The organism is Dyella silvae, assembly GCF_026421305.1.
Taxonomy (GTDB): Bacteria; Pseudomonadota; Gammaproteobacteria; order Xanthomonadales; family Rhodanobacteraceae; genus Dyella; species Dyella silvae.
The window spans coordinates 170,161-227,831 of the sequence record NZ_JAPJBQ010000001.1; the positions used below are offsets into that span (position 1 = coordinate 170,161).

A 57,671-nucleotide genomic window follows, 5' to 3' on the forward strand; every position below is an offset into this window, starting at 1 on the left:
CGGCCAGCACGGCGTAGCCAGCGCCACCGTGGCCGCGCGCTTCGGCCTCAAGTGCGTGGTGTACATGGGCGCCGTCGATATCGAGCGGCAGAAGATCAACGTCTACCGCATGAAGCTGCTCGGCGCGGAAGTAGTGCCGGTGACATCCGGTTCGAAGACGCTGAAGGACGCACTCAACGAAGCGATGCGCGACTGGGTCACTAACGTGGCGGATACCTTCTACATCATTGGCACCGTCGCCGGTCCGCATCCGTATCCGCTGATGGTGCGCGACTTCAATGCGATCGTGGGCCGCGAAGCGCGCGTGCAAGTGCAGGAACAGTTTGGCCGACTGCCCGACGTGATCACCGCGTGCGTTGGCGGTGGCTCTAATGCCATCGGCCTGTTCCACACGTTTCTCAATGACGAGCAGGTACGCATCGTTGGTGCCGAAGCGGCGGGTGAGGGCATTGCCACTGGCCACCACGCCGCCTCGCTGGCGGCGGGGCGTCCCGGCGTACTCCATGGCAATCGCACTTACGTGTTGTGCGATGACAATGGCCAGATCACCGAGACGCATTCGGTGTCCGCCGGTCTCGACTACCCCGGCGTGGGCCCGGAGCATGCGTTTCTCAAAGATGCGGGGCGTGCGGAATACGTCGGCATTACCGACGATGAGGCGCTGGAAGCGTTCCATCTGCTGGCGCGCACGGAGGGCATCCTCGCGGCGCTGGAGTCCAGTCATGCCGTCGCTCAGGCGATCAAGCTGGCGCGCGAGTACCCGAAGGATGCCCTGGTGCTGTGCAACCTCTCCGGCCGCGGCGACAAGGACGTACACACGATTGCCGCGCGCGAAGGAGTGCAGGTATGAGCCGCATCGACCGTCGTTTTGCACAACTGAAGGCCGCCAGCCGCACAGGACTGATCCCGTTTGTCACCGCTGGCGATCCGTCGCCGCAGCACGCCGTGGCCTTGATGCATGCGCTGGTGGGTGCCGGTGCCGATGTCATCGAACTGGGCGTGCCTTTCTCTGATCCCATGGCAGACGGCCCGGTGATTCAGCACGCCAGCGAGCGCGCCATCGCCAGGGGCGTCGGGCTCAACGATGTGCTGCGCTGGGTGGCTGAGTTCCGGCAGCGGGACGATGAAACACCCGTCGTGTTGATGGGCTACCTCAACCCCATCGAGATTCACGGTTACGGGCGTTTTGCCCAGCAGGCCGTTCAGGCCGGCGTGGATGGGGTGCTGGTGGTGGATTGTCCGCTGGAAGAATCGGCCGTATTGCAGCCGCTGCGCGAGGCCGGGCTGCAACAGATCCTGCTGGCCGCGCCCACCACCGCACCCGCGCGTATGGTGCAGTTGTGCGGGTCGGCGCAGGGTTTCCTGTACTATGTCTCGTTCGCCGGCATCACGGGCGCGGCACGATTGAGCACCAGCGACATCGCCGCACGCGTGGCCGATATCCGGGCGAAGTCGAAGGCGCCGGTGGCAGTGGGGTTCGGTGTGCGCGATGCGCAGTCGGCCAAGGCCATCGCCGGATTCGCGGATGCGGTGGTGATCGGTACTGCGCTGGTGGAGCGTCTGGCTGGTGCGGTAGGTGTCGACGACATCGCCGCGCGAGCAAAGGCTTTCCTGGCGCCGATCCGCGCCGCGCTGGATGCGCATTGAAGACACGCTGCGTCTGACGCGGCGTCGCGTCATGAACGTTTGAGGTGTTGCGATGAACTGGCTCCAGAAAATCATGACTCCCCGTGCTCGCACGGAAGCCACAGGTACGGCTGGCAAGGGCAAGGTGCCGGAAGGTGTGTGGGAGAAGTGCGGTGGCTGCGGCACGGTGCTGTACCGTCCGGAGCTCGAGCGCAACCTGATGGTCTGCCCCAAGTGTGGTCACCACCACACCATCGACGCGCGTGCACGTCTGGACTCGTTCCTCGATCCGGGCTCGGCGCAGGAACTGTGGGCAAGCATGGAGCCGAGCGACCCGCTCAAGTTCCGTGACTCCAAGAAGTACCGCGACCGCATCATTGCGGCGCAGAAGTCCACCGGCGAGAAGGATGCGCTGATCGCCATGAGCGGCCGCCTCAAGGGCCGTCCGCTGATGGCGGTGGCGTTCGAGTTCAGCTACATGGGCGGCTCGATGGGCTCGGTGGTGGGCGAGAAGTTCACCCGTGCGGCGGAACGCGCACTGGCTGATCGCAGCGCGCTGGTGTGCTTCTCCGCTACGGGCGGCGCGCGCATGCAGGAATCGCTGTTCTCGCTGATGCAGATGGCCAAGACCTCCGCAGCTCTGGCGCGTATGCGCGATGCGGGCGTGCCGTACATCAGCGTGCTCACCCATCCGACCACGGGTGGTGTGTCGGCGAGCCTGGGCATGTTGGGTGACATCAACGTGGGCGAACCGAAGGCGCTGATCGGCTTCGCCGGCCCGCGCGTGATCGAGCAGACCGTACGCGAGACGCTGCCGGAAGGCTTTCAGCGATCGGAATTCCTGCTGGAGCATGGTGCGATTGACCTCATCGTCGATCGCCGCGAAATGCGGGACAAGCTGGCTGACCTGCTCGGTATCATGATGAAAGCGCCGCGCGTCGCCTGACCGAATCCCGCATCATGCATCTATGAAAAACAGCGCCTTTTGGGCGCTGTTTTTTTGCGCGCAGTTTTCCACAGCACATGTGGATGCATGCGGGAAAAGGCTGTGGATAGGTGCGCTATCTGACTGATCGCAAAGCGATGCCGACATGTTGATGCGCAAATACGCAGAGGCGAGCATGTGTCGTGCACACGTGCGCTCCAGCAGAAAAAGCGCAACGCCTACCGTGGGAGCGCGCTTGCGCGCGACCGTTTCGCGCGAGAGCGCATCAGGTTTTCCACAGCAGATGTGGATGTCACCTGCATAAGCCTGTGGACAAGCCAGGCACATGCCTTTACCAACAATCACTTGTTACAGCGTGCTGATCTTTTGACCAGACCGCCGATGTTTTCCACAGCGCTTGTGGATGTTGATGGAACAAACCTGTGGAAAAGCATCGCAACTCGTTGTTGCGTGGTGCGTTCACTACGTCGTGCTGAAAATATGCGCAGTATGAGATGCCTGCGCGTCCCCGGTTTTCCACAGCGTATGTGGATGCGCGTGGGAAAAGGCTGTGGATAGGTGCGCTATCTATCTGACAGCAAAGTGATCGCGACGCATTGATGCACAAATACGCAGCGCCACGGCAGCATGCTCACGGGCAGAGCCGGTGGCTCACGCCACCAGTGCATGCAGTGGCATCAGCCACAGCGACAACACTCCCAGTGCGCTGCCGATGGCTGTCGCGGCGATCACATCGCTGGGGTAGTGCAGGCCAAGGATCACACGGGATGCACCCACCAGCGCGGTGAACGTCAGCAGCAGCGGTGCAAGCACGGGATACCACGCCAGCGCCACGACGGTGAAACTCACCGCCTGCAGCGTGTGGCCAGAGGGAAAGCTGAATTCATCCAGCGGTGGCACGTGGGCGATCACGCCAGGGCAGGCGCGAAAGGGGCGCGGGCGACGCGTCCAGCGCTTGAGCAGGCGGTACAGCAGTAGCGCTGCGAGTCCGGTGATGGCCATCTGCACGGCGGCCAGCAACCCTCGGCGTCCGTCGACGAGGGCAAGCACCGCCATCAACGAATACCAGAACACACCATCGCCAAGCCGGCTGATGATGCCGAAGAACACGCCGACAGCACGGCGTGTGCCCCAGCGATTGGCCGCCACGCACATGCGGCGGTCGATGGCAAAACGTGGACCTGCAGGCAGTTCAGGCGTGTGCAGCGGTGGCATGGTGCTCATGCGCATTCTCCTCGGCCAGTTCACGCAACAGGTTCTCGAATTCATGGATGACCGCACCGGGCGATAGCCCGGCGATGCTGGCGTGCGCCGCGCGCCCCATGTGGCGGATCAGGCTGGCATTGCTCGCCAGCGTGGTAACCGCTTCCATGAAGGCCCGCTCGTTGCCAATGTCAATGCGATAACCGTTGTGGCCCGTGCGCAGATGTTCGCGCGCGGCGCCTTCCTCATAAGCCACCACCGGCAGGCCCGAGGCGAGCGCTTCGAGAATGACGTTGCCGAAGGTTTCGCTGAGGCTGGAGAAGGGGAACAGATCGGCACTGGCGTAGTGCTGGGCCAGGGCTTCGCCACGCTGCATGCCGGCGAAGATGAAATCGGGGTTGGCCGCCTGCAGCGCGGCGCGCGCGGGGCCATCGCCCACCCACACGTAGCGGGCCTTGGGCACCTGCTGCTGGATGGCGCGGAAGCTGCGCACCGCGAGATCGAGATTCTTCTCGGGAGCGATGCGGCCCACATAGAGCACCACCGGCGTATTGCCGTCGACGCCCCAGCTCTGCCGCAGCTCGGCGCTGCGATGACGCGGATGGAACAGCTGGGTGTCTACGGCGCGGCGCAGCAGTCTCGCGGTATCCACGCCCAGTGACGTCAGTTCGCGCGCCAGCGCCTCGGTGGGCACCAGCGTGGCGGCGGCGCGGCGATGGAATCCGCGCAGGTAATGGCGTACCACCGGGGTGAGGAATCCCACGCCGTAGTGGTCCGCATACGTATCGAAGCGGGTATGGAAACCGGTAGCGGTAGGAATACCCAGCCGGTTGGCTGCGCGTACGGCAGACCAGCCCAGCGGGCCCTCGGTAGCGACATAAATGGCGTCGGGGCGCAGGCGCGTCCAGCGTTCGCGCAGTGCTCCGCCGGCGGGCAAGCCGAAACGAAGGCCAGGATAGCGGGGCAGGGAGGCGCCGCGGACTTCCAGGGTGACGATGCCCGGCTCGTCCTTGAACGGCTGCAGCTGACGGGGGCGGATGAGGTCGACCGTGTGGCCCTGCGATGCCAGTCCGGCGGCAAGGCTGTGCACGGTCAGTGCCACGCCGTTGATCTCGGGTGGATACGTTTCGCTGACGATGCCGATGCGCACTTGAAGATACCGTTGGCTGGCCCGGTGCAGAATCCCCTTCAGGCGTTGCGGGGGCATGGCGCGTGTATGACGGGTGCGTGACGGACGCGACTGCTCGTGCTCCGCTGGACGCTACGGATGGGCCTTCGCGAGTACACTGGTTCGACTTGTCAACGCGGAGACACGCCGATGAAACGCTTGTTGCTCGCTGTCGCACTCGCCACTCTCACCGCGGGCACCTTCGCCGCCGATGCACCCGCAGGCCTGCCGGTAACCAAGGCGCCGGCCGGGGCCGAGGTCTACATCATTTCGCCCAAGGACGGTGCCATCGTTGGCCCGGAAGTCACCGTGCAGTTCGGCCTCAAGGGCATGGGCGTCGCCCCGGCTGGCACGAAGAAGGAAGGCACCGGCCACCATCACCTGCTGGTCGATGTGAAGGACATGCCTGCCGCGGGCCAGCCGATTCCGAAGGATGAGCAGCACCTGCACTTCGGCAACGGCCAGACCGAAACCACCCTCAAGCTGGCTCCCGGCAAGCACACGCTGCAGCTGGAGCTGGCGGACGAGAACCACGTTCCGTTCGATCCGGCGGTGGTGTCCAAGCCGGTCACCATCACGGTGAAGTGAGTTGATCGGGGTTGCCTCAGCGGGCAACCCAGGTCCCGGTCGAGGGTGCGGATCGGTTAAAATGGCCGTTTTCGCCTTTCAGGACAGCCGCGTCCCATGACCGTCCGCACCCGTTTTGCCCCCAGTCCTACCGGTTTCTTGCACATCGGCGGCGCCCGCACGGCGCTCTACTGCTGGCTGGAGGCCCGTCGCCGCGGCGGTGAATTCGTGCTGCGCATCGAGGACACCGATCGCGAGCGCTCCACCGAGGCAGCCGTACAGGCCATCCTCGACGGCATGACCTGGCTGGGCCTGCGTCATGACGAGGGTCCGATCTACCAGACCGCCCGTCTGGAGCGCTACAAACAGGTCGCCGACGAGCTGCTGAAGGCCGGCAAGGCCTATTACGCCTACGAGTCCAAGGACGAGATCGAGGCCATGCGCAACGAGGCAATGGCCAAGGGCGAGAAGCCCCGTTACAACGGCTATTACCGCGACCGCAACGAGCCCTATCGCGACGATCCGAACCGCGTGATCCGTTTCAAGAACCCGCTGGAAGGCTCGGTGGTGTTCGACGACAAAGTGAAAGGGCGCGTGGAGTGGAGCAACGCTGAGCTGGACGATCTGGTGATCTTCCGCTCGGACGGCTGGCCCACCTACAACTTTGCCGTGGTGGTGGACGACATCGACATGGGCATCACCGAGGTGATCCGTGGCGACGACCATGTCAACAACACGCCGCGCCAGATCAACATCTACAAAGCGCTCGGCGCACCGGTGCCGGAGTTCGCGCACCTGCCGATGATTCTCGGTCCCGATGGCCAGAAGCTCAGCAAGCGCCACGGCGCGGTGAGCGTGATGCAATACCGCGACGACGGCTTCCTGCCGCATGCGCTGCTCAACTACCTGGTGCGTCTGGGCTGGTCGCATGGCGATCAGGAAATCTTCTCCGAGGAGGAGATGATTCGCCTGTTCGACGTGGCCGACGTTAACAAGGCAGCCTCGCGTTTTGACGTTACCAAGCTGTCGTGGCTGAACCAGCATTACCTCAAGACCGAAGACCCTGCTTCGATTTCGCCGGAGTTCGAGTGGCACCTGACACAGGCGGGCGTCGACTTCAGCAAGGGCCCGAAGCCGGCCGATGTCATCGTGGCGCTGCGCGATCGCGTGCAGACGCTGAAGGAAATGGCTGAGCGCGCCAAGATCTGGTACGGCCCGATCACCGAGTGGGACGACAAGGCCGTCGCCAAGCATCTGCAGAACGACTCGGCGGTATCGGTGCTTGAGGCAGCCAAGGCATTGCTGGCTACCTGCGAATGGTCCCCGGAGCCGATCCATCAGGTCATCGAGCAGGTTGCTGCCAAGCTCGAGCTGGGCATGGGCAAGATCGCTCAGCCGCTGCGTGTGGCCATGACCGGCACTCAAGTGTCGCCGTCGATCGATCACACGATCTATCTGGCGGGTCGAGAGGTGGCTCTTAAGCGTATCGATGACGCTGTCGCCAAGGCGCGCGGCTGATTTCATTACCGTCATCCCAGCGAAAGCTGGGATCCAGCGCCTTTCCGATGCGCCTCAAAGTCACTGGATCCCAGCTTTCGCTGGGATGACGAGCAAAGGTAGAGCCGCTGTTAGTGTGAGTTCGCCGCCTGCGCTGACGCCTGGGATTCGCTCCAACCACCGCCCAGCGCCTGTATCAACGCCGCCGTATCGCTGAGCCGCGCAGCTTGCGCCTGAATGCGTGCGATGCGCGCTTGCTCATACGCCTGCTGCGCATTGATCAGCACCAACGCACCAACGTAACCCAGTTGTTGCTGCTTCCCGGTGAGATCCAGTGTGCGCTGTGCGGCGCGTTCGGCGTCGGTGGCGGCAGCTAGCGTGCGGGCATCCGCATCGATCGCGTAAAGCGTGTCGGCCACATTCTGAAAGGCGCCGAGTACCACACTGCGGTATTGGGCGGCCGATTGTTGCAGTGCCGCCTCGGCTGCGCGTTGCTTGTGCTTGAGTGCGCCGAAGTCGAACACCGTCTGGGTCACGCTGCCGGCCAGCGCCCAGAAGACGTTGTCGTCGGTGAACATGCGGGTGAACGATGTCGAGCTGCCGCCATAGGAGGCACTTAACGCGAATTGCGGCAAGCGATTGGCCAGCGCCACTCCTACCTCGGCACTCGCCGCATGCACGTTTTCTTCGGCAGCTCGCACGTCGGGGCGTTGTTCGACCAGTTGCGAGGGCACGCTCATCGGTAGCGAGGCGGGTAGGGTGAGATGCTCCAGATCGAATTCCGGCGCGCCGCCTTGTGCCGGCGGCTCACCGCACAGCACCGCCAGCAAATCGCGATTCTGTTCCAGTTGTTTCTGCAAGCCGGGCAATGCTTGCCGCGCCTGGGCCAATGCGCTTTCCTGCGCGGCGACGTCCATAGCAGAGGCGTAACCCAGCCGCGCCTGGTCATGCAGGATGGCTAGCGCACGCGTCTGTGCGGTGATCACCGCTTCCGTAGCTTGGATCTGCGCGCGCAGCGAAGCCTCCTGGATCGCGGCATTCACCACATTGGCCGCCAAAGAAAGCCGCGCTGCTTCGAGCTGGAGTCGCTGGTTGTCCGCCTGCGCCTGCAACGATTCCACGGTGCGCCGGTTGAGCCCGAATACATCGGGCGCATAGCTGATATTGAGCTGCGCGGTGTGCAGCGTGTAGTACGTGGCGTTCGAGGTGAGCGCGGGCGACAACGTGCCTACCGCATCGCGCTGGCGGGATGGCGAATAGCTCACCTGCGCAGTGGGGAAGAAGGTCGCGCGCTGTGCCGCGACGTTCTCCTGCGCCTGGCGCAGCGCGGCCTGCGCTGCATCCAGATCCGGGTTATGGGCCAACGCGCGCTGCACACGGTCGTTCAATGCATCCGAGCCGAACACCTGCCACCACGTCTGGGCAATGGTTTGATCGGAGACCAGCTGCTGTGGATGTCCGGTGTCGTCACCCAGCGTGGCCGGTAGCGCCTCGCGGGTGAACTGGGTCGACGCTGGCGCGGCGGGACGCTGATAGTCCGGGCCCACCGCGCAACCGGCGCAGCTGGCAGTGAGGGCGGCCCACAAGGCGGCGCGGCGCCATGGCTTCATGGACCGATTCATGGCGTACCTCCGCTCAGACGGCGCTGTTTGCGCTTCTGCGTCCACTCCACCACCAGCACCTGCAGCGCCGGGGCCACCACCAGCAGCATCACAGGGCCCAGCAACATGCCGCCCACCACCACGGTGGCCAGCGGGCGTTGCACCTGACTGCCGATGCCGGTGGATATCGCCGCCGGCAACAGGCCGATGCATGCCGAAAGCGCGGTCATCAGCATCGGGCGCATGCGTTGCTCGGCGGCCTGAGTCATCGCATCGATCGGCGAATGACCGGCAAACACCAGATGATTGAAATAGGTGATGACCAGAATGCCGTTCATCACCGATACGCCAAACAGCGAAACAAAACCGATAGCGGCCGATACGCTCAGATCCAGCCCTGAAAGATAGAGCGCGATGATGCCGCCGGCGATGGAGAACGGGATCGCCGCGAGGGTCAGCAGGCTGTCGCGCAGGGAGTTGAACAGCGCAAACAGCAGCGCCAGGATCAGGCCCATCGCGATGGGCAGCACGATAGCCAGCCGCTGTTTGGCCTGCTGAAGATCGTTGAACTCACCCGCCCACGCCAGGTGATAACCCGGAGGCAGGGGAACGTGTTCGGCGATACGCTGCTGCGCTTCGGCCACGGTGCTGCCCAGGTCACGGCCGCGCACGCTGAACTTCACCGGCACAAAGCGTTCGTTGCGTTCGTGGTAGATGTACGAGGCGCCGGTATCGAGTGAGATTTTGGCCACTTCGCGCAGCGGCACATAACCGGTGCCACCGTTGGGCAGGCTGTAGCCGACCTGGATGTTGCCAATGTCTTCGATGCTGCGCCGGAATTGTGGCGCCAGCCGTACGACCAGATCGAACTGGCGATCACCCTCCAGCACCGTGGTTGCCGAGGTGCCGCCCGCCGCGGCTTGCACCACCGCGTTGATGTCGCCGGTATTGAGCCCATAGCGCGCCGCTCTGGCACGGTCGATGGTGATATTGAGATTGGGCTGGCCCAGCACGTGGAACACGCCCAGGTCCTGCACGCCGTGCACCTTCTGCATCTCGTGCATGACTTGATCGGCGAGTCGTTCGAGTTCCGGCAGCTCGGGGCCGACAATCTTCACCGAGTTGGCGCCTTTCACGCCGGAGAGGCCTTCCTCGATGTTGTCCTGAATGTACTGGGAGAAGTTGAACTCAACGCCAGGCATCGCGCTGTCGAATTCCCGTTGCAGTTCGGCAACCAGCTTCTCCTTGGTGTGGCCGCTGGGCCATTCGTCTTCAGGCTTCAGTGGCACAAACAATTCCACGTTGTAGAAGCCCGACGCATCGCTGCCGTCGTCGGGGCGGCCGTGCTGCGATACCACAGTGACCACTTCCGGGTGCTTGAGCAGAATGCGGCGCAGCTGATTGACCTTGTCCTGGCCCGCTTCCAACGAAATGGTCGGCGGCATCGAGGCGCGTATCCACAGATTGCCTTCTTCGAGCGCGGGCAGGAATTCCGTACCCACGCGGGTGAGCAACAGGGCTGCCAGCAGCAGGAAACCCACGCCCAGCCCAACGGTGGTGCGCCGACGGGCGAGTGCCCAGCGCAGTACCGGGGTGTAGACGCGGCGGATCGCACGCACGAACAGCGTCTCGGTTTCCTTCACGTGACGCGGCAGCAACAGCGAGGCAAGCACCGGCGAGATGGTGAAGGTGGCGATCAACGCACCCGACAGCGCATAGGCGTAAGTGCGCGCCATGGGGTTGAAGATCTGGCCTTCCACGCCCTGCATGGTGAACAGCGGAATAAAGGCCGCCACCGTAATGGCGGAGGAGAACAACACGGCGCGATCCACCTGCATGGCGCTGATGAACATCAGGCGCAGGCGATCCGTCCAGCCTTGTGTGCCGGCGCCGCGCATGTAAGTGCCCAGATCGCTTTGCGCCGCCTCGTGCAGGATCTCCCGCTGCTCGTCGTGCGTCTTCTGGAAGTTGCGGAAGATGTTCTCGATCAGGATCACTGCCGAATCGACGATGATGCCGAAGTCCACCGCCCCCAGGGAAAGCAGATTCGCCGAATCGCCCATCAGCACCAGGATGATGATGCTGAAGAACAAAGCCACCGGAATATTCGCGCTGACGATGATGGCGCTGCGCAGATCACCCAGGAACACCCACTGGATCAGGAAGACCAGCAGGCAGCCGAAGATCAGGTTGTGCAGCACCGTATGGGTAGTGACCGCCACCAGCGTCGAGCGGTCGTAGAACGGCACCAGCTTCACGCCGGCCGGTAGTGTGCCGTCGCTGTTGAGCTTCGCGACTTCGTCCTTGACCCGCGCCACCACTTCGTTGGTTTGCAGCGTGCGGTTCATCACCACGATGCCGGTGACTACATCGTCCTGCGTATCGCGGCCTGCACGGCCAAGACGCGGCACTGCGCCTACATTTACTTTTGCTACGTCCTTGACCAGCACCGGCGTGCCATTGGTCTGGCTAAGCACGATGTTGCCGATATCGTCGACGTTCTTGATCAACCCGACGCCGCGGATGTTCACCGACTGCTGGCCGATGTTGATGGTGCGCCCGCCCACGTTGCTGTTGGCGTTACCGATGGCGGTGATCAACTGGGGCAGGGTGACGCCATAGCCTTGCAGCTTGTTCAAATCAGCGTCGACGTCGTATGCCTTGGTCGTGCCGCCCCAGGTCACTACCTGGGCGATGCCAGGCACCGATAACAGACGGCGCGTCACCACCCAGTCCTGCAGCGTACGCAGCTCGGTCAGGCTCATGCTCTTCGGGCCGGTCAGCTGGTAGCGAAAGATCTCGCCGACGAGGCTGGACGCCTGAATCTGCGGCTGAACACCATTAGGCAAGCTGACGTTCTGCTGCAACGACAGCGCGGCCTGGGTGTAGTCGAAGTAGTAGTCCGTGCCGTACTTGAAGGTGACGCGCACAAACGACAGGCCGTAGAACGATGTCGACCGGATGCTTTCCACGCCTGGCGTGGTGGCCAGGCCCACTTCCATCGGGCGCGTATAACTGCGCTCCATTTCCTCGGCGGACAGGCCCGGTGCCTGCGCGGTGATTTCGAGGATCACCGGCGCCGGATTGGGGTAAGCCTCGATGTTGAGCTTGGCATAAGCCGCCAGGCCAGCGATGACAAAGGCTCCCAGCGCCATCAGCACGATGGCACGGCGGGTCAGCGCAAAGGCGACAAGACCTCTGAACACAATCAATCCTTATGAATGACAAGAGGCCAATGCGCTCATTGCGCCTGCAGGGCCAGCGCGTTGCTCAGAAACAACGCGCCCTCGGCCGCGATGCGCTGGTGAGGCGGCAAGCCGGATAGCACGGGGTAATAACCATCCTGCAAAGGACCCACGTCGACGGGGTGGCGGGTGAAGTGCAGGCCGTCGGTGGTGGTGAACACCACCATCGCACCGGTGCCTTCGCGGACCAGCGCATCCACCGGTACGGCGTCGTAGCGCGTGGGGGCCGCCGTAGCAATGCTGTAGTTGGCCAGCATCTGCGGACGTACGCCGGGCGGTGGCGCGTTCAGCACTGAGCGCAGCAGTACGCGATGTGTTGCCGCGTCCGAACTGTTGCTGACGTAGTCGACCGTGCCGGTGATGGTGTGCTGAGGCAAGGCCGGCAGCATGGCAGTGAGCGGGTCGCCGACGTGCACCTGCGGTGCGTCCGACTCGGCGACGTTGGCCACCAGCCAAAGTCCGCCCTTGTTGGAAATGCTGAAAGGCGCGGGACTATTGCCCGGCTGCACCAGATCGCCCGGTGCAATGGTGCGCGCCGTCACCTGACCGTTGGTCGGGCTGTCGATGCGCAGTTCACCATCAACGCGCCGCGTGTCGGCTACGCGATCGATCTCCGCATCGTTCTTGCCGAAGATATGCAGCGCGCGGCGTGCGGCCTGATAGTTGCCTTCGGCCGTCTGCTGATCGGAAACCGCCTGTTCGAGATCGCGCGGTGCATTGGCTTCCACCTTTGCCATGCCCTTGGCGCGTTCCAGCGCGGCTGTGGTTTGCACGCGTGCCGCTGCGGCACTTACCAACGTGGCTTCAGCCTGCGCCAGATCGGGACTGTCTACGGAAAACAACGCCTGGCCGCGGGTGACGTTATCGCCAGCCTTGGCAAATACCTCGCGCACGCGCCCCGCGTACGGCGAGGTGACCTGAGCCAGGTGATCCTGATCAAAATCGACATATCCCACGGCTTCGACGCGCGGCGTGAATTCACGCGTGATCACGTCGGAAACATGAACCTGCTGCGCCTGTTGGGCGCTGATGGTCACGCTTTGCTCATCGGCGGGCGGGGCCTTCTGCGGCGCCGCTGCCGGATCGTGTGGCACGAACAGCGCCAGCAGCACCGCTGCCGCAACGCAGCCGCCAGCGATGAGTCGTCCTTGATGCTTATTCATGGGCCAATGAGCAGATAGGCCATGCGCAGGGGCGGCGCGAGGCGTGGCGGGCAGGGTTCCGGGGTGGGCTTTTCCCTCGCGCCAGCCGTGCGACAGGGGCTTCTGGCCGGCGCGCGGGAAGACCCGCCGGCACCTTAGTGGTGCAGCACCGCAGGAGACAGTTACGGTTTGGAAAGATTGGCCGACGGCAGTTCGATGTCGACTTTCAGGCCGGGCGAAGTGTTGGCCAGTCGGAGTTGGCCCCGGTGCAGCGCCACAACGGCCGAGACGATGCTCAGGCCGAGTCCGTTGCCGCGCTGGTGGCGGCTGGCATCCACCCGGAAGAAGCGCTCAGTGGCGCGCGCAAGCGCTGCCTCGGGGATGCCCGGGCCGTTGTCCCTGACGCTGATGACCACGTGGTCTGCCTGTTGCGCAGCGTGGATTTCCACATGGGCTCCCGCACCGGCGTACTTGAAGGCATTGTCGAGCAGGTTGGCCAGCACGCCAGCCAGCAAATGGCGATCCGCCAGGACGCAGGGATCGCCCTCTACGGTGCAGCGCAGATCAATCGCCAGCGGTTCGGCGGCCGGTTGGTAAAGCTCCATGATGTCATCGAGCAGGCCGCGCAGCGCGAGCGGTTCGAAGCTGCCGCGCCGTATGCCGGATTCGGCCTCGGCGATCTGCAGCAGCTTGTCGAGCACGGTAATCAGACCGTCGATCTCATCGATGGCGTATTGCGCACCCTGCGGCAATCGCGCATCGCGCTGGGGGGAGCGCAAGGCTTGTTCAAGCGCCGCGCGCACCCGGCCCAGCGGCGTGCGCAGATCGTGGGCGATGGCGTTCGATACCTGACGTGCGTTGTCCATCAGGCGTTCGATTTCATCGAGCATGTCATTGATATCGCGGGCGACGACGGCAAACTCGTCGCGCGACGTGCCTACGCTGACGCGGCGATCCAGTTGGCCCGCGGCAATTTCCGTGGTGGTGCGATGAATGGCCCGCAGCCTGCGTTGCAACTGGGAGTGGAACAGCGCTGCGCCACCGCCTGCCAGCAGCAAGGCCAGCACGCCGCCCAGACCCAGCGCCACCAGCGTCCGGTGCTCCAGTTCGCGTACGTCGTGCATGTCGCGCCCCACCAGCAGCACATTGCCGTCGGGGAATCGATAGGCCAGCAAGCGGCTGGCGGAGTGGCGGCCGAGCCGTTCGACTTCCAACTGGCGCAGGCCGCTGCTCGATACCGCTGCGGCAGGCCATGCGGTGAGGTTGCCGATCAGCTTTTGACCCTTGGCGTCGAGCAGCAGATAAATCTCGGTGTCGCTGTCCTTGTTATCCGTCAGCAGGCTGTAGATGTCATGCACCAAAGCGCCGATGCCGTTCTGCGCTTTTACCTGCACCAGGTGGCGCGACGTGCTGCGCAGTTGTTCGTCGATATTGCGGCGAAGCAGGCCCGCGGTGGCGATATAGAACACGGTGGAAATAAGCGCCACTGAAAACAGCAGCAACAGGCCGTAGCCTGCGGCCATGCGAAAGACCACCGAGTGGCGGAAGCTAGGCATCAGCATGCGGGTCGTCTTCAGCGGGGGCGCCAATGGTGAAGCCGATGCCGCGCACGGTGCGGATCAATGGCGGCGCGCCATCCTGATCGATCTTGTTGCGCAGCCTGCTCATCTGCACGTCGATAACGTTGGTCTCCGGGTCGAAGTGATAGCCCCATACCGCTACCAGCAGCATCTTGCGCGTTACCACTTCGTCCTGATGGCGAACCAGATATTCGAGCAGCTGGTATTCGCGTGGCTGCAGCAGGATCGGGCGTCCGTTGCGGAATACCCGGCGCGTGCGCAGGTCCAGCGTCAGATCGCCCACCATAAGCAGCTCAGGCTCGGCGCGCTGGCCGGCGCGGCGGGCCAGTGCTTCGACGCGCGCCAGCATTTCGTCGAGTGCAAACGGCTTGGTGAGGTAGTCGTCGCCGCCGCTGCGCAGTCCGCGGATGCGTTCGTCCAGGCTGCTCAATGCGCTGAGCACCAGCACCGGCGTGCGGTCGTCGCGCAGGCGCATGGCCGCGAGAATATCCAGGCCGTCGAGGCCGCCCGGAAGCATGCGGTCCAGCACCACCAGATCCCACAGCTCATGGCTGGCGCGTGCCAGGCCGCTGGTGCCGTCGTTGCACACCTCGACCTGATGCCCGGCCTGGGTCAGGCCTTCGCGAATCAGTTCGGCAGTGGGAAGGTCGTCTTCGATCAGCAGACAGCGCATGGCTCCGGTCCGGCTAGTGGGTGTGACGTCGGCGGGTGCAAGCAGGCCGCAGACGCATCATCATCTGCCTATCGTAGATGAGCAGGCGGAGCTCTCGTGGAAGAGTGGCTGGACAAAGCAACCCAAGGCGTCGATATGGACAGTCCCGACGCCTTCCTGCACATCTTCCTGAACCTGATGAACTTGGTTCCCTGGGCTGCGATGTTCTGGTGGAGCGTGGTGTTCGTGGTCGTCGGCGCGCTGCTTGGCTGGTGGCGTGGACGCCTGGTCGAAGGCATTGTCTGGGCCGCCGTGCTGGGGCCTTTTGGCTGGGTGGTGGTGTTGATGCGCCCACGTCCCAGGCCCGCGGCGGAACCGCCGCCGTTGCCTAAGAGCCGCTGACAAAACGTGGCGACTCTGAGCGAAGCTGAAGGCGGACTTGCGCCGGGGTGTATGATGGACGTTGAGGTGAATCCCGTGAGTCAGACCGCTACCAGCAAACCGCATACGCATCACCATCACCACGACGATGCCCAGAGCTTCGTGCGTGCGGTGGAGCATGCCAGCGAGGAGCGCGGCCTGCGCCTGACTCCGCTGCGCAAGGAAGTGCTTGAGCTGGTGGCTGCCGCGGGCAAGCCCGTGAAAGCCTATGACCTGCTGGATCAGTTGCGCGAACGCCACGGCAACGCCGCGCCGCCCACGGTTTACCGGGCGCTGGATTTCCTGCTGGAGCACGGCTTCATCCACAAGCTGGAATCCATCAACGCTTTCGTCTCCTGCCACCATCCGGCCGAGGCGCACCAGGTGCCTTTCCTCATCTGCGACAACTGCTCCAGCGCGCAGGAAGTGTGCGACGAGCGCGTGGCCGAGCTGATCGAGGCGCAGGCCAAGGCGTTTGGCTTCCGCCCGCAGGCGCAGACGCTGGAAGTACACGGCCTCTGCAAGAACTGCCGCAAGGCCTGATCCCCCGAGCCAATGCCGGTGGCCTGCGTGGCCCCGGGGCGGGGTGGTTTGCGTTTGAGACGTTATAATGTAACATGCGCATCGATGGGCCTCCCCTGGCCTGACTCGCGAAGTGCTCTGGCCCCGATCCGATGGATGCCCGACAAGAGAACAAGAGCCGTTGGTGGTCCCTGGCAGACAGGGTAGGCGCGACTGCGTCGTTCCTGTGCGCCATTCATTGCGCAGCGCTGCCGTTTGTCTTCGCGTTGCTGCCGCTGCTGGGTCTGGGCTTTCTCGCCGATCACGCGTTCGAGCGCGGTTTCGTGATGTTCGCCTGCACGCTGGCGCTCATCAGCCTGATCAGTGGTTATCGCCATCACCACCGTCCGCTGCCGTTGCTGCTGGCGTTGCCGGGTCTGGCGCTGCTTGTCGTTGGCGTGACGTTTGCGGAAAGCTACTCCGTGGCGCTGCACAGCGTGCTGGTGACGTGCGGTGGCGTGCTGGTGGCCACGGCGCATTTCGTCAATCTGCGTACGCATCGCGCGCTGCACGTTCACGGGCCGCAGTGTGTCCACTGAGGCCATCGGCGAAAGCCGCCGTGATTGTGTAACGGGGCAGGTGGTTCCTAGCATTTGCGCGATGAACACCGCTCGCACGCATACCCACGACCATCACGATCATGACCATGCCCATCATGGTCATGCGCACAGCCATGACCACGACCACGGCCAGATCAGCGGACGTGAGCGCAAGCTGATTTTTGCCTTCGTGCTCACCATGCTGATGATGATGGTGGAGGCGGTGGGCGGCTTCTGGTCCGGCTCGCTGGCACTGGTGGCAGACGCCGGCCACATGCTGATCGACGCGCTGGCGCTGCTGCTCGCCGTGGTCGGCGCCTGGTTTGCCCGGCGGCCTGCTGACGCCCGCCGCAGCTACGGCTACGGCCGTCTGGAAGTGCTGGCAGGTTTCGTCAATGCACTGACTCAGTTCGCGTTGGTGGGTTTTATTGCCTACGAGGCGGTGATGCGCCTGTTTGAGCCCACCCACATCCTGTCCGGCATGATGCTGGTGGTCGCGGTGATCGGCCTGCTGGTCAACCTGCTGGTGCTGCGCACGCTGCATGGGCATGCGCACGACGATGTGAATCTCGCTGGCGCCACTTTGCATGTACTGGGCGATCTGCTGGGTTCGGTCGCTGCGGTAGTGGCTGCGTTGCTGGTGCGCTGGCAGGGCTGGAACTGGGCCGACCCGGTGCTTTCACTGCTGGTGTCGCTGCTTATTCTGAACAGCGCGTGGCGGCTGCTGCGCCGCTCGGCGCATATCCTGCTGGAAGGCGTGCCCGAAGGCATGAACACCGGCGACGTGGCTGAATCGCTGCGGCATGCCCACGCGTCGATCCGTGACATCCATCATCTGCACGTGTGGCAGCTGGCCTCCGGCTCGCGTATGGCGACGCTGCACGCCGAGCTGTACGACGACACGAGCAGCTCCGTGGCCATTACGGCGATCAATCACCTGCTGGCTGAACGCTTCGGCATTCAGCATGTCACCGTACAGATCGACGCGGAGCAGTGCCCTGATCACACCCGTGGCTGCGCCGGACACGGCCCGCGCTGACTATTGCGCTTTGGGCCGTCGCTGATACGATGGTCGGCCGAGTTCACCCCAACGAATCAAGGAGTTCCCCATGGGCAAGGGCGATCGCAAGACCCGTCGTGGCAAGACCTACCGTGGCAGCTACGGCAACAGCCGCCTGCACTCGCTGCAGCCGGCCGTGGCCGGTGCCAAGGCGACCGTGACCAAGCCGGCCGCCGCCAAGAAGGCCGCTCCGAAGAAGAAGTCGGCCTAAGCCGCTTCGGACGCTAAAAAACCCCGCCCCGGCGGGGTTTTTTTATGGGCGTTCACACTTCGCGCGATATGAGCTCGCCGCCCAGGAAGACCTCGCGCAGCACATTGCTGCCGCCGATCCAGTAGCAAAGTTCGGCTGGCGCGCGAACGTTCCATACGGCCAGATCGGCGCGCTGTCCCACTGCCAGCGTGCCCCGATCAGACAAGCCCAGCGCGCTGGCGGCATGAACCGTGACGCCACGCAGGGCCTCTTCTGGCGTCAGGCGAAACAACGTGCACGCCATGCCCGCGGCCAGGCGCAGCGAAAGCAGCGGCGAGGTGCCAGGATTGCAATCGGTCGCCACGGCCATGGGTACCCGGTGTTCACGCAGCCCGGCGATGGGCGGGAGTTTGGTCTCGCGCAGCGCATAGAACGCGCCGGGCAGTAACACTGCGACGGTGCCTGCCTTCGCCATCGCCTGGATACCACTGTCGCTGAGATGCTCGAGATGATCGGCAGACAGCCCCTGGAATGCCGCCACCAGTGCGGCGCCGTCGAGGTCGGAAAGCTGCTCCGCGTGCAACTTCACCGGCAGACCGAGCTGCGTGGCCCGTTCGAACACGCGGCGCGTCTCTTGCGGTGTAAAACCAATGGACTCGCAGAACGCATCGACGGCATCGACCAGTCCTTCGCTCGCCAGCGCCGGCAACATCTCGTTGCAAACAAGATCGACGTAGGTGTCGCGGTTGTCGCGATACTCCGGCGGCAACGCGTGCAGGCCAAGAAACGTCGTGCGTACGGTGATTCCCAGTGCCTTGCCGAGGCGGCGCGCGACACGCAACATCCGTCGCTCGGTGTCGAGATCCAGGCCATAACCTGACTTGATCTCCAGCGTGGTGACGCCATCGGCCAGCAAGGCATGCGCACGCGGCAGCGCTTGCGCAAACAAGGCATCTTCGCTGGCTTCGCGCGTGGCTTTGACGGTGGAAACGATGCCGCCACCCGCGCGCGCGATTTCTTCGTAACTCGCACCGTTGAGGCGCAGATCGAACTCGTGCGCGCGGTTGCCGCCGAATACGAGGTGCGTGTGGCAGTCGATCAGCCCCGGTGTCACCAGCGCGCCATCGAGATGCTCGACGTGCGCAGCGAGATGTTCTGCGTCGACAGGCAGATCCTGTTGGCGCCCCACCCAGGCGATGCGCCCTTCATGCAGCGCAATGGCGCCGTTGGCGATCAGTCCGTAGGGTGCGTCGCCAGCAAAGGTCGCGAGCGTGGCATCGAGTAGCAGATGGTCCCAGCGTGTCGTCATGGCATAGGGCGGTCGTGTGGTGGCTCGTCGTCGTTGCGATCGTGCCTGGGTGGAATCGGCGTGGAAGGTTCTTCCACCATCGTTGGGTGTGGGTGTGCTTCTTCGTCGGCATGGTCGCGGGTGCTGAAGTCACCCTGATCATCAGCGGCTTCCTCGGCGGCGCGGCGCGCGAGTTCGTGCTCGTAACTTTCAATCAGCTTGTCAGCCAGTGCGCGATACACCGGCTTAGGCGAAAGCAGCGATGACGCTGCACGTGCGAGCAGGCAGGTAGCCATGATGGGCAGCACCATCTGCTGGTTTGCAGTGAGTTCCATGGAAATCACAGTGGCCGTCAGCGGTGCCTGCGTCACGCCGGACAGATAGGCCGCCATGCCCAGCAAAGCGACGGCCGACGGATCGACGTTGGGCAGAATGGTGCTCAGGTTGTTGCCCAGGCCCGCACCCACCGCAAGCGCGGGCGAAAAAATGCCGCCGGGAATGCCAGCCCAGTACGACGCGATGTTGCCCATGAACTTCAGTACGCCGAAGCTCATCACCGTATCGGTGTGGTTTTCCAGAATCTCCTTGGCCTGCGCATAACCCGTACCGTAGAGGCCGGTATGCGTGAGCTGGCTCAACAGCACCAGTGCCAAGCCGCAGGCCGCTGCAAACACCACAGGTTGACGCGCACGCACGCGGCCCATCAGACCACGCATTCCATGGTCGCTCGGCTGGATCAGGCGTGCGAACAAGCCACCGGCCAGACCGCAGGTGATGCCGGTGGCCAGCACGGCCCACCAAGCCTTGCCCAGTGGCAGGCCGATATCGAAGTGGCCGAAATACGCGTAATTGCCGAGGATGCCCAGCGACACGACGCCTGAGACGATCACCGCGGTGAGCAAGGTGCCGCTCATGCGGTGTTCGAATGCGCCACTCATTTCCTCAATGGCAAACACCACACCGGCGAGCGGCGTGTTGAACGCTGCCGCGAGGCCAGCGGCGGATCCGGCGAGAATGAAGCGTCCGGCTGCAGCAGGCTCGGCAAAACCGAAGCGCCGCCCGAGCGAGTAGAGCAGGCCCGCGCCGACATGCACGGTGGGGCCCTCGCGGCCTACCGATGCACCCCCCATCAGTGCGGCAAGCGTCAGCGCCATCTTGCCAATCGCCACGCGCAACGACAGCAGGCTCTGGCGGAAATCCTCGTCTTCGACCTTCAGTGCCGCGATGGCTTGCGGAATGCCCGAGCCACGCGTGGGTTTGAGCACACCCTGCGTAAGCCAGGCCAGCAGCGCAAACGTAAGCGGCGTGATCAGGAAGGCCCAGTAGCGGTTGTGCGACACCACGCCACGAAACACACCGAAAGCCCAGTCGGCGGCTTGCGCAAAACCCACCGCGGCCAGACCCACCAGCACAGCGCCACTCCAGAACAACACGCGGCGGCGCCATTCAACCGGCGAAAACAGTTCCGAATCGGTCAGGCGCTTCAGGCGCCCCGGCACGTTGGAGCGAGCGCCGGTATCGTCGTCGCTGCGGTCCCTCACGACTTCTTCTCCGACTTGCGGGTCCAGCGGGTCTCGTAGAGATCGAAGCGGCGGTCCTTGAGGTTTTGCACGGCACCGGCGTTACGTGCACGGGCCAGACTTTCCAGGCGCAGGTCGGCAAACAGCACGGTTTCGATGTTCGGCGTGGAATCGGCTGCGATGCCGTCGCGCGCAAACGGGAAGTCGCTTGGCGTGAGGATGCAGCTCTGGCCGTACTGAATGTCAAAGTTGTTCACGCCGGGCAGGTTGCCCACGTTGCCCGATAGCACCACGTAGCACTGGTTTTCGATGGCGCGGGCCTGCGAGCAATAGCGCACGCGCAAGTAGCCCTCGCGCACGTCAGTGCAGAACGGCACGAACAGGATCAGCGCCCCTTGGTCGGTGAGGTGACGCGCGACCTCGGGGAATTCCGAGTCGTAGCAGATCATCACGCCAATCGGGCCGCAGTCGGTCTGGATGGTGGCCGCGGTGTCGCCGCCGCTCACATTCCACACCGTGCGTTCGCTCGGTGTGGGATGAATTTTTTCCTGCTCGTGGATGGAACCATCTCGCAGGCACACGTAGCAGACATTGTGAATGTCGCCATTGGCCTGCTCAGTGGGGTGGGAGCCACCGATGATGTTGATGTTGTAGTGCACCGCCAGACGGCTGAAGAGTTCCTTCACCTGTGGCGTGTACTGACTGAGCTTGCGAATCGAGTCGACCGGCGACAGCTCCTCATTTTCGATCGACAGCAGCTGCAGCGTGATCAGTTCGGGGAACGTAACGAAGTCGGCGCTGTAGTCGGCCGCGATATCCGTGAAGTACTCCACCTGGGTGGCAAACTCCTCGAATGAACGGATGCGGCGCTGCTGATACTGCACCGTAGCCACGCGCACCGAATCCGGCAAACGCTGAGTGGAAGGTATCGACGGAATGTCCGGCTGATTGAGTAGCTGCGGATTGCGCCATACCAGATGCGCGGCATAACCAAGCGAGTCATAGTCGGAGGGCACGTAGCCGCGCAGCAGGCCGATGACTTCGAAATCATTGCTCAGCTGAAAGCTGAGCGTGGGGTCGCGACGCCGGCCTTCCACCACGGCCTGCACGTAGCCGTCGGCGCTGCCATAGCGGTGAATGTTACGGGCAAGTCCAGGAATGCGTCCGCCAAACACGATGCCGCGCAGCTTGAGATCGGTACACACGCGCTTGCGCGCCTGATACAGGCGCTGACCGATGCGCATGTTGCGGTAATCGGGATGCACCACCACTTCCATGCCATACAGCCAGTTGCCGTCGCGGCGATGGCGCGAACCCATGCCACCACCGGTGATCTGCATCCAGGTATGCGGCGCCAGCGCAGTGGCTTCGTCGATACGGAAGGTGGCGCAGTAGCCCACAATCTTCCCCTCGTACTCGGCCACGAACTGGCCTTCGGGGAAGTGAGTCTGCTGGGAGCGCAGCATTTCGGCCGAGTGTCCCCACTCGGCCGTGTAAACGCGCGCGGTGAGCTCGACCAGCGCCGGTACGTCGGCAGGCTTCGCCTGGCGAAGCAGCAGTTTCGGGGCGTGTTCCTGGTTCTTCTTGGCCATCGGCGCATTATGCCGCAGCGGCGTGAACGAGATGACCTGATGAACGGTTACACTCGCTATTCACGTCCCCAGGAGCCAGCCCATGGCCGCCGCTATCCCGACCCATTACACCGCCGATCGATTGTGGACGCCGCATGGCTGGACGCGTGACGCCGGCGTGCAGATCGACGACCGCGGGCAGGTAGTGGGTTTGTCGTCGGGTGAAGGCGAGCGGCTGGGACACTGGGTGCTGCCGGGCATGCCCAACCTGCATTCGCACGCGTTCCAGCGTGCCATGGCGGGATTGGCCGAACGCAAGGGCAAGAGCGACGACAGTTTCTGGACCTGGCGCGAAACCATGTATGCGTTCGCTGCCACCATCGGTCCGGAAGAGTTGCAGGCAATCGCCGCGCAGCTCTACATGGAAATGCTCAAGAGTGGCTACACGCACGTGTGCGAGTTTCACTATTTGCATCACCAGCCAGACGGCAAGCCGTATGCGCAGCCCGAGGCGATGTCACTGGCGTTGATCGAGGCGGCGCGCGAAACCGGCATCAACCTGACCTTGTTGCCGGTGCTCTACATGACGGGTGGCTTCGACGGCCGGCCGCTCGCGCCGCGTCAATGCCGCTTCGGCCATGACGTACCGTCCTATCTGCGCTTGCTCGAATCGCTGCGCGCGCATGAGAACGATAAGCTTCGCGTCGGTATCGCGTTGCACTCTCTGCGCGCGGTGCCTGCGGAAGCCATGCGCCTCGTGCTGGCGGACGATACGAACCGGGATTGTCCCGTTCACATCCATATCGCCGAGCAGATCGGCGAGGTGCAGGATTGTCTGGCTACGCGCGGCGCACGCCCGGTCGAATGGCTGTTCGAGCATGCCGAGATCAACGCGCGCTGGACGCTGGTGCACGCCACGCATCTGAGCGCACATGAAACGTCGATGTTGGCGGGCAGCGGCGCTGTGGCGGGTTTATGCCCGACCACCGAAGCAAACCTGGGCGATGGTCTGTTTCCGCTCGCCGATTACCTCGACGCGCACGGCACGCTGGGCATCGGTTCGGACTCGCATATTTCAGTGTCGCCGGTCGAAGAACTGCGTTGGCTCGAGTACGGCCAGCGCTTGTCGACGCGGCATCGCAATATCGCCGCCCGCCGTCAGGGCGACAGCGTGGGCGATACGCTGTGGCCAGCGGCGTTGCGCGGTGGTGCCCTGGCATCGGGTATGCCGATTGGCGAATTGCGTGTCGGCGCGCGTGGCGACCTGCTGGTGCTGGATGACCGTGCGCCGTTGCTTGCCGCGCGCGACGAAAGCTCGCTGATCGACAGTTTCCTGTTCGCCGGCAATGTGCCGCTGGTGCGCGATGTGATGGTCGGTGGTGAGTGGGTGGTTCGTGGTTTTGTTCACCACGACGAAGATCGCATCGCCGCGCGTTATCGCACCGTCATGGCGCGGCTGGCGCAGCGCTGAGGCGAAAGCTTGGTGTCAGCATGAACGGCAGCCATCGGCATCGTTGCCATGGCGTCATCTCGCGCTTGGCGTGGGCGTTTTCCGATGCAAACCCCCTCACCAAGGAGAGCGTCATGCGTCGACTCATGCTGATTGGTATCGGTCTCGCTGTCATGGCCGGTGCGAGTCTCTCGCTTACCGGTTGCGTCGTTGTGGCACCGCGCCCGCACTACGCTCGCGTGTGGGTGCCGGGTTACTACGCACCGGCTGGCGTGTACGTCTCGGGCCACTGGCGCGCTTAACCTCATGTTGTAAAGCGTCCGGCGCGCAGGCGTCTGGACGCTCTTACAGAGGGTACGCCGACTGCGTGGATTCGATGTATCTGCGCAGGTGCTCAATGAACACGCGCAATTTTGGCGGCACCTGCACGCGGCTCGGGTAATAGAGATAGAAACCGTCAAACGGCGGTAGCCAGTCGTCGAGCACGGTTTCAAGTCGGCCTGCGGCAATCTCGGCGTGCACGGAAGCTCGCACCATGTGCGTCAGCGCCAAACCGTCGAGCGCCGCGCGTATCGCCACGGCGGGCTCATTGGTGGTGATGGGGCCATCCACATCCATCTCGAACCATTGCCCTTTCGAGGGCCCGGCGGGGTGTGCGAATTCCCACCGGTAGATGGCGTGGCTGCTGAAGCGGAAGCGCACGCAGGCGTGCGATGCCAGATCACGCGGATGTTGGGGCCGCCCGTTGGCGGCGAAGTACGCCGGCGAGCCGACGACAACGGCGCGCTGCGGGCCCCCTAACGGTACGGCCACCATGTCGCGCGCGAGTCGCTCGCCCAGACGGATGCCAGCGTCGAAACCTTCGGCGATAAGATCGGTCAGCCGGTTCTCTACCTGGATGTCCAGTTTCAGTTCCGGCCACGCTCGCATGAACGGCGCCATGACAGGGGCGATCAGGTGATCCAGGACCATCTGCGGTACGGCGATTCGCAGCGTGCCCGCCGGCCGGTCGCCGTGCTGGCGCAGGGCGTCGATGGCGGCATCGATTTCGCTCAGGGCAGGGGAGATCCGTTCCAGAAACGCCTGTCCCGCTTCGGTGAGGCCGACCCGGCGTGTGCTCCGGTGCAGCAGGCGCACGCCCACGTGGGTTTCCAGCTGGCGCAGGGTCTGGCTCAGGGCCGAGGCGGTGACCTCCATGTCCATGGCGGCACGCGTAAAGCTCCCGTGCTGGGCGATGAGCCGGAAAGCGCGCAAGGCGGTGGCGTGATCGTTGGCCATTGATTAGCTTTACTTAATAAAGCATGCACACGATCCGGGTTTTTCCACGCAATGGCAAGGTGCAGACTGCGCGCATCCCCCCACTGAGCAAAGGGAATTCGCCATGTCGCTTGATGCCTACTACACCCTTGGCCGCTCTGGCCTCCGCGTAAGCCGTCTGGCCCTGGGCACGATGACCTTCGGCGAAAGCTGGGGGTGGGGCGCCGCCGAAGACACCGCCCGCGCCATGTTCGACCGCTATCTGGCGGCGGGCGGCAATTTCATCGACACCGCGGATCTGTACACGGAGGGTGCGAGCGAAGAGCTGCTGGGCCGTTTCATCGCCGAAACCGGCACCCGCGACCGCGTGGTGGTGTCCACGAAGTTCAGCTACAACGCGCAGCCCGGCAACCCCAATGCAGGCGGCAATGGCCGCAAGAACATTCTGCGTGCGGTGGAGGGCTCGCTGCGCCGTCTGCGTACCGATTACATTGACCTCTATCTGCTGCATACCTGGGATCGCCTGACGCCCGCCGAGGAAGTGATGCGCACGCTCGACGACCTCGTGCGCGCGGGCAAGATCCGTTACGCCGGTTTGTCCGACGTACCGGCCTGGTACGCCTCGCGCGCCCAGACCTATGCGGAAGCCCACGCGCTGACCCCGCTGGTCAACATGCAGCTGGAGTACTCGCTGATCGAGCGCCACATCGAACACGAATTCGTGCCGATGGCAGGCGAGCTGGGCATGGGCATCACCGCGTGGAGCCCGATGGGCATGGGCCTGCTGTCGGGCAAGTACAAGCCCAGCGAGGCGGGCGGAGCGGGCGAAGGGCGTCTGGCCAAAGTCTCTGGCGTGCCGGGGTTCGATCGTTTCACCGAGCGCAACTGGGCAATTGTGGCGACGCTGGAAGACGTTGCTAAGAAACTCGGCAAGCCGATGGCGCAAGTGGCGCTCAACTGGGTGGCGACGCAGCCCGGCATCGCTTCGGTCATCGTCGGCGCGACCAAGCTGGCTCAGCTGGATGACAACCTGTCGGCGTTGTCCTTTGAGATTCCCGCGGAACTTCGCGCTCAACTGAATGCGGTCAGCGCGCTGGATGCCACCTTCCCCTACTGGTTCTTCGGCGACGTGCAGCAGTCGCGTCTGCATGGTGGTGTCGCCGTGGGCAGCAAGCCGGCCAGTTATGCGCCGCCGGTGTATGTGCCGGGCCAGCCGGCAGGCGCCTTCAAGGCCGACTGATCAAAAGCGGGCAAAAAAAATCGGCGCCAGCATGCAGACTGGCGCCGAGGTTTATGTGGCGCCGGAGATGCGCCCATTTTGTTGTAGTTACGTAGTTGTAGTTACGCCGTTCCGATTACTGCGCCGTGGACGAACCCGGCGCCGGATGCGTGGCCTTGAACTGCTCCCACTGCTGGTGGCGAGCCATGCGCTCGGCCTTGAGGGAGGCCAGTTGCGATTGCTGCGCCGGGGTCAGCAGGGTGTAGATCTGCGCACGGATCGCCGCACGCTGCTGCACGCGAGCCTGTGCGGCGGCGCCTTCAGCCTGCGCGAGGGCGGACGCGGCCGCCTGGTAGCCCGATGCGTTCGGGGCCATCTGCTCAAAGGCTTCGCGCTGCTGGCGCAGGTTCTGGCGCTGCGTCTTGGTCTGCGCAAAGGCGTTCTGCATGATCTGCTTGATGTTGGCCTTCTGGGCGTCGGTCAGGTTCAGCTTGCTGTACATGGCAAATGCGGCGCCGCCGTGACCGTGGCCATGACCCTGCCAGCCGCCGTCCTGCGCGGAGGCGATGGCGAATGGGGCGAGAGCGACAGCAGAAGCCAGTACCAGGGCGAGAGAAATGTTCTTACGCATGGGGGAAGTACCTTTGTCGTTGGAATGGTCTTGCTCGGCGTCCACGGGGGAGTGAATCGCTTGGTGTCCATTTGACGACAGCGCTACGTGTATGTTCTTTGCGGGAAGGTAAAGAAGGGTAAAGCCGGTAGAGTTCGCCCTCCTGGCGCGGCTTGAATGGCTCCGAACCACAGAACCGAGCATCCCCGCATTCCCCATGCCAAGAATTCTCATCATCGACGACGACCGCGCGCTGGCCGCCCTGCTGGCGGAATACCTGCAGCGCGAGGGCTTTGTGGTGGACGTCGCCCACGACAGCGAAAGCGGCCTCGCCCAGCTGCACAACCAGGCAACGCGCCCGGACTTGCTGATCCTCGACGTGATGATGCCGGGACGCGACGGCCTGGATACCTTGCGCGAATTGCGGCTCAAGCACCGTCTGCCGGTCATCATGCTTTCCGCCAAGGGCGAGCCGGTGGACCGGGTGATCGGGCTGGAGCTAGGGGCCGACGACTACCTGACCAAACCCTGCCTGCCGCGTGAGCTGCTGGCCCGCGTGCGTGCGCAGTTACGGCGCAATACGCCCACCACCGCCGGACCCTTGCAGATCGGCAGCCTGCGGCTGGAGCCGGCGGAGCGGAGGGCCTTTGTGGATCAACAGGAGCTTTCCCTGACGGGCGCGGAGTTTCAGTTGCTGCTGGCGCTGGCCCAGCGCGCGGGCGAGCTGGTGGACAAGGCCACGCTGACGCGCATGGCGTTGGGACGCGAGCTTGAGCGATTCGATCGCAGCATCGATGTGCACGTCAGTCGGCTACGCCACAAGCTTACGGAAGCCTCGGCGCAGGCGCCGCGCATCGAATCGGTGCGTGGAGCCGGTTACAGCCTGGTAGCGGGGGCTGCGTGAGTCCATTCAAGAGTTCGCTCTACTGGCGCCTGCTGATCAGCTTTTGCGCCGCGAATCTGCTGGCGCTGATGTTCGGCGGATTTCTCACGCAGCGCTTCATCGAATACAGCACGGCCGTGGAGATCAACTGGTCCGCGCTGGGGCAGAGTGCGGATCAGGTCTTTCAGAATGGCGGCGCGCGGGCGCTTGCCGAGTGGTCGGTGCAGCAGCGGCGCGAAGAAGGCATCGAGGCCACCTTGTTCGAGGATGGGCAGCCGCTCGTGCCGATCCGCATACCGCCCTCGGTGCAGTCCTCGTTGCAGACATGGCTGGGCGAGAAGCGCGACATGGTGCTGCAGCCCTGGCCAAACCTCTATCTCGCCATCCAGCAAGTGCAAGGCGAGGAAGGTCACACCCGTCAGTTGGTGGCTTTGAGCCGCACGCATGCACGTATTCGCCCGCGCACGCGGCAATCCATTTTCCTGGTCGTTCAGGGCGTGCTGTCGCTGCTGTTCATCGGACTGGTGGGCTGGTGGGTAGCGCGCAGTGTGGCGAAGCCTGTAGAAGCGATTCGCACCGCGACGCGTCGTATGGCGTCGGGGGAGCTATCCGCTCGCGTCGAAGGCCAGCAAGGGCGTGCGCACGATGAGCTGACACATCTCGCACGCGACTTCGACACCATGGCCGAGCGCATCGAGGCGCTGGTGGCACACGACCGCAGCGTGCTTCAGGACCTTTCGCATGAATTGCGTTCCCCGTTGGCGCGCTTGCATCTGATTCTCGACCTGGCACGTCGCAGCAGCGATCCGGATGAGGCCGCACGGTATTTCCAACAGGCCGAACAGGAGATCAGCCGGCTGGACGACATGACCGGCGAAATGCTGGCGCTTTCGCGCCTTGAAGGCGGCATTCCCGGCGCCCATCGCGAAGCGGTGGATGTGACTGCACTGTTGGCCGAATGCGTGCGGCGATCGAGCCTGGAGGCACAGGCGCGCGAGATCACGCTCAGCCTGAGCACCGGGGGGCTCGCCATCGTGTCAGGTAACGAGCTGCTGCTGGAGCGTGCGTTCGACAACCTGATCGCCAACGCCATCAAGTTCAGTCCGCCGGGCGGGCATGTCGAACTGGCTGTGCAGTCAGCCAACGCGCAGGTGGACGTCACCATTCGCGATCGCGGCCCCGGAGTGCCGCCGGCCGAGCTGGATTCGCTGTTTCGTCCGCTGTTCCGTGGCAGCAATGCGGCACGTGCGGAAGGACATGGTCTGGGGCTCGCCATTGTCCAGCGCGTGGTACGCGCGCACGGCGGCGATATCAAGGCCAGCAACGCGGAGGATGGTGGGCTCGAAGTGAGCCTGCATTTGCCGTTGGCTGAGGCGGCCGATCTGACGGCCTGACGTTCGTCGCCGCTGGCGAAGCGGGCAGGACTTCGAAAACGCGTCCGCATTTGCCACACTCAAATTTTTGGCAGCGACCTCGCAATGCGCTCTAACGCTTTTGCCGCGGTGGGTCTGGCGCTGTGCGCGGCGCTGTTCTTCACCATGACCTATGTACTTAACCGCAGCCTGGTGGCGGGGGGCGGTCATTGGGCGTGGGCGGTGATCTTGCGATATCTGATCACGCTGCCGATGCTCGCGTTGGTGCTGCCATGGCAGGGTGGGCTGGGTTCGTTGCCAAACGAGTTGCGCCGGTATCCACGCACCTGGTTGCTGTGGAGTGTGGTGGGCTTTGTGCTGTTTGGCCTTCCGCTGACATGGGCGGCGAACAGCGGGCCATCGTGGCTGGTGGCCGGCAGCTTTCAGACCACGGTACTGGCGGGCCCGTTGCTGGCGCCCTTCATCTATCGGGACGAACGGCGGCACCTGGCCTTGCGCAGCGTTGGCATTGGGCTGCTTATCGTGATCGGCGTGTTCGCGTTGCAATGGGGCCACGCTCAGGGTGGCCTGACGACCAGCGACTGGCTGGCGATAGCCGCCGTGGTGTTCTCCGCATTTGCCTATCCATTGGGCAATCGGATGATCCTGTTGCATCTGGAGCACAGCGGCACGCGCATCGGCGCGACGCAACGTGTGTTCGGCATGACGTTGTGCAGCTGGCCGTTGTGGCTGGTGCTTGCCGCGGTCACATGGTGTGTCGTCGGCCCGCCGGGATGGCGCGAGATCCTGCTTGCCGGTGGCGTGGCCTTGTCCTCGGGCGTCATTGCCACCGTGCTGTTTTTTCGCGCTACCGACATGGTGCGAAGCGAGCCCACCGCCCTGGCCGCGGTGGAGGCGATGCAGGCCGCCGAATTGCTGTTTGCCACCGTGATCGGCGCCACGTTTCTGGGTGAAGCATGGCCGCACGGCTACTCCGCCTTTGGCGCGGTGATGATCGTGGTGGGGATTGCCTTGTTCGGCTGGGTGAGCGGACGCTCCGCCGCCGGGCATGAAGAAGAGGTACGCACGTTGCGCACGGATCGCGGGGCTTGAGAGCAGGAGAGAGAAGTGAGTAGTGAGAAGTGAGAGAAAGCGTGCCCTCTCCCTTGCTCTCTCTCACTTCTCACTACTCACTCTTTACTTCTAGCTCTAACGGAACTTGCCCCTTGCCGCCTCGTCGGGTTAAACACCTCGTTCCGGCGCGCGTAAGTGCTCCCGGCTTTTTGGCTATCTGGGGTGAACATGGGGCATCGACGTAGTGCTTGGATCGTGGCGGGCGTATTGCTGGGCGCGGCGTGCGCAAGTGTTGCGCAGACGCCCGTGACGCAGCAGCCGCTGCGCTGGAATGCGGATGCGCTGGGCAATCATCGCTATCTGGTCCAGGTCGATGCGCCAGCGACAGCGGTGCGCGTGGTGATCCCGTGGCGCCGTCGAGATGCCCATCCAGAGCATGTGGCCGTCATCGTGACGGCACCGGATGGATCAACCGTCGCCAACGTGCGGCGCGGCCGCATCGATCAGGCCAGCGGCGAACTCGCGTTTCAGGCAGCGCAGGCCGGCACCTATGCGGTTTACTACCAGCCCTATGTGAGCAAGGGGCGCAGCAACTATCCGACGGTGACCTATGCCGGGCCGAAAGATACGGCGGATGCCGCTTGGGCAGGCAAGGTGGGCGATGCGACGCGCTGGCCGCGCTTGCCGCAGGCGAAAGTGCTGCGTTACGAGGCTGTCGATGATTTCGATGCCTACACCTCGATGGAGCGCACCGCGACACCGGGCGAGTTGCAGGCGTTGCTGGCGAAGCACGCTTCCGATCCCTTGCTGTTGTTTCCCGAAACGCGCGCCAACCCGATACGCATGTTTGACACGTTGCCGGAGAGCTGGGCGCAACGCGGTCCCGGCGGCAAGTTGAATGACAAGGTGCTGCGTGGCGAATACCTGAGTTTCCAGATCGGCGCGTGGGCGCCGCGCGAACGGGTCGACAACGTGCAAGTCACTTTCAGCGACTTGCACAGCGAGGATGGCGCCAGCATTCCGGCGGCTGCATTCACCTGTTTCAACCTGGGTGGCGTCGATTACGCCGCCAAACCATTCACGGCTCGCGTCGATATCGCGAAAGGAGGTGTGCAACCACTGTGGGTCGGGCTGGATGTGCCAGAGTCCGCCAGGCCAGGTGTGTATCGTGGCGAGGTCACTATCGTCGCGGATGGCGTGGCGCCGCAACGCGTGCCGCTGTCCATCACGGTGGGTGAGGCCACGGCGGTGGCCCATGGCGACAACGATCCATTCCAGCTCACACGTCTGCGCTGGCTCAACTCCACACTGGCGCAGGACGATGCGCTGGTGAAACCGTTCACTGGGATTACGGTGAAGGGCGCTACGCTCGGCATTCTAGGCCGCGACCTGAGGCTGGGTGCCAGCGGCCTGCCGACGCAGATCACCAGCCGCTTCGATGAGCGCATGACCGGGTTTGCCCGGCAACCCAAATCATTGCTCGCGGCGCCCATGCGACTGATCGTGGAGGACACCACGGGCGCCCACGCGCTTGACGCGGCGGGACCGCCTCAGGTGCAAATAGACGGTCCGGGCAAAGTGCACTGGCAGGTCGCTGGCCACGTGGGTCCGCTACAAGGCGATGTAACGGCGAGTCTGGAAGCGGATGGCACGCTGGTTTATGCCATTGCATTGAAAGCAACCCAGCTTACCGAGTTGCGTGATATTCGACTGGAGATCCCGCTTCATCGCGACGCGGCGCAGTATCAGCTGGGTCTGGGGCGGCAGGGCGATCGCGCGCCGGACGATTTCAGCTGGAAATGGAATGTGCAGAACAACCAGGATGGCGCCTGGATCGGTGCAGTCAACGCGGGCCTCGAATTCCATCTGCGGGACGAGCATTACCAGCGCCCGTTGAATACCAACTTCTACCATCAGCAGCCACTGCGCATGCCGGTGTCGTGGGACAACGGCGGAAAGGGTGGTATTCGCTTGCACAGCGAACAGGCTGACTATCTTGCTGAAGCCTTCAGTGGTCCGCGCACCATGCAGGCGGGCGAAACGTTGCGCTACGACATCGTGATGCGCATCACGCCCTTCAAGACCATCAACCCCGCTGAGCATTTCGCTGAGCGCTTCTTTCACAAATACGGCGACCTGGACGCCATCAAGGCGGATGGTGCAAACGTGGTGAACATTCACCACGCCACGCCGATTAACCCATGGATCAACTACCCGTTCCTGGAACCCGACGCGATGCACGCGTACATCGGTGCCGCACACGAACGTGGCATGCGCGTGAAGATCTACGATACGGTGCGCGAGCTGACCGATCGCGCGCCGGAACTGCCCATGCTGGAGAGCCTGGGACACGAGGTGATCAGCAGCGGCAAGGGCGGCGGTTTCTCGTGGCTGCAGGAACATCTGGACGGCGACTACATCGCGGCCTGGCACGTGCCGGAGAATCGCGATGCAGCGGTGATCAATGCGGGTCAGAGCCGTTGGCACAACTTTTACATCGAAGGCCTGGACTGGCTTGCCCGCAATGTGGGCATCGATGGCCTGTATCTGGATGACGTGGCTTACGATCGCACCACCATGAAACGCGTGCGCAAGGTGCTGCAGGCGCATCGCCCGCAGCCGCTGATCGATCTGCATTCGGCCAGCCAGTACAACCCGCGCGATGGCTATATCAACAGCGCATTGCTGTACATGGAGCTGTTCCCGTACATCGACCGGCTGTGGTTTGGCGAAGAGTTCGATTACGAAAAGACCTCGCCCGCGTACTGGCTCACCGAGATCTCCGGCATTCCCTATGGCCTGATGGGCGAAATGCTGCAGAACGACGGCAACATCTGGCGCGGCATGGTGTTTGGCATGACCAATCGCCTGGGTTGGTCGCCGGGAAGCGACCCGCGCGGTCTGTGGAAGCTATGGGACACGTTCGGTATCGAACAAGCAGACATGGTCGGCTGGTGGGTGCACGACACACCGGTAAAGACCAGTCGCGACGACGTGCTTGCGACCAGCTATGTGCGCAAGGGCCGCAAGACGATGATCGCGCTGGCCTCGTGGGCACCGCAGAAAGTCGGCGTGAAACTCATCATCGACTGGAAGGCCCTGGGCCTTTCGCCGGGCAAGGCGACGCTGACGGCATCCGCAGTCGATGGTTTTCAGCCGGCGGCCACGTTTAAACCCGGCGACGCGATTCCGCTGGAGCCCGGCAAGGGTTGGTTGATCGTGGTGGAATGAGGTCGTGCGAGGGCAGGGGAATCGTATGCAAGCAAAGCGGTGGCAGTTTGTGGCGCTGGTGGCAGCCATGGTGTTAGGCATGGGCACAACGGCCCATGCGCAAAGTGCAGTAACGACGGATGACATGGTGGCGATCAAGCTGACACTGGATGCCGCAGCGTTCGCGCCGGAGCAGCTCAAGTTCACGGTCTATCTGCCACCCAGTTACGCCGAGAAAAGTGCTGCCGGCGTGCGATACCCCGTGCTGTATGCGAACGACGGCCAGGATATGGCGGCCGTAGGGCTGCACGAGACGCTCGCGACGCTCTATGCCGATCACGCCATCGAGCCGGTGATCGTGGTTGCCGTCGACATGCTGGCCGACCGCGCTTCGGGTTACGGCCTTTCTGATCGGGCGAGAAAGCGCAGCGTGGTGGGCGGCTCGCGCATTGGCCCCATCGGCAGTCGCGCCTACGAGTACTCGGATTGGGTGGCGACGCAGCTGGTGCCGTATATCGATACGCACTATCGCACCAGGGCTTCGGCGGACGGACGCACGGTGCTCGGCTGGTCGCTGGGTGGTTTGAATGCCTTCAACCTCGGCTGGGAGTATCCCGATGTCTTCGGGCGCGTTGGCGCGTTTTCGCCTTCATTCTGGCTGGCCGCGGATCGCAGCAGTGCCCAGGCGGTCGAATCCACGCGACTCGCGCAGGCTATGGTGAGCCGTGCGGATGGCCGGAAGTCCGTGCGCTTCTGGTTTTCCGTCGGCGGGCGCGAAGAGACCAACGACCGCAACGGCAATGGCGTGATCGACGCTGTCGAGGATGTGCAGGACCTGATCAACGGCTATCACGCCATAGATGGTTCGACGTGGCGCGGGCTGCACGATCTGGGCTACCGCATCGACATGGATGGCACTCAACCCACTGCGCGAAACGCCGATGTCGCGTTCTATCTGTTGCCGGATGGCGAGCACAATCAGGCGACATGGAAACGCATGTTGCCGATATTTTTGCGCTGGGCGTACGGCACAGACAGCGACAGGTGAAGCTTTTTCAGGCGGGAGATGCTGGCCGTGTCAATTGGTCGCCCGGTGCCTGCAGCTCGTGAGACACAATGCGATTGCGTCCTTCGGTCTTGGCGCGATACAGCGCGGCATCGGCGCGTGCGATAAGGTCGTCTGCCGTATCGGTGGGGCCGCCTAGATTGGCGATGCCGATGCTGATCGTGGTCTGAAAGGTGTTGCCGCGTGAATGCACCTGTAACGTCTCGATGCTATGCCGGATGCGCTCACCAACCGCCATCGCGTTGTCGCGGTTGGCGCCGGGCAACGCCACTACAAATTCTTCGCCGCCGTAACGGCCTAGCCAGTCGGCGGGGCGCAGCTCGTCCCCGATGGCTTCGACGACGGCGCGCAGACAGGCGTCGCCTACCTGATGGCCATAGTGATCGTTGACGGATTTGAAGTGGTCCATGTCGAGGAACAACAATGCGAGAGGGGCGTGTTGTCTGCGTGCTTCGGCGATACCCGTGTGCAACCTGCGAACCAGTGCGCGGCGGTTGAGAGCGCCGGTAAGCGCATCGTGATCGGCCAGGTGATGCGCCACGTCGCGCTCACGGCGCGTGCGCAGTGACAGATCGGCCAGGCCGATCGTAACGACGATGCTGAAGAACGCGATGGAAAACGGAAAGCTGTATTCCAGCCAGCGTGGCAGGTCGAGTGAAAGCAGCACCTGGCTGACGCGCAGGCAGGTAAGCAGTACTTGCGGCGTCCATGCAATCAGGAAAAAGCGAGCCTGCCTGCCGCGGCGCATCACCGCGAGTATCACGGTGCCCAGTGCCCACAGCGACGTGAACATGAACCAGACGTTGTAAACGGACGCCAGCGCATGCACCCGTTCGGCGAAAGGAAAACAGAGCAGCGGCGCAAGCACCAGGTAAGGCCAGCGCATCAGGCCGAGCAGGCGCGCCGCCACCGGGGTGATGTCGCGCAGTTCGCAGAACTCGATGATGAAGGAGATGGACAGCGGCGCACTCAGCGCGGCGAAGAGCCATGGCGCATGGGTGCCCAATGGCACCAGCAGCTGGCCGACGGGCAGTTCGTAGATCTCGCCGCTCGTCAGCATCAGATACACCAGCATGAAACTGGAGTAGCCGATGAAATACGCCAGCACGCGGTCGCGCAGTACCACCCACAAGCACAGCGCGGCCAGAATCATGGTGACCTGCACGCTGGAGAACAGCGTGGTCAGCCGCACATGGGTGAGATCCTGCGCCTGGTAGGTGGCCATGTCGGTGATCCCCGCCCTGATCTGCCGCGTGAAGCTGTCGGCAGCAATGCGCACGTAGACCGGCTGGCCGGCGCGAAGGTCGTGCGGCAGCTCCATGGCAAGTTGATGGCGCGAGAAGCGTGCGGAGCTGTCGGTCTGGGCAAACCAGAGTTCCTGCCGCCGGTAGTCCGGCGGGGCAAACACCGAGATCCGTATGTAGGTGGCGCCGCTGAAGTGGAGTACCGGCGAGCTGCTTTCCTTCCAGTCGGAGGACAGGGTCAGCCGGTACCAGCGCTGCGTCTCCACCGCGTTGGGCGTGTAGGCAGAGCCGGTGGGGGCAAACCCGGCGTCCATCCCGCCATGCACGACCTGGTCGGGCAGCGGGGCCGGGGTGATGGCGGGCAAGGCGGCTATTTGCAGGACAGGTCGTTGGCTTGGCGCCACAGAAGCAGCATGCGCGACAAACGCATACAGCGCCGCGAGCACACATGCGACGAAGACCACGACGGGTGCGCGATACACCATGTTCCCCCTCTTTGTCCCGGCCCCTGGCGCCGGTTCTTGAGTCCGGCCGTTCCCGCGGCTGAAGACTCAATGCGCACTATGTATCACGTTCTCTGGGCGAGATGTGTCCCTCGTATCGCGTCCCGCGGCGTAGGGAATGGCTTTCCAAACAGACGTTTGAGACATGGGTCGAACGCGCTGGCGGCAGGCCCTATGCTTGTCGCCTTGGGTGCTCCAGGGCAATGAAAAACATGGCAAGACGGGAAGGCGAGGAAGCGGTGTCTCACGGAGAACATCGGCCGCAAACGCGCGAACTTGAGTCACCGGACTTCATCCGGCACGGCACACCGGTATTCCGCCAGACCAACCTCGCCCTGTTCGCAGCCGGTGTGGCGACCTTTGGCCTGCTGTATTGCACCCAGCCGCTGATGCCCGAGTTCAGCAAAGACTATGGCGTGAGCGCCGCCACCGCGTCGTTGTCGCTGTCGCTCACCACGGGCGTGCTGGCCTTTGCCATGCTGTTTGCCGGCGGCGTCTCCGATGCCTGGGGGCGCAAATCGGTGATGACGCTTTCGCTGCTGTCATCTGCCGTGCTGGTACTGCTGACAGCGATGGTGCCCGACTGGCACATGCTGCTGATACTGCGCGCACTGCTGGGCCTCACCCTGAGCGGGTTGCCGGCGGTGGCGATGACCTATCTCAGCGAAGAGATGCACCCGGAGTCGATCGGCCTGGGGATGGGGCTCTATATCAGCGGCAATGCGATTGGCGGCATGGGTGGCCGGTTGGTGGCCGGCGTGCTGACCGATTTCGTGGGCTGGCGCTGGGGCGTAGCGGCCGTCGGCATGATCGGCCTGGTCGCCGGTCTGCTCTTCTGGCGCAGCCTGCCGCCGTCCCGGCATCACGTGCGACAGCCGCTGCACCCTGGCCAGTTGCTGGGACGTTTTGCGCTCGCGTTTCGCGACGCGGGCTTGCCGTGGCTGTTCGCCGAGGGCTTTCTGCTGCTGGGGGCTTTTGTCACCGTCTACAACTACATTGGCTATCGCCTGCTGGCGCCACCGTACAGCGTGAGTCAGGCCGCGGTAGGCGGCATTTTCAGCGTCTATCTGATCGGCACGTTCAGCTCAGCCTGGATGGGGCACCTTGCCGGGCGGCTGGGACGCCGCAAAGTGCTATGGACCGCGTTCGCACTGATGCTGCTGGGAGTGGGCCTCACCATGACGCAGCCACTGGTGTTGATTGTGCTGGGCATTGTCGCAGTGACGTTCGGTTTCTTCGGCGGGCATTCCATTGCCAGTAGTTGGGTTGGGCGTCGCGCAGGCAGCGCGAAGGCGCAGGCTTCGTCCATGTACCTGTTTTCGTATTACATGGGCTCCAGTATCGCGGGTGCCAGCGGCGGCCTGTTTTACGCGTCGCATGGGTGGAATGGTGTCGCGTTGTTTGTGGCGGCACTGGTGCTGGCTGGCCTGCTGATCGCGTGGCGCCTGTACCGCCTGCCTCCGTTGCCGGGGCCACCGTCGCCGGGTACCGAGCCGCCGATTCCGCAGTGAGGTATGGGGTGGCTGCGAGCTGGCGGCGCTTTTAGCTCCCTCTCCCCTCCGGGGAGAGGGCTGGGGTGAGGGGCGGGTGCTCGCGGTAACGTTCATTCCCCTCACCGTCATCCCGGCGCAGGCCGGGATCCAGAGCCTCGGTGTCTGGTTTTAGCGATACGGCCAGCGTGCCGCCTACGCAGCGGGCGTTTCGACCTCCTGCCGGAGGCCGAGTCACTTTTCTTTTGCTGGCCCAAAAGAAAAGTAACCCAAAGAAAATGGCCTGAAGAGCTGGCAGCATTGCGCAGGGATAAGCCCGAACGCTCGAGGTGCGTTGTTGCTTGGCAACCTTCGCCGCTACACAGCGGGTACTTCCAAGCGCTTCGCAACGCGCCATCGCGGAGAGGGCTTAAAGCGGGTGGTCGCTACGCTTCCCGACCGCTGAGGCAAGGTAAAGAGGACGCTACGCTTCCCGACCGTCGTGGAGAACTCGCTGCATAACGGCATAGCCTTCCGGCATTCAGGCACGAACAACGTGACCCAACAACGCGATGTGCAGCGCAGCTGCACGAGCCGTCGGCTTGGCGCTTTTGATCTTCCGGGTCCCCGTATGAGGCGGCGGGCGGGTGGAGGAATAGCCCGCAGGGTGGCCGGCATGGATGTCGGCCAGTTTGGCGTCAGGGCAGGATGCCCTGTCGACAAACCCCGCAACCCGACCGCGTACCTGGAGGGCGAAGCCCGGAAGGCGCCTCATCCGGGGTGCCCTTCTCTTTGGTTACTTTCTCTTGGGCAAGCAAGAGAAAGTGACCCGGCCTCCGGCAGGAGGTCGGAAGCCCGCGGCAGGCGAGCCAGATCGCCGTATCGCGACAACCAAGTGCAAAGTCACTGGACCCCGGCCTGCGCCGGGGTGACGGCAAAGATGAAGCGGTGAGGCTAGTTTGAGCCCCACCATTGCGACTTTTCAGCGCTGCTTACTGCGCCTCAGGCTTAAGCATCTCCTTCACCGCCTGATAGTCGCCATCATTGGCGGCAGGCGGCAGGTCGAGCAGGTGGGTCATCAGCGGATAGACGTCCACGTTCGGGAACGCCGGCACCGCGGCGCCCTGGCGAAACGCCGGGCCGTGCGCCACAAACAGCGCCTGCATCTGCGGCGCTTCATTGTCGTAACCGTGTTCGCCGAGACTTAGCTTGCCTTTCTTCTTGGCCAGCGAGTCGGTAGTGGCAATACGCCAGCCCACATCCGCCAGACACAGCAGCTGCGGCACGCGCGGGTTGCTGCCATAAGCGAGTCGTGCGGGCACGCGCGATTTGTCCCAGCACGTCATGTGCTTCTGCGGCTTTTCCAGCTGCGCTTCGATCTTGGAAAAGTCATGGCCCGGCGTCGGGTTGAGGCCGGCGAGCACGCCAAGGCTCACTACCTCCGCGCGATGCAGCGGAATGACTTTGTCCAGCAGCACGCTGTTCTTGGCCGGCACCGACGCCATGCCGTGATCGGCGAGGATGATGATGTTGATGCGATCGAGCAGGCCGCGCTTCTTCAGCCCCTCCACCAGGTAAGCGAATGCGGCATCGGTCTTGCGCAGCGCGTCGTCGACCTGCGGCGTATCCGGGCCGTAGGTATGGCCGGCGTGGTCCACGTCATCGAAGTACAAGGTGATAAACGTGGGGCGTTCGCCTGCCGGCATGTCCAGCCACGACAGCACCTGATCCACGCGCTGTTCCGGCGTGATGTTGCCGTCGTAGGTACGCCAGTAATCCGGATGCCTGCCATGAATATCCGCTTCGGAACCCGGCCAGAACATCGTGCCGCTCTTGAGGCCGTGTTTCGAGGCGGTCTCCCATAGCGGCGTGCCTTCGTCCCACCAGCGTCCGTTGCCCACCGCGTCGCGATTGCTCAACGAGAATTTACCAAGCTCAGGATCCATCATCGTGTTGTTGACGATGCCGTGGTGATCCGGGCGCAGGCCGGTGACGATCGTGTAGTGGTTCGGAAACGTCAGCGACGGAAACGATGGCTGCATGCTGGCAGCACGTACGCCGTCCTTGGCCAGCAGGGTCAGGTTGGGGCTGAGACCGCGCTCAAGGTAGTCAGCGCGAAAACCGTCAATGGAGATCAACAGCAGTGGCGCAGGGGCCGGTTTCGCGGCAACGGCGGTGGGCGCGGAAGACCCTGAGGACGGCGACGTGGATGGCGTTGCGCAACCGGCACTAAGGGCAATCAGCGAACAGAGCAGCAGGCGAAACGGGATTTTCATACGTCAGTCCGTACCATCGATACAAACCCCGTATCATTACCCAGCCGTATGACCAATACACGTCCTTTCTTTTACGCGATGTCGATGGCCTTGCTTGGCGCAGTCGGTACGGCGATAGCCACGCCGGTACCAACACAGGCTTCGGCCGATGCGCCAACGACCACTGCGCCGATCACCGCATCGCAGACCAGGCATGCGCAAAAGCCTATGTTGCACACGCACACGCCGGTGGTTAAGGAGCATCGTCAGTCACAGGCCTTGAACCGTACCGCGAAGGCCGGCAAGCCCGTGGTTGATCATCATCTCTATGCGCCGCAAGTTGGCCGTCCGATGGCCGCCTACCAGAACGCGGTGACGCCGCCGCCGGTGGGCGCGGGGCGCTGAGTGTTTCTATTAGGGCCTGTTCACACTATCCGTGTGGCTCGCGCCGGGAGCTTTTTGCCCGCCAGACAAGGAAGAGTGAGGAAGTGTATGTCGATACACGCCCGAGCGATGACGCAGGATGGCGGGCAAAAAGACCCGGCCCTACGGGTTGCTTGTGCGTGGCCGCCATGCGGCAGCGCGCGGCTTGACCTGGCAGCCGCCAGGCCTGTGCCACGCACTACCACCTGACGGCCACGCACAAGCAACGCGGGCTACACGGATAGTGTGAACAGGCCCTAGTTCTGCACGGCCGCTACGTCGCGTAGCGACATGCCAAATAAATCACCGTGCGCGATGCGCTCTTCCAGCGATAGCAGGAAGCGCTTGGTAGGCAGGCCGCCGCCGAATCCGGTGAGACTGCCGTTCGCGCCAATCACGCGATGGCAGGGCAGGACAATCGGCAGCGGATTGCGACCGTTCGCGGCCCCCACCGCTCGCACCGCCAGCGGCTGACCGATGCGACGCGCCAGCTCTCCGTAGCTGATGGTAGCGCCGTAGGGAATACGCGCGAGCTCCCACCAAACGTCGCGCTGGAACGATGTGCCGAGCGGATGCAGCACCAGATCGAACTGCTGACGCGTGCCGGCAAAATACTCTTCCAATTGCTGCCGCGCCTGCGCCAGGGGTTCTGCGGCTCGCCGCCAGTGCGGCTGGGGTGATTTCTGGTGGCGTCCGGTTTCAAACCAGATCTCGCGCAATCCCTGATCGTCAGCAACCAGCCGCAGCATGCCGACAGGGCTCGGCAAGTTGTCGTACCAGATGGTGGCGCTATCGGACATCACGCCACCTTCTTCGCGGCTGCGCTGCCGGTGTCGCTGGTGCTTCGCCAGAGATGCATCACTGCATAGGCTCGCCACGGGCGCCATGCTTCGGCCAGCGACGTGAGTGCTTTCGTGGACAATTCGGGGCCATCGCCCGCGGCAGCACGGCGAAGAATCAGGTCGGCCGCGGGGAATGCGTCTGGATGACTCAGTGCACGCATCGCCATGTAGTGCGCGGTCCATTCACCAATGCCGGGTAGTTCGACCCAGCGTTCGACAAATTCATCCAACGGTTGCTCGCTGCGGAAATCGATCCTGCCGTCCAGCAACGCCTGCGCTACGCCGCGAACCGTCGCCGCGCGTGCGGTGGTCAGACCCACTTCACGCAGGTCGACATCCACCAGTGCTTCCGGTCCGGGAAACAGGCGTTCGAGACCAGCTACGGGCGACGTTACCGGCGTGCCAAAACGTTGCACGATACGCGTGGCCAGCGTGCGTGCAGCAGCAACGCTTACTTGCTGGCCGAGAATCGCACGTACGGCAATTTCAAAGCCGTCCCAGCCGCCGGGCAAGCGCAATCCCGGACGTTTGCGCAGCATCGGGCGGAGCACCGTGCTCTGCTTCAGGGCTTCGCCAATGGATTGCGGGTTGGCATCCAGGTCGAACATGCGACGCAGCTTCGTCACCACGCCGAGCATCTGTGCCGGTTGCGGACAATGCAGTTGTAACTGCAACGCGTGGACATCACCGGGCCATGCACTCAGACGCAGCCAGCCCGGCGCATCGGCAGGACCGAATACGCGTGAATAACTGTGTTCGTCCACCGCTTCCACGCCGGGCAGCGCACGTCCGCGCAGAAATGCGAGGATGGCGGGGAAGTCATACGGCGGACGAAAACCGAGCCGCAACGTCAATGCATCACCGTTAGTCGCCGTCGGATGGCGCCGCAACTCGCGCGGCGGCACGCGGTTGGCCTGCAGGAATGCGGCATGGAACCGGCGCAGGCTGCGAAAGCCAGAGGCGAGCGCAACTTCTGTCACCGGCAGTGTCGTTTCCGTCAGCAGCTGTTTGGCGAACAGCAGGCGGCGCGTGGTGTGGACACTGATCGGCGGCGCGCCGAGCCGCTCGACAAACAAGCGGCGTAATTGACGTGCACCCACGCCCACGCGTTCGGCCATCGCCTCAGCCGATAACTCGTCGAATACACCGCTATCCATCAACTTCAGCGTGCGCGCGATGACATGATCGCCGCGTTGCCACGCATCGTTGCCTGGCGCGAGCTCGGGGCGGCAGCGCAGGCAGGGCCGGAAACCAGCGGCCTCCGCAGCAGCCGCGCTGGCGTAATACCGGATGTTTTCCGGCTTCGGCGACGGGGCAGGGCACACCGGGCGGCAATAGATGCGCGTGCTGGTGACGGCAGTGAAGAACAGTCCGTCGAAACGTGCGTCACGGCTCAGGCGTGCCTGTTCGCAGGTGCGCACATCGAGAAGTGGGTCGTGGGTGGTAGGCATGTGCTCAGGCTAGCACCACCGGCACGACCCGACTCGCCGTTTTCGGACATCAATGCCTCAGCCCCAACGCGCCTGTTATTTGATGGGGGCCATCAGATGCTGGTAGGGCGTGCCCGACCACATCACGTAGGGCGCGCTGGTATCCGGATCCGCGCTCTTGGGGTAGCTGTCATAGAACGCCGGCTCCGCGCCAACGATCATCACGTGCGCGCCCGTCTTGATCCAATGATTACCCGCCGTGGGTTGTTTTGCGTAGGGATCGGTATTGCTTGCATCGGTGCCGCCTTCCAGCATGTACATCAACCCGATCTTGCCCGCCGGCGGCGGTTTATGGGCCATATACGCGTTGACCCACTCCATGGCGTTCTTGTCCATGCACATCGAGTCGGGGCCCGGCGTCGCCGGATTGTCGGGCATGCAGGTAAAGCCATTGGTGCCCTTGCGGAGCGTGCGCATATTGCCCTGCTTATCCACGGTGATGATGGTGGCGTCCTTCGCAACGCCGGGCGGCGCGGCGCGCATCGCGCTGGCGATCAGCTCCTGGTCGGAAGGCACGCTCTTGTCCGCCGCCTGCGCGGCGGCACAGGTGCCCAGCACGGTAAGCAACAGCAAGGCAACAGGGTATTTCGGGGTCATGGTGGTTCTCCCACGCGTCGCCGTGACAGCCATGCCTGGATACCCCCATTGGCAGTCTGGATGTGCGAAATCTCACGATCAATCAGCCGGAAGGCGGAGATTTGCGCTTGTTGGGGGCTTTTGCCGCAGTGCGGTTTGCGGGCGTGGCCCTGGCTCGCCACAATCAGTGTTTTCCACTGGCTGTGACGCTCCCCATGAACGCTCCCACCCGTATCGATACCACCCGTACCATCCGCGCGCCGCGCGGCAACGAGCTGAGCTGCAAGAGCTGGCTCACCGAAGCGCCGTTTCGCATGCTGCAGAACAACCTCGACCCGGAAGTGGCCGAGAACCCGGCAGAGCTGGTCGTTTATGGCGGTATCGGCCGCGCCGCGCGCAACTGGGAGTGTTTCGATGCGATCCTGCGGGCGCTGCGTGAGCTCAACGACAACGAGACGCTGCTGATTCAGTCCGGTAAGCCCGTGGGTGTGTTCCCGACCCACCCGGATGCGCCGCGCGTGCTGCTTGCCAACTCGAATCTGGTGCCGGCCTGGGCCAATTGGGAGCACTTCAACGAGCTCGATAAGAAGGGCTTGATGATGTACGGCCAGATGACGGCCGGTTCGTGGATCTACATCGGCTCGCAGGGCATCGTGCAGGGCACCTACGAGACGTTTGTCGAAATGGGCCGCCAGCATTACAACGGCAGCCTCACCGGCAAGTGGATTCTCACCGCGGGTCTCGGCGGCATGGGTGGCGCGCAGCCGCTGGCTGCCACGTTGGCCGGTGCCTGCTCGCTGAATATCGAATGCCAGCAGAAGAGCATCGATTTCCGCCTCAAAACGCGCTATGTGGACGAGCAGGCTACCGATCTCGACGACGCGCTCGCGCGCATTGCCAAGTACACCGCCGCAGGCGAGGCGAAATCGATTGCATTGCTCGGCAATGCGGCCGACGTGCTGCCGGAACTGGTGCGCCGTGGCGTGCGCCCCGATGCGGTGACTGACCAGACGAGTGCGCACGATCCGGTCAACGGCTATCTGCCGCAGGGCTGGACCGTCGAGCAATGGTTCGAGCGCCGCAAGAGCGACCCGGCCGGTACGGCGAAAGCTGCGAAGCAGTCGATGAAGAAGCATGTGGAAGCCATGCTCGCGTTCCATCGCCAGGGCGTTCCCACGTTCGACTACGGCAACAATATTCGCCAGATGGCGAAGGACGAAGGTTGCGCGGACGCGTTCGCGTTCCCGGGTTTCGTGCCGGCGTTTGTCCGTCCGCTGTTCTGCCGCGGCGTGGGTCCGTTCCGCTGGGTGGCGCTGTCGGGTGACCCCGAGGACATCTACAAGACCGACCAGAAGGTGAAGGAGCTGATCCCGGACGATCCGCACCTGCATCGCTGGCTCGACATGGCCAAGGATCGCATCAGCTTCCAGGGCCTGCCGGCACGTATCTGCTGGGTCGGTCTGGGGTTGCGCCACAAGCTGGGCCTCGCGTTCAACGAGATGGTGCGCAAGGGCGAGCTGAAGGCACCGGTGGTGATCGGCCGCGATCATCTCGACTCCGGTTCGGTGGCTAGCCCGAATCGCGAAACCGAAGCGATGCGCGACGGTTCCGATGCTGTCAGCGACTGGCCGCTGCTCAACGCCATGCTCAACGTGGCTGGTGGCGCTACGTGGGTGTCGCTGCACCATGGTGGTGGCGTGGGCATGGGGTATTCGCAGCATTCGGGCGTGGTGATCGTCTGTGACGGTACCGAAGCGGCCGACAAGCGCATTGCGCGCGTGCTGTGGAACGATCCGGGCACGGGCGTGATGCGTCATGCCGATGCCGGCTACGACATCGCCATTGAATGCGCGAAAGAGCAGGGCCTGAACTTGCCGATGCTCTGATGGGGATGGTGTCTCGCGCCGCGCACGAGGCACCGCCAGCCAGTTTTGGCCAGATGCGCGCCATGGGTTTGCCATGGCGCGCTGGCATAGTGCGCGGACTTTCGCCTTCGGCAAGGACCCGCCTCATGTCTCTTTCTTGCGCGCGCCGCGCCGTTATGGCGGCTGCCATGATGTTCGCCATTGCCATGCCACTGGCGGCATCGGCCCAATCGCCGGCGACAACCGCAAGGTCCGCGACACTTCAATCAACGCTGGACACCTTGGCGCAACGTGCGCGCCCCGGCTTGCTCGGCGTGGCCGTGCTGGATGTGCAAAGTGGCGCGATGGCAGGGGTGAACGCAGGTCAGGCGTTCCCGATGATGAGCGTGTTCAAGGCGCCGGTTGCCGCTGCCGTGCTGTCCCGTGTCGACGACGGTTCGTTGTCGCTGCAACAACAGGTCACCATTACGCGCGACCAGGTGCTGGGTGGCTCGGCCGTGCCGTCCATCGGTGCTCGCTTTCATGGCGACCGCATGACGTTTACGGTCGAGCGGCTGCTTCAGGCAGCCGTCAGCGAGAGCGACAACACCGCCGTCGACGCGTTGATTAGGGTGGTGGGCGGGCCAGAGGTGGTGACGGGGTTTCTGACAGCACACGGCATCGATGGCATGCGGGTCGACATGGACGAGGCCGGTGTGGCGCAGGTGTTCAACGGCCTCAAGCCGGGGGAGAAGGCGCCTCATGGTGAGAGTTCGCAGGCGCAGGCGCAGCGTTACAAGCGCGGCTATGACGCGTTCCTGGCCGATCCACGCAATCGAAGCACGCCTGAGGCCGCGGTCGCGTTTCTCCGCAAGCTCAGCAACAACGCATTGTTGTCATCCGCTTCCACCCAACACCTGTTGCGTCTGATGGAAGCGCAGACCATCCCCAATCGTTTGCGTGCCGGCGTACCGCAAGGCATACGTCTGGCTGACAAAACCGGAACCTCCGGTTCGTTCGAGGGCAGAACGGCGGCTTATAACGACATCGGCCTGCTCACCTGGCCGGATGGTCATACGGTGATCGTGGCGGCGTTCCTGTCCGATTCGCCCGCGTCGGATGAAGAGCGGGGCCGCTTGTTCGCGGACCTGGCAAAAGACATCGACAAGGCCGTCCGTCCCTGAGTGCGGCTGGCGCTGGTGCCGTCCTGTGCCGGGGCGCATCATGTCGCCACATCCAAACGGGGAGGTGCGACATGCCGGTCGAACTGAAGATGTTGGCGTGGTCGGTGGCGCTGGGCGTGGTGTACATGGTGCTGCCTATGACGATGTCGCTGATCCATCGCGGCATCGCGTGGAACGCAAGCAACCGCGATGTAGAACCCAGGCCATTCACTGGGGTCGCCGCGCGCATTGATCGTGCGAACCGCAATTTCCTCGAGACCTTTGCTCTCTTTGCCGCTGCCGTCATCGCCGTAGTGGTGGCCCAGCGCGCCAACGCAACGACCGCGCTGGGCGTGCAACTCTATTTTTGGGCACGCGTGGTGTATCTGCCGGTATATGCCATCGGCATTCCCTATCTGCGTACGCTGGTCTGGGCCGCTTCGGTGGTGGGTATCGTGATGGTGCTGGGCGCGTTGTTCTGACGCGCGCGCATCGCACTTGAGGCTCCACCGCACCGGCCTTCAGGGGCGGTGGAGGCACACTTCTTGCTGCCAATAAATTGTCGATCGTCAAAAGTTTGGCGGCCGATGTTTGACGGCGGGCGCCGTATGAGACCGTGTGCCTTCAGGTTGCTTCGGCGCCATTTCTCATAATTTTCATCGGGTTGAAGGTAATTCCTGCGCTGCAGCGGCAACTGAGAGTTCGCAAGCGCTTCCATGCATCACCACACTGAGGTTCCGGCGTGTCACGCCGGGCTGCCGGCCAGGGGCCGGTGGTTACTAACCGACGACTGGAGATTTGCATGAAAGCCAACTTTGAACTCACCGGCCCGCTGACCGAACTTTCCAGCTACCCGACATGGGCTCAGGAAATGATCGAGGCTTGCGAACCCGCCCGCCGGAGTGTCCGGGACCACGCGATGTGGGACCTGATGCGCGAGGGCACCATGGACCTGTCCACCATGCGTAACTTCATGGTTGGCACGTGGTCGCTGATTGAACGCTTTCCTTCGTTCATGGCGCAGAACCTGTTGAAGACCCAGTACGGCCGCAGTGCTGGTGATAACCTTGCCCGCCGCTGGCTGGTGCGCAACATCCGCGTGGAGCAAAACCACGCCGAGTACTGGCTCGACTGGGCCGATGGGGCTGGCGTGCCGCGTGAAGAGGTTCTTGACGGCCGCCCTCCGCGCGGTACACAGACGGCGGCAGAGTGGTGTCACGAGGTCTGCGGAAAAGACACGCTCGCCGCGGGCATGGCCGCGACCAACTACGCTATTGAGGGTGTGACCGGCGAGTGGTCGCAGAAGGTTTACGATAGCGCCGTTTACGCAGAGAGCCTGCCGGCGGCCGGCCGCAAGGCCACGTTGCGTTGGCTACAGCTTCATGCCGCCTATGACGATACCCATCCATGGGAGGCGCTGGAAATTATCTGTACCCTGATGGGGAACCGGCCAACACCCGAGGAAGTGGATCACCTGCGGGAATGCATCGAGCGTAGCTACATAAGTCTGCATTACGGACTTGAGCGTTGCCTGGTGCGGCAGCCGGTGAACCACGTGGAAGAGCAAGCGGCGTAACGAGGCATCTCGTGGTCGACAGTGTGACGGGACGAGATGCAGGCTTATGAAGTGGTCGTGTACAAGGGACGCCATGGATTCCGTCCGTAGCAGCTCACTAAGACCGCTGTCCCGACGCTTGAGGCCGCTGGCCTACGGGCTGGTGGCCGTTATCGGCCTGATCCTCGTGTTTACCTGGAGCGCCCTCCAGGTTCAGGTCACTCTCGCCGGTTTCCTTAACGGCGAGAGTGTCTGGAGCAAGGCGCAGAAGCAGGTGGTGATTGATCTCTCCGCTTATGTCGAGTCGGGCGATGCCCAGCGGCTCGCCGCCTTCAATGAAAACTACGGACTATTGATTTCCGACGGGTGGGCGCGCGATGCGATTGCCTCCGGCGTGTACGACCGCGCCCGCGTCGACGAGGCGTTTACGCGGGGGAAGATTCTCCCGCAGGCCAAGCCAGGCATGATCTTCATGCTCCGCTGTTGCACCAACACCCCGCACATGCACGAAGCCGTGTCGGTATGGCGTGCGGCGGACGGTCCGTTGCATCAACTCGGCCTGATTGCCAAGGAAGTGGCACAGGCTTACGCGCGAGGCAGACCGGATCAGGCATGGATCGAGGCGCAACAGGAGCGCATCAACTCGCTCAACAATGAGCTGGAACCGCTGACCAAGCGCTTCTCGTTGGAAGTGGCGCAGGGTGCCATCTGGCTCGGGCGCGTACTGTTTGCCAGCGTGTTCTCTGCGGCATTGGTGGCGTCGCTGCTGTGGTTGCGCATGGCGCGGCGCATTCTCATGCGTATCCGCGGCACGGAAGAGCGCTACAGCTTGCTGTTTGACAGCGCCGCCGATGCCATCGTGATGGTCGATGACGCTAGCGGTCGCATCCTGGGCGCGAATCGCACCGCGCTGCAATGGACAGGAAAGACCATGGAGTCGCTGATCGGCGTGAATCTCTCCATGCTGTTCGTGCCGCTGTTGCATCGCGCCGATGGGGCAGTCACCGGCGAACTGCAAGGCCCCAATGGTGACGTGCGGCCGGTGGAAATGCGCAGCAGCGTGACGCACTGGGGTACCCAGCTGGTGCGCCAGTCGATTCTGCGCGACATCACCGAGCGGGTGAACCTTGAACAGCAGCGGCGCATCGCCTCCGAAGCACTGGCCGGCATTGCCGAAGGCGTGATCATCGCCGACGCGAGCCGGCGCGTCACGCGGGTCAATGCGGCCCATATCCGCATGACGGGGTTCACCGCCCAGGCGTTGCGGGACGTTCGCTTCGACGATCTGCGCAGCCTGCCCGACGGCTTGCCGCTGCCGGCGTCCGTCTGGGAGGTGATCGATGCCGAAGGCAATTGGGTCGGCGAAGTGCGCAGCCGCCGCCATGATGGTTCGATCTACCCGGAATTGCTCAGCATCAGCGCCATACGCGATCCGGAAGGGCAGGTGCAGCACTATGTGGCCGTCATCAACAACATCAGCACGGCGAAGGCGAACGAGCAGCGCCTGCAGTACATGGCCGCCCATGATCCGCTCACCAGTCTGGCCAATCGCGCCGAGTTCGAGCGCCGCTGCGTGCAAGCGGTGGCCGCGGCTGAGCGGCAGCGCGGCATGGTGGCGGTGCTGTTCATCGATCTCGACGCGTTCAAGGCGGTGAACGACAGCTACACGCATGCGATTGGCGATCATCTGCTGGTGAAGGTGGCCGAACGTATTGCCTATGAGCTGGGTGACCGGGGCGTGGCTGGCCGCATCGGCGGCGATGAATTCACCGTGTTGTTGCCCGACCTGCATTCGCGCGAACAGGCAAGTGCGCTGGCTGGCCGCTTGCTGACCACGCTGGCTGCGCCCGTCGTGGTGGGTGAATATGAATTGGCGCTCAGTGCCAGTATCGGCATCGCCTGCTTCCCGTTGGACGGCGCGGACGTACCGACGCTGATCACCAACGCGGACGCCGCGATGTATGCCGCCAAGACGGAAGAGCGCAACGCGTTCCGGTTTTACTCGCCGCGTATGCAAGCCGATGCGCGGCGCCGTATCGCGCTTGCCTCGGAGCTGCGTACGGCGCTGGCGGAGAACCAGTTCCATCTCGTCTTTCAGCCGACGGTGGAATTACGTAGCGGCCGCATCGTGGCGGTGGAGGCCTTGCTGCGCTGGCATCACCCCCGCCGTGGCCTGATTCAGCCCGGCGAGTTCATCCCCATGGCGGAAAAGCTCGGGCTCATCCGGCGCATCGACCAATGGGTGCTGCAGGCGGCGTGCACCCAGATGTATCTGTGGGATCGCGACGGGCTGCCGCCGTTGCGCATGGCGGTCAATGTGTCCGCCAACTGGTTTGGTCAGGCCAATTTTGTCGATGACATTCGCACGCTGCTGGAGTCGCGCCGCCTTGCGCCTGACCGTTTGATGCTGGAAATCACCGAGGGCGCGATCCTGCGCCTCGGCGAGGAAATGGAGCGCGTGCTGCATTCGCTGCATGCACTGGGCGTCGGCGTGGCCATCGATGACTTTGGCACCGGTTATTCGTCGATGAGCTACCTCAAGCTGCGCGCCATCGCGTACCTCAAGATCGATCAGAGCTTCGTCGCCGGTCTGCCCGAAGATGGCAGCGATGGCGCCATTGTCGAAGCCATGCTTACGCTATGCCGCAAGCTGGACATCAGCCCTATCGCCGAAGGCATCGAAACGGAAGAACAACACCGTTTCCTGTTGCGCGCCGGGTGTGCCGAAGGGCAGGGCTTCCTTTACTCCCGTCCGGTTGAGCCGGAGGTGATCGCGCAGTTGCTCACCTCCAGCCGTCGCGCGGGCGGTTCGCATCTGCGCCTGGTGCCGCCCGAAGCGGGTTGAGCATGTTCAATGCAGTTCTACACTGACCACGTCGCGTTCTGGCTGATATAGCGCCGGAAACTGAGCCTTGAGATGCGCCACCTTCGGCGCGTCGTTGAACACGATGTACGGCTCGTCGGGATGACGCTTCGCGTAATCCTGGTGATAGGACTCCGCCGCGTAGAACCCCTTGAGCGGCGCTACCTGCGTCACGATGGGATCAGAGAAGGTGTGCGCGGCGCTGAGCTGTGCGATGTACGCGCTGGCGACGCGCTTCTGCTCATCGTTGCCGTAGAAGATCACCGAGCGGTACTGCGTGCCTACATCCGGCCCCTGCCGGTTGAGTTCGGTGGGGTCCGTAGCCACGGAGAAGAACACCTTCAGCAACTGGCCATAACTGACCTTGGCGGGGTCATAGAGAATTTTCACGGATTCGGCGTGACCGGTATCGCCGTCGCTGACACGTTCGTACTGGGCGGTGCGGGCGTCGCCACCGGCGTAACCGGCCCACACCTTCTTCACTCCCTTCACGTGTTCGAACACCGACTGCACACCCCAGAAACAACCACCTGCCAGAACAGCCACCTGGTCGCCCTGATCATGCGTAGCATCCACGGTGGGATCGGGCAGGTTGGTTGCGCCGCTGCCCGCGGTGGCCAACGTACACGCGCCCAGGCCCATCATGGCCAACAGGCCTGCCATGCCGGGAAACAGTTTGAATCGGCGGACGCTCATGGTGAACTCCATCTACGGATCGGACCATGGCCCACCACCAACGTAGCGGGCCGTCTCAGACACGTATTCGCCGCCGGGCGGCGCCCGGTTACCTCCATGCTGGCACTTCATGACTATCGGCGCGCGAAGGCCGCGCCAACGCAGTGTTATGGTGCGCTTCCCCAGCCATGGAGGCGTTCATGAATCACGCGGTTGACCTCGACGCATACCTGCAGCGCATTGGTTACGGTGGCCCGGTGGCGGCCGATCTGCGTACGCTCAAAGCGCTCACCACGGCCCATGTCGCTGCCATCCCGTTCGAGAACATCGATCCTCTGCTGGGTATTCCGGTGTCGCTCGAACTCGATGCGATCGAGCGCAAACTGGTAAAGAGTGGCCGAGGCGGTTACTGCTTCGAACAGAACGGGTTGCTCATGGCTGTACTGAAGGCCATCGGCTTTGATGTATCCGGCCTTATCGCCCGCGTCCTGTGGAACAAACCCGAGGACGCCATCGTTGCGCAGACGCACATGGTGTTGCGCGTGGAGCTGGACGGTGAAAGTTGGCTGGCGGATGTCGGCTTCGGCAGTATGGCGTTGGGCGGCGCACTGCGTCTGCAGCCGGATGTGGCGCAAGCCACCTCGCTGGAACCGTTCCGTCTGATCACCAACGGCACAGCGTGGCGCATGCAGGCCAACGTACGTGACGAGTGGAAAACGCTATACCGGTTCGATCTGCAGCCGCGCGAGGCCATCGACTATGTCGTGGCCAACCACTTCACCTCGACCTACCCCGAATCGCACTTTCTGCATGGGCTGATCGTGGCGCGTGCGCTGGCAGATCGCCGTCTTGGTTTGCGCGATCGCGAGTATGTGGAGCACCGGTTCGGCGCTGAATCCGTACGGCGCACGCTGCGCGATGCCGGTGAAATCATGCAGGTATTGCGGGAGCAGTTTGGTATCAGGCTACCCGCCCATCCGGAGTTGGAACGCCGCCTGGACAGCTTGCCGATGTCGGCCCGAGCGGCGCTGTGATTACTCTGCGGCGTGCACGTGGATGACGATGTCTTCCACCTGCACGACCTGGCCCGCATGGATCTTGCAGGTCTTGCGTAACTCCTGCTCGCCGTCCACGGACACCGCGCCACTGGCCACGATGGCCTTGCCCGCGCCGCCGCTGTCGCAAAGGCCGACCAGCTTCAGCAACTGGTTGAGTTCGACGTAGTCGCGGTCGGGTTCAAGTTCAAATTCGAGATCATGCATAGGTGGTGTCAGGCGTCGGTGTCGTCAAAGGCGCTTTCAGGCAGCGCGAAGAATACGAAAAAGGGGCTCTCGGCTTCCTGCCAGTAGTCCACGGATTCTTCGAGGATGTCGAGCAAGGTGTCGAAGTCGTCTTCATTGGCATCGCGCATGGCCTCCGCGCGATCGAACAGCAGGATATAGCCGGTGGCCTTCAACCACGAGAGATCACGCATGCTGTCGGCCAGCGCATCCCAATTGCGGCCGAAATCGGCCGGCAGGCGCAGCGCCTGGGTAAGCCGGTCAAACAGCGCTTCGCGGTCGGTGTAGTCAGCCAGACTGATCCGGCAAACGCGCAGGCCCTGCATGCCGGCGGCTTCGCCCAGCGGCTCCAGATCCTCGCTGGTGACGAAGAAAATGCCGCCGTGCGATGCGTCGCCAAAATCGAGATCAAACTGCGCATTCATCGGGATACCTCGAACTGGCGAAAGGTGCGGTAGTGGTCGTCGGTGTAGTAATAGACCTGCGGTGGCGTACCGCCGGTGATGATGCGCCGGGCGCCGCGATAGTCGAGGCCCGGCGTATCCACGGTGAACTCGTGATAGTAACCCTGCGGCTTCGGAGGCAGGCGCGATTCGCGATTCTGGAACACCACGCCATCCTGCTGATGCTCGAACGGGCCGCCATGGGCGATGCGTGCCAGTGTATCGGCAGCCTCCGGCGGCAGAAACGACGGCAGGCCCTGGCTGGCGTGGGACGTGGTTTCGCCCGCGCCGGGCGGCGAGGGCTCGGGCGTGTGACGCCCCCACAGCAGCGCAGCCATCGCCAGCACGGCAATCAGAAGCAAGGGTTTCAATGCGCGCATGAGCGTACGCCTCCGTAAAGTGGCGCGAGTGTAGAGCCTCGGCGCGCGTCAGGCACTCACGGCATCAGCGGCGTGCATCGACGCGTTGCTGCAAGGCCATGGCTGCCGCCGGGTTGCGCTCTTTCGCGCTGCTGATGAAATAGATGAAAACATCCCGCGGGCCCTGCGCTCCGAGTGGCGGCGCAACATGCGGCAGCCCGGACAGATCATGACCCTGAGCCCAGTCGTGGGCGCGTGTGGTCCAGGCATCCAGTTCGGCGGGCGCATAGCCGGTATCGATATGCGACTCGCTGCGCATCAGCCGCGCATACGCAAAGTCGCCGGTGAGGTCGGCCATCGAGGGGTACTGCGGCGAATCCGTGAACACGGTGGGAATGCGATAGCGGCGAGCCAGCTCGACATAGCCCGCATCGAGAAAGCTGGGATGACGCACTTCAAGCACGTGCCGCATCGGTTGCCCGTTGAGTTCGCGCGGCAGCAATTCGAGGAATGCAGCCAAATCGCCGGCATCGAACGGCCGCGACGTTGGCAGCTGCCATAGCACCGGTCCGAGCCTGTTACCGAATTCGGCCAGCCCGCCAAACACAAAGCCATCGATGCCGCGCGCGGTGTCCGCCAGCCGTTTGCCTTCGGTGATATAGCGCGGGGCCTTCAGCGAAAACACGAAGCCCTCCGGCGTTTCGGCCGCCCATTTCGCGTATGTCGCGGGTTTCTGCGCGCCGTAGAACGTGCCGTTGATTTCGATGGCACGCAGGTGGTGGCTGGCGAACTCAAGCTCGCGCCGTTGCACCAGCCCGGCGGGATAGAAGTTGTTGCGCCATGGCGCGAAATTCCAGCCGCCGATGCCGGTGCGGATGCGCGAGGAGGGGCCGTTGCCGGGGGCTTGGGAGAACAGGTCGCTGGGCATCGGAGGGTGGGGGATGGGTGGGGAGGGGATGATGCCATGGGGGAGGGGGTGGGTGTTTCTACGCCTGGGCGCGGTGAGGTGGCTTGCGGCGTATGTGGCTCGGTGCCCAAGTTCAATGAGGTGTGTGTTTGCGATGCGCTCACGCTCCTGGCTCCCTGTCCCCAGAGGGGACAGGGTTGGGGCAGGCGTGAGGCTTGCACGCTCTTAGCTCCCTCTCCCCTCCGGGGAGAGGGTTGGGGTGAGGGGCGGGTGCTCGCGGTAGCCTTCATTCCCCTCACCGTCATCCCAGCGAAGGCTGGAAGCGCTTCACAACAGCCGAAGGCTGGTCATCCAGTGACTTTGCTCTTTCGCCATAACGTAGCGTTCCCGCGACTTGGCTCGCCTGCGGCGGGCTTCCGCTGTCCTGCCGGACAGTGGGTCACTTCTCTTTGCGTGGCCAAAGAGAAGTAACCAAGAGAAAGGCCACCCCGATGGCGCGCCTTCCGGGCTGATAGCCCGGAAGGTACGCGGGCGGGTTACGGGGTTTTTCGACAGGGCTTCCTGCCCTGACGAAAAACTGGCCGGCATCCCTGCCGGCCACCCTGCGGGCTGTTCCTCCACCCGCCCGCCGCGCCATAGGGGCCCGGAGGTCAAGAGCGAGAGCCAGAGCCAGAGCGGCGCGCGAAGCGCGCCAGAAGCAGCGTCCGCGATCTCTTTGCGGCCACGGTGCCCCTGTAGGAGCGCACTCGTGCGCCACCGCAGCGTCACATAGTTGCTGCTCCGTAGGCTGGTCGCGTACAAGTGTGCTCCTACAGAAAATCCGCCAGACGAACGGCGATGCGATGTGCCGCGCCAGCGGCACGAGCCTGACGCTTTTGATCTGAGGGGCCCCTGTGCGGCGGTGAGGGTTGGACGATCAGGCCCGCAGGGGGATCGGCATGGATGCCGATCCCTTTTCGTCAGGGCAGGAAGCCCTGTCGAAAAGCCCGGCCAACCCTCACGGACTTGCCGGGCCATAAGGCCCGGCAAGCGCCAAGCGGGGTGCCTTTTCTTTTGGTTACTTTTCTTTGGGCAAGCAAAGAAAAGTGACCCGGCGATCGGCAGATCGTCGGAAGCCCGCCGCAGGCGAGCCAGATCGCCGGAACGCACACAAGAGCGAAAGTCACTTGATGACCAGCCTTCGGCTGTTGTGAAGCGCTTCCTGCCTTCGCAGGGATGACGGTGAGGGCGATCAACGATACCGCGAGCACCCGCCCCTCACCCCAACCCTCTCCCCGGAGGGGAGAGGGAGTTAAAAGCGCGGACCTCGCGTTCGCCGAAATAACGAACAAAGGCAATCGATTCGCGCCACAACAAAAAACCTCACTCCAACGGCAAATGATTCAAATACGGCCCCCGCGCCGCCATAAACGCCGTCGGCGTCATCCCCGCAAACTCACGAAACTCATGCACCAGATGCGCCTGGTCGCCATAGCCGCCGTCCACCGCCACACCACTCCAGTCCACCGCAGCACACCGATAAACAGCATCCACCACGCCACGAAACCGCATCAACCGCGCGTAGCGTTTCGTCCCCATGCCAACTTGCCGGCGAAATAGCCGTCCAAACCGGTACTCGGACAAGCCGGTGTCGCGCACCAGCGCACCAATACGGGCCACTTGCGGCTGCCGGCCGATCTCACCCAGCGCATACAACACCTCAGGGGCCAGCTGCGGCATGCGCATGTGAGCGAGCAGCCATTGCTCCAGTACGTCCAGCCGCACCTGTGCACTGGGCGTGTTGAGCAGACGCTCGCGAAGCTGGTGCGCACTGCTGCCGAAAAGGTCTTCCAGCCCGATGTCCTGTGTCACCAGCACTTCATGGTGCTCGCCGGTAAATGCGTGGGCGCCGCCGGGGCGGAATACCACGCCCATCACCCGCACCTGTTCGGCCGTGTCGATGATCTGGCTGCGCAGGCAGGGGCCACCGATCACCGAGGCGGCCGCGCGTGTGCAACGGCGCAGCCCGTCATCGCTGTAGACGCGGGTTTCGTTCTCGTGAAGGTTGATGATGAGCGCAGCGCCAGGCACTGGCAGCACGCGCTCGTAGTGATGACCAGCTTGCGGCATGTCCCAGTCCCACAGGCGGGACACCAGCGCGTCGAGCGGCGGTGCGGGTACGACGACGTGGTGTCCCATCGGCTGGCTCCAGGCGATAGCCCGAGTTTAGGCCGATGGGCCGGCGATGTCAGGCCTTGTTGCCAGGTGTAACCGTGGGCGAGGGGCTGACCGGCGAGTTGCCTTCAGGCGGCATGGTGCGCACCACCATGTCCTGGGGTGTCGTCAGTGGCAGGTCGGCCTGACGCAGGCGGTCGATGATCTCGAAAAGCAGGTCGCTTTTCACGGTGCTGGCTTCGCGCGGATTGCTCACGTAGGCCGTGCACACGAACATCATCGAGCCGGAGTCGACGCTGTCCAGTTGCACATTAGGCGAAGGCGTATTGAGCGTCACGGAATGGTTGCGCAGGATGTCGAAGATGATATGCCGCGCCTTGCTGGCGTCGCTGCTCAACGGCATGGGCAGGCGAATCTGCACGCGGCCCAGTGCGTTGGCCAGTGTCACGTTGCGCACGTTCTGGGTGATCAGCTGCGAGTTGGGCACGATCATGGTGGACCTGTCGCCCAGCTGGATCTCGGTAGCGCGCACGTTGATGCGGCGAATATCGCCCTCTACGCCGGCGATGCTGACCCAGTCGCCGACTTTGACCGGGCGTTCCGCCAGCAGGATCAGGCCGGAGATGAAGTTCTGCACAATCGCCTGCAGGCCGAAACCGATACCGACGGATAGCGCGCTGGCGATCCAGGCGATGCTTTGCACATCGACTTTCAGCGAGCTCAGCACCAGCACGAATACCAGGATGGCGCCGACATAGCCGAGCAGGGTGACAATGGACATCTGCATGCCCACGTCCAGCGAGGTCTTGGGCAGTAGCTGCTTGCTGAGCCAGCGCTTGAGCAGACGCAGCACAATGGCGCCGACCAGCAACACCACCAGAGCGTTGAAGATGTTGGTCGGGTTGACGGTGAGTGTGCCGAATGACCAGCCGGCGAAAAGCTTGGTGCTGCGATCCATCAGCTCATTCGGGCCTGCACCGTAGGGCGCCAGAATCGCCGGCACGGCAAGCAACAGCAGGAAGGCGCGGAGCACGCCCGACAGAATGACCGCGCTCTGTTCAAGGCGCGCCGGCGCAAAGCCGAAGGTTTCCTGCAAGCGTGCGCCCGAGCGTGATTCAGGCGAGAGCAG

At 63.6% G+C, this 57,671-nt stretch carries 50 protein-coding genes (2 of these 50 only partly in view); 26 read left to right on the forward strand and 24 right to left on the reverse strand.

Annotation, left to right across the window (positions count from 1 at the left end; genetic code table 11):
- The 3 genes in view from trpB to accD are tightly spaced (at most 52 nt apart) and all read left to right on the forward strand, a layout consistent with a single transcriptional unit that may run on beyond the window.
- Positions 1-850 carry the 3' portion of a tryptophan synthase subunit beta gene (gene trpB / locus OQE56_RS00780; protein WP_267220605.1) on the forward strand. Its footprint begins 359 nt before the window's first position, so the window shows 850 of its 1,209 coding nt (coding positions 360-1,209); the start codon falls outside the window, past its left edge; its stop codon occupies positions 848-850.
- Positions 847-1,647 (forward strand): tryptophan synthase subunit alpha, encoded by an 801-nt coding sequence (gene trpA, locus OQE56_RS00785; RefSeq protein WP_267220607.1) that lies wholly within the window; start codon positions 847-849, stop codon positions 1,645-1,647. The genes trpB and trpA overlap by 4 nt, the downstream gene beginning before the upstream one ends.
- A 52-nt stretch (positions 1,648-1,699) precedes the next feature.
- The gene (gene accD, locus OQE56_RS00790) at positions 1,700-2,572 is read left to right on the forward strand and encodes an acetyl-CoA carboxylase, carboxyltransferase subunit beta (protein WP_267220609.1); all 873 of its coding nucleotides are present in this window, start codon (positions 1,700-1,702) and stop codon (positions 2,570-2,572) included.
- Between the two features lie 651 nt (positions 2,573-3,223).
- Here accD and OQE56_RS00795 read toward each other — a convergent pair.
- The gene (locus OQE56_RS00795; RefSeq protein WP_267220611.1) at positions 3,224-3,796 is read right to left on the reverse strand and encodes a phosphatase PAP2 family protein; all 573 of its coding nucleotides are present in this window, start codon (positions 3,794-3,796) and stop codon (positions 3,224-3,226) included.
- On the reverse strand, positions 3,765-4,925 hold the full coding sequence (locus tag OQE56_RS00800) for a glycosyltransferase family 4 protein (RefSeq protein WP_267221836.1): 1,161 nt from the start codon (positions 4,923-4,925) through the stop codon (positions 3,765-3,767). The genes OQE56_RS00795 and OQE56_RS00800 overlap by 32 nt, the downstream gene beginning before the upstream one ends.
- Positions 4,926-5,093: 168 nt before the next feature.
- Between OQE56_RS00800 and OQE56_RS00805 the strand changes: the two genes are divergently transcribed.
- On the forward strand, positions 5,094-5,531 hold the full coding sequence (locus tag OQE56_RS00805; protein ID WP_267220613.1) for a DUF4399 domain-containing protein: 438 nt from the start codon (positions 5,094-5,096) through the stop codon (positions 5,529-5,531).
- A gap of 96 nt (positions 5,532-5,627) precedes the next feature.
- Complete coding sequence (gene gltX / locus OQE56_RS00810; protein WP_267220616.1) at positions 5,628-7,028, forward strand: glutamate--tRNA ligase; 1,401 nt, start codon at positions 5,628-5,630, stop codon at positions 7,026-7,028.
- A 110-nt stretch (positions 7,029-7,138) separates the two neighbouring features.
- Here the strand turns inward: gltX and OQE56_RS00815 are convergent, their stop codons facing one another.
- The 5 genes from OQE56_RS00815 to OQE56_RS00835 form a co-directional block, all read right to left on the reverse strand.
- Positions 7,139-8,617: an efflux transporter outer membrane subunit gene (locus OQE56_RS00815; protein WP_267221838.1), complete on the reverse strand. Its 1,479-nt coding sequence runs from the start codon at positions 8,615-8,617 to the stop codon at positions 7,139-7,141.
- An 8-nt stretch (positions 8,618-8,625) separates the two neighbouring features.
- Positions 8,626-11,814 (reverse strand): efflux RND transporter permease subunit, encoded by a 3,189-nt coding sequence (locus OQE56_RS00820; protein ID WP_267220618.1) that lies wholly within the window; start codon positions 11,812-11,814, stop codon positions 8,626-8,628.
- Positions 11,815-11,849: 35 nt separating this feature from the next.
- Positions 11,850-13,016 carry an efflux RND transporter periplasmic adaptor subunit gene (locus OQE56_RS00825; protein WP_267220620.1) on the reverse strand — a complete coding sequence of 389 codons (1,167 nt, stop codon included), beginning with the start codon at positions 13,014-13,016 and terminating at the stop codon, positions 11,850-11,852.
- A 161-nt stretch (positions 13,017-13,177) separates the two neighbouring features.
- A complete protein-coding gene (locus tag OQE56_RS00830) occupies positions 13,178-14,557 on the reverse strand; it encodes a sensor histidine kinase (RefSeq protein WP_267220622.1) in 1,380 nt (459 codons plus the stop codon).
- Positions 14,544-15,248 (reverse strand): response regulator transcription factor, encoded by a 705-nt coding sequence (locus OQE56_RS00835; RefSeq protein WP_267220624.1) that lies wholly within the window; start codon positions 15,246-15,248, stop codon positions 14,544-14,546. The genes OQE56_RS00830 and OQE56_RS00835 overlap by 14 nt, the downstream gene beginning before the upstream one ends.
- A 96-nt stretch (positions 15,249-15,344) precedes the next feature.
- Here OQE56_RS00835 and OQE56_RS00840 point away from each other — a divergent pair, with 96 nt between their 5' ends.
- From OQE56_RS00840 to OQE56_RS00860, 5 genes are all read left to right on the forward strand, one after another.
- Entirely contained in the window at positions 15,345-15,629 is a 285-nt protein-coding gene (locus OQE56_RS00840; protein ID WP_267220626.1) for a hypothetical protein, read from the forward strand.
- Between the two features lie 51 nt (positions 15,630-15,680).
- Positions 15,681-16,190 (forward strand): transcriptional repressor, encoded by a 510-nt coding sequence (locus tag OQE56_RS00845; RefSeq protein ID WP_425601585.1) that lies wholly within the window; start codon positions 15,681-15,683, stop codon positions 16,188-16,190.
- Between the two features lie 131 nt (positions 16,191-16,321).
- A complete protein-coding gene (locus OQE56_RS00850) occupies positions 16,322-16,747 on the forward strand; it encodes a MerC domain-containing protein (RefSeq protein WP_267220628.1) in 426 nt (141 codons plus the stop codon).
- 61 nt (positions 16,748-16,808) lie between these two features.
- Positions 16,809-17,786, forward strand: coding sequence for a cation diffusion facilitator family transporter (locus OQE56_RS00855; RefSeq protein ID WP_267220630.1), 978 nt, complete (start codon positions 16,809-16,811; stop codon positions 17,784-17,786).
- Between the two features lie 70 nt (positions 17,787-17,856).
- On the forward strand, positions 17,857-18,018 hold the full coding sequence (locus OQE56_RS00860) for a 30S ribosomal protein THX (RefSeq protein ID WP_267220632.1): 162 nt from the start codon (positions 17,857-17,859) through the stop codon (positions 18,016-18,018).
- Between the two features lie 52 nt (positions 18,019-18,070).
- Here the strand turns inward: OQE56_RS00860 and hutI are convergent, their stop codons facing one another.
- From hutI to OQE56_RS00875, 3 genes are read right to left on the reverse strand one after another with little or no spacing between them, the layout of a single operon-like run.
- Positions 18,071-19,306, reverse strand: coding sequence for an imidazolonepropionase (hutI, locus tag OQE56_RS00865; RefSeq protein WP_267220634.1), 1,236 nt, complete (start codon positions 19,304-19,306; stop codon positions 18,071-18,073).
- Complete coding sequence (locus OQE56_RS00870; RefSeq protein ID WP_425601586.1) at positions 19,303-20,826, reverse strand: chloride channel protein; 1,524 nt, start codon at positions 20,824-20,826, stop codon at positions 19,303-19,305. Before OQE56_RS00870 ends, hutI begins: the two co-directional genes overlap by 4 nt.
- Positions 20,823-22,397 carry a carbon-nitrogen hydrolase family protein gene (locus tag OQE56_RS00875; protein WP_267220636.1) on the reverse strand — a complete coding sequence of 525 codons (1,575 nt, stop codon included), beginning with the start codon at positions 22,395-22,397 and terminating at the stop codon, positions 20,823-20,825. Before OQE56_RS00875 ends, OQE56_RS00870 begins: the two co-directional genes overlap by 4 nt.
- 82 nt (positions 22,398-22,479) lie before the next feature.
- Here OQE56_RS00875 and OQE56_RS00880 point away from each other — a divergent pair, with 82 nt between their 5' ends.
- Positions 22,480-23,847 carry a formimidoylglutamate deiminase gene (locus tag OQE56_RS00880; protein ID WP_267220638.1) on the forward strand — a complete coding sequence of 456 codons (1,368 nt, stop codon included), beginning with the start codon at positions 22,480-22,482 and terminating at the stop codon, positions 23,845-23,847.
- A 113-nt stretch (positions 23,848-23,960) separates the two neighbouring features.
- Positions 23,961-24,128: a hypothetical protein gene (locus tag OQE56_RS00885; RefSeq protein WP_267220640.1), complete on the forward strand. Its 168-nt coding sequence runs from the start codon at positions 23,961-23,963 to the stop codon at positions 24,126-24,128.
- A gap of 43 nt (positions 24,129-24,171) precedes the next feature.
- Here OQE56_RS00885 and OQE56_RS00890 read toward each other — a convergent pair whose 3' ends face one another.
- Positions 24,172-25,104, reverse strand: coding sequence for a LysR family transcriptional regulator (locus OQE56_RS00890; protein ID WP_267220642.1), 933 nt, complete (start codon positions 25,102-25,104; stop codon positions 24,172-24,174).
- Positions 25,105-25,207: 103 nt separating this feature from the next.
- Between OQE56_RS00890 and OQE56_RS00895 the strand changes: the two genes are divergently transcribed.
- A complete protein-coding gene (locus tag OQE56_RS00895; protein WP_267220644.1) occupies positions 25,208-26,323 on the forward strand; it encodes an aldo/keto reductase in 1,116 nt (371 codons plus the stop codon).
- A 115-nt stretch (positions 26,324-26,438) separates the two neighbouring features.
- On the opposite strand, the gene OQE56_RS00900 is transcribed toward OQE56_RS00895, so the two are convergent.
- A complete protein-coding gene (locus tag OQE56_RS00900) occupies positions 26,439-26,933 on the reverse strand; it encodes a Spy/CpxP family protein refolding chaperone (protein WP_267220646.1) in 495 nt (164 codons plus the stop codon).
- 196 nt (positions 26,934-27,129) lie between these two features.
- On the opposite strand from OQE56_RS00900, the gene OQE56_RS00905 reads away from it, so the two are divergent.
- The 5 genes from OQE56_RS00905 (at position 27,130) to OQE56_RS00925 (ending at position 34,479) form a co-directional block, all read left to right on the forward strand.
- On the forward strand, positions 27,130-27,816 hold the full coding sequence (locus tag OQE56_RS00905; protein ID WP_267220648.1) for a response regulator transcription factor: 687 nt from the start codon (positions 27,130-27,132) through the stop codon (positions 27,814-27,816).
- The gene (locus OQE56_RS00910; protein WP_267220650.1) at positions 27,813-29,189 is read left to right on the forward strand and encodes a HAMP domain-containing sensor histidine kinase; all 1,377 of its coding nucleotides are present in this window, start codon (positions 27,813-27,815) and stop codon (positions 29,187-29,189) included. Before OQE56_RS00905 ends, OQE56_RS00910 begins: the two co-directional genes overlap by 4 nt.
- Positions 29,190-29,273: 84 nt before the next feature.
- A complete protein-coding gene (locus OQE56_RS00915) occupies positions 29,274-30,260 on the forward strand; it encodes a multidrug resistance efflux transporter family protein (RefSeq protein WP_267220652.1) in 987 nt (328 codons plus the stop codon).
- Between the two features lie 189 nt (positions 30,261-30,449).
- Positions 30,450-33,452, forward strand: coding sequence for a glycoside hydrolase domain-containing protein (locus OQE56_RS00920; RefSeq protein WP_267220654.1), 3,003 nt, complete (start codon positions 30,450-30,452; stop codon positions 33,450-33,452).
- A gap of 25 nt (positions 33,453-33,477) precedes the next feature.
- Positions 33,478-34,479 carry an alpha/beta hydrolase gene (locus tag OQE56_RS00925; protein ID WP_267220656.1) on the forward strand — a complete coding sequence of 334 codons (1,002 nt, stop codon included), beginning with the start codon at positions 33,478-33,480 and terminating at the stop codon, positions 34,477-34,479.
- 7 nt (positions 34,480-34,486) lie between these two features.
- On the opposite strand, the gene OQE56_RS00930 is transcribed toward OQE56_RS00925, so the two are convergent.
- The gene (locus OQE56_RS00930) at positions 34,487-36,226 is read right to left on the reverse strand and encodes a sensor domain-containing diguanylate cyclase (protein WP_267220658.1); all 1,740 of its coding nucleotides are present in this window, start codon (positions 36,224-36,226) and stop codon (positions 34,487-34,489) included.
- A 230-nt stretch (positions 36,227-36,456) separates the two neighbouring features.
- Here OQE56_RS00930 and OQE56_RS00935 point away from each other — a divergent pair, with 230 nt between their 5' ends.
- Positions 36,457-37,755 carry an MFS transporter gene (locus tag OQE56_RS00935; RefSeq protein WP_267220659.1) on the forward strand — a complete coding sequence of 433 codons (1,299 nt, stop codon included), beginning with the start codon at positions 36,457-36,459 and terminating at the stop codon, positions 37,753-37,755.
- Positions 37,756-38,705: 950 nt separating this feature from the next.
- Here the strand turns inward: OQE56_RS00935 and OQE56_RS00940 are convergent.
- A complete protein-coding gene (locus OQE56_RS00940; RefSeq protein ID WP_267220661.1) occupies positions 38,706-39,989 on the reverse strand; it encodes an alkaline phosphatase family protein in 1,284 nt (427 codons plus the stop codon).
- 48 nt (positions 39,990-40,037) lie between these two features.
- On the opposite strand from OQE56_RS00940, the gene OQE56_RS00945 reads away from it, so the two are divergent.
- The gene (locus OQE56_RS00945) at positions 40,038-40,373 is read left to right on the forward strand and encodes a hypothetical protein (protein WP_267220664.1); all 336 of its coding nucleotides are present in this window, start codon (positions 40,038-40,040) and stop codon (positions 40,371-40,373) included.
- A 275-nt stretch (positions 40,374-40,648) separates the two neighbouring features.
- On the opposite strand, the gene OQE56_RS00950 is transcribed toward OQE56_RS00945, so the two are convergent.
- From OQE56_RS00950 to OQE56_RS00960, 3 genes are all read right to left on the reverse strand, one after another.
- Complete coding sequence (locus tag OQE56_RS00950; RefSeq protein ID WP_267220665.1) at positions 40,649-41,191, reverse strand: methylated-DNA--[protein]-cysteine S-methyltransferase; 543 nt, start codon at positions 41,189-41,191, stop codon at positions 40,649-40,651.
- A complete protein-coding gene (locus OQE56_RS00955; protein WP_267220667.1) occupies positions 41,191-42,684 on the reverse strand; it encodes a DNA-3-methyladenine glycosylase 2 family protein in 1,494 nt (497 codons plus the stop codon). The genes OQE56_RS00950 and OQE56_RS00955 overlap by 1 nt, the downstream gene beginning before the upstream one ends.
- Before the next feature lie 75 nt (positions 42,685-42,759).
- Positions 42,760-43,320 carry a hypothetical protein gene (locus OQE56_RS00960; RefSeq protein WP_267220669.1) on the reverse strand — a complete coding sequence of 187 codons (561 nt, stop codon included), beginning with the start codon at positions 43,318-43,320 and terminating at the stop codon, positions 42,760-42,762.
- A 194-nt stretch (positions 43,321-43,514) separates the two neighbouring features.
- Between OQE56_RS00960 and hutU the strand changes: the two genes are divergently transcribed.
- From hutU to OQE56_RS00985, 5 genes are all read left to right on the forward strand, one after another.
- Entirely contained in the window at positions 43,515-45,185 is a 1,671-nt protein-coding gene (hutU, locus tag OQE56_RS00965; RefSeq protein ID WP_267220670.1) for a urocanate hydratase, read from the forward strand.
- Positions 45,186-45,310: 125 nt separating this feature from the next.
- Complete coding sequence (bla, locus tag OQE56_RS00970) at positions 45,311-46,327, forward strand: class A beta-lactamase (RefSeq protein ID WP_267220673.1); 1,017 nt, start codon at positions 45,311-45,313, stop codon at positions 46,325-46,327.
- Positions 46,328-46,398: 71 nt separating this feature from the next.
- A complete protein-coding gene (locus OQE56_RS00975) occupies positions 46,399-46,788 on the forward strand; it encodes an MAPEG family protein (RefSeq protein WP_267220675.1) in 390 nt (129 codons plus the stop codon).
- A 320-nt stretch (positions 46,789-47,108) separates the two neighbouring features.
- On the forward strand, positions 47,109-47,882 hold the full coding sequence (locus tag OQE56_RS00980) for an iron-containing redox enzyme family protein (protein ID WP_267220677.1): 774 nt from the start codon (positions 47,109-47,111) through the stop codon (positions 47,880-47,882).
- A gap of 73 nt (positions 47,883-47,955) precedes the next feature.
- Positions 47,956-50,706, forward strand: coding sequence for a putative bifunctional diguanylate cyclase/phosphodiesterase (locus OQE56_RS00985; protein ID WP_267220679.1), 2,751 nt, complete (start codon positions 47,956-47,958; stop codon positions 50,704-50,706).
- A 6-nt stretch (positions 50,707-50,712) separates the two neighbouring features.
- Here OQE56_RS00985 and msrA read toward each other — a convergent pair whose 3' ends face one another.
- On the reverse strand, positions 50,713-51,420 hold the full coding sequence (gene msrA / locus OQE56_RS00990) for a peptide-methionine (S)-S-oxide reductase MsrA (protein ID WP_267220681.1): 708 nt from the start codon (positions 51,418-51,420) through the stop codon (positions 50,713-50,715).
- A gap of 179 nt (positions 51,421-51,599) precedes the next feature.
- Between msrA and OQE56_RS00995 the strand changes: the two genes are divergently transcribed.
- The gene (locus OQE56_RS00995; protein WP_267220682.1) at positions 51,600-52,433 is read left to right on the forward strand and encodes an arylamine N-acetyltransferase family protein; all 834 of its coding nucleotides are present in this window, start codon (positions 51,600-51,602) and stop codon (positions 52,431-52,433) included.
- Here the strand turns inward: OQE56_RS00995 and OQE56_RS01000 are convergent, their stop codons facing one another.
- The 6 genes from OQE56_RS01000 to OQE56_RS01025 form a co-directional block, all read right to left on the reverse strand.
- The gene (locus OQE56_RS01000; protein ID WP_267220683.1) at positions 52,434-52,661 is read right to left on the reverse strand and encodes an RNA-binding S4 domain-containing protein; all 228 of its coding nucleotides are present in this window, start codon (positions 52,659-52,661) and stop codon (positions 52,434-52,436) included.
- An 8-nt stretch (positions 52,662-52,669) separates the two neighbouring features.
- A complete protein-coding gene (locus tag OQE56_RS01005; protein ID WP_267220684.1) occupies positions 52,670-53,104 on the reverse strand; it encodes a barstar family protein in 435 nt (144 codons plus the stop codon).
- On the reverse strand, positions 53,101-53,502 hold the full coding sequence (locus OQE56_RS01010; RefSeq protein ID WP_267220686.1) for a guanyl-specific ribonuclease: 402 nt from the start codon (positions 53,500-53,502) through the stop codon (positions 53,101-53,103). Before OQE56_RS01010 ends, OQE56_RS01005 begins: the two co-directional genes overlap by 4 nt.
- Positions 53,503-53,566: 64 nt before the next feature.
- Complete coding sequence (locus tag OQE56_RS01015) at positions 53,567-54,409, reverse strand: DUF72 domain-containing protein (protein ID WP_267220688.1); 843 nt, start codon at positions 54,407-54,409, stop codon at positions 53,567-53,569.
- Between the two features lie 1,341 nt (positions 54,410-55,750).
- A complete protein-coding gene (locus OQE56_RS01020; protein ID WP_267220690.1) occupies positions 55,751-56,566 on the reverse strand; it encodes a helix-turn-helix domain-containing protein in 816 nt (271 codons plus the stop codon).
- Between the two features lie 49 nt (positions 56,567-56,615).
- On the reverse strand, positions 56,616-57,671 hold the final stretch of the coding sequence (locus tag OQE56_RS01025; protein WP_267220692.1) for a DUF3772 domain-containing protein. Its footprint extends 1,389 nt past the window's final position; only the last 1,056 of its 2,445 coding nucleotides appear in the window; its start codon lies beyond the right edge, outside the window; its stop codon occupies positions 56,616-56,618.

Coding starts and splice junctions, on each gene's coding strand:
- OQE56_RS00980 (WP_267220677.1), top strand. CDS start 47,109: ATGAAAGCCAACTTTGAACTCACCGGCCCGCTGACCGAACTTTCCAGC.
- OQE56_RS01000 (WP_267220683.1), bottom strand. CDS start 52,661: ATGCATGATCTCGAATTTGAACTTGAACCCGACCGCGACTACGTCGAA.
- OQE56_RS00860 (WP_267220632.1), top strand. CDS start 17,857: ATGGGCAAGGGCGATCGCAAGACCCGTCGTGGCAAGACCTACCGTGGC.
- OQE56_RS00815 (WP_267221838.1), bottom strand. CDS start 8,617: ATGAAGCCATGGCGCCGCGCCGCCTTGTGGGCCGCCCTCACTGCCAGC.
- OQE56_RS00940 (WP_267220661.1), bottom strand. CDS start 39,989: ATGAAAATCCCGTTTCGCCTGCTGCTCTGTTCGCTGATTGCCCTTAGT.
- OQE56_RS00915 (WP_267220652.1), top strand. CDS start 29,274: ATGCGCTCTAACGCTTTTGCCGCGGTGGGTCTGGCGCTGTGCGCGGCG.
- gltX (WP_267220616.1), top strand. CDS start 5,628: ATGACCGTCCGCACCCGTTTTGCCCCCAGTCCTACCGGTTTCTTGCAC.
- OQE56_RS00935 (WP_267220659.1), top strand. CDS start 36,457: ATGGCAAGACGGGAAGGCGAGGAAGCGGTGTCTCACGGAGAACATCGG.
- OQE56_RS00890 (WP_267220642.1), bottom strand. CDS start 25,104: ATGGCCAACGATCACGCCACCGCCTTGCGCGCTTTCCGGCTCATCGCC.
- OQE56_RS00900 (WP_267220646.1), bottom strand. CDS start 26,933: ATGCGTAAGAACATTTCTCTCGCCCTGGTACTGGCTTCTGCTGTCGCT.
- OQE56_RS00920 (WP_267220654.1), top strand. CDS start 30,450: ATGGGGCATCGACGTAGTGCTTGGATCGTGGCGGGCGTATTGCTGGGC.
- bla (WP_267220673.1), top strand. CDS start 45,311: ATGTCTCTTTCTTGCGCGCGCCGCGCCGTTATGGCGGCTGCCATGATG.
- OQE56_RS00885 (WP_267220640.1), top strand. CDS start 23,961: ATGCGTCGACTCATGCTGATTGGTATCGGTCTCGCTGTCATGGCCGGT.
- OQE56_RS00825 (WP_267220620.1), bottom strand. CDS start 13,016: ATGAATAAGCATCAAGGACGACTCATCGCTGGCGGCTGCGTTGCGGCA.
- OQE56_RS00905 (WP_267220648.1), top strand. CDS start 27,130: ATGCCAAGAATTCTCATCATCGACGACGACCGCGCGCTGGCCGCCCTG.
- OQE56_RS00835 (WP_267220624.1), bottom strand. CDS start 15,248: ATGCGCTGTCTGCTGATCGAAGACGACCTTCCCACTGCCGAACTGATT.
- OQE56_RS01005 (WP_267220684.1), bottom strand. CDS start 53,104: ATGAATGCGCAGTTTGATCTCGATTTTGGCGACGCATCGCACGGCGGC.
- OQE56_RS01015 (WP_267220688.1), bottom strand. CDS start 54,409: ATGCCCAGCGACCTGTTCTCCCAAGCCCCCGGCAACGGCCCCTCCTCG.
- trpA (WP_267220607.1), top strand. CDS start 847: ATGAGCCGCATCGACCGTCGTTTTGCACAACTGAAGGCCGCCAGCCGC.
- OQE56_RS00855 (WP_267220630.1), top strand. CDS start 16,809: ATGAACACCGCTCGCACGCATACCCACGACCATCACGATCATGACCAT.
- OQE56_RS00930 (WP_267220658.1), bottom strand. CDS start 36,226: ATGGTGTATCGCGCACCCGTCGTGGTCTTCGTCGCATGTGTGCTCGCG.
- msrA (WP_267220681.1), bottom strand. CDS start 51,420: ATGAGCGTCCGCCGATTCAAACTGTTTCCCGGCATGGCAGGCCTGTTG.
- OQE56_RS00960 (WP_267220669.1), bottom strand. CDS start 43,320: ATGACCCCGAAATACCCTGTTGCCTTGCTGTTGCTTACCGTGCTGGGC.
- OQE56_RS00830 (WP_267220622.1), bottom strand. CDS start 14,557: ATGCTGATGCCTAGCTTCCGCCACTCGGTGGTCTTTCGCATGGCCGCA.
- OQE56_RS00975 (WP_267220675.1), top strand. CDS start 46,399: ATGCCGGTCGAACTGAAGATGTTGGCGTGGTCGGTGGCGCTGGGCGTG.
- OQE56_RS00950 (WP_267220665.1), bottom strand. CDS start 41,191: ATGTCCGATAGCGCCACCATCTGGTACGACAACTTGCCGAGCCCTGTC.
- accD (WP_267220609.1), top strand. CDS start 1,700: ATGAACTGGCTCCAGAAAATCATGACTCCCCGTGCTCGCACGGAAGCC.
- OQE56_RS00880 (WP_267220638.1), top strand. CDS start 22,480: ATGGCCGCCGCTATCCCGACCCATTACACCGCCGATCGATTGTGGACG.
- OQE56_RS01020 (WP_267220690.1), bottom strand. CDS start 56,566: ATGGGACACCACGTCGTCGTACCCGCACCGCCGCTCGACGCGCTGGTG.
- OQE56_RS00895 (WP_267220644.1), top strand. CDS start 25,208: ATGTCGCTTGATGCCTACTACACCCTTGGCCGCTCTGGCCTCCGCGTA.
- OQE56_RS01010 (WP_267220686.1), bottom strand. CDS start 53,502: ATGCGCGCATTGAAACCCTTGCTTCTGATTGCCGTGCTGGCGATGGCT.
- OQE56_RS00925 (WP_267220656.1), top strand. CDS start 33,478: ATGCAAGCAAAGCGGTGGCAGTTTGTGGCGCTGGTGGCAGCCATGGTG.
- OQE56_RS00850 (WP_267220628.1), top strand. CDS start 16,322: ATGGATGCCCGACAAGAGAACAAGAGCCGTTGGTGGTCCCTGGCAGAC.
- hutU (WP_267220670.1), top strand. CDS start 43,515: ATGAACGCTCCCACCCGTATCGATACCACCCGTACCATCCGCGCGCCG.
- OQE56_RS00875 (WP_267220636.1), bottom strand. CDS start 22,397: ATGGCCAAGAAGAACCAGGAACACGCCCCGAAACTGCTGCTTCGCCAG.
- hutI (WP_267220634.1), bottom strand. CDS start 19,306: ATGACGACACGCTGGGACCATCTGCTACTCGATGCCACGCTCGCGACC.
- OQE56_RS00985 (WP_267220679.1), top strand. CDS start 47,956: ATGGATTCCGTCCGTAGCAGCTCACTAAGACCGCTGTCCCGACGCTTG.
- OQE56_RS00995 (WP_267220682.1), top strand. CDS start 51,600: ATGAATCACGCGGTTGACCTCGACGCATACCTGCAGCGCATTGGTTAC.
- OQE56_RS00805 (WP_267220613.1), top strand. CDS start 5,094: ATGAAACGCTTGTTGCTCGCTGTCGCACTCGCCACTCTCACCGCGGGC.
- OQE56_RS00955 (WP_267220667.1), bottom strand. CDS start 42,684: ATGCCTACCACCCACGACCCACTTCTCGATGTGCGCACCTGCGAACAG.
- OQE56_RS00845 (WP_425601585.1), top strand. CDS start 15,681: ATGATGGACGTTGAGGTGAATCCCGTGAGTCAGACCGCTACCAGCAAA.
- OQE56_RS00795 (WP_267220611.1), bottom strand. CDS start 3,796: ATGAGCACCATGCCACCGCTGCACACGCCTGAACTGCCTGCAGGTCCA.
- OQE56_RS00945 (WP_267220664.1), top strand. CDS start 40,038: ATGACCAATACACGTCCTTTCTTTTACGCGATGTCGATGGCCTTGCTT.